General features: G+C 57.2%; 50 protein-coding genes and 1 riboswitch. Of the genes, 32 read left to right on the forward strand and 18 right to left on the reverse strand.

What is annotated here, in order from left to right; all coding sequences use genetic code 11:
- The coding region (locus ACEW8N_RS04435; RefSeq protein ID WP_373498597.1) for a hypothetical protein at positions 1-305 on the reverse strand (305 nt) is incomplete at its 3' end.
- Positions 306-740: 435 nt separating this feature from the next.
- On the opposite strand from ACEW8N_RS04435, the gene ACEW8N_RS04440 reads away from it, so the two are divergent.
- The 3 genes from ACEW8N_RS04440 to ACEW8N_RS04450 all read left to right on the forward strand — a co-directional run bounded on the left by ACEW8N_RS04440 (position 741) and on the right by ACEW8N_RS04450 (position 4,693).
- On the forward strand, positions 741-2,174 hold the full coding sequence (locus tag ACEW8N_RS04440) for an MFS transporter (protein ID WP_373498657.1): 1,434 nt from the start codon (positions 741-743) through the stop codon (positions 2,172-2,174).
- A 19-nt stretch (positions 2,175-2,193) separates the two neighbouring features.
- Entirely contained in the window at positions 2,194-3,834 is a 1,641-nt protein-coding gene (locus ACEW8N_RS04445; RefSeq protein ID WP_373498598.1) for an HAD-IA family hydrolase, read from the forward strand.
- A gap of 79 nt (positions 3,835-3,913) precedes the next feature.
- Complete coding sequence (locus tag ACEW8N_RS04450; protein WP_373498599.1) at positions 3,914-4,693, forward strand: type III pantothenate kinase; 780 nt, start codon at positions 3,914-3,916, stop codon at positions 4,691-4,693.
- Positions 4,694-4,711: 18 nt separating this feature from the next.
- Here the strand turns inward: ACEW8N_RS04450 and ACEW8N_RS04455 are convergent, their stop codons facing one another.
- Genes ACEW8N_RS04455 through ACEW8N_RS04470 form a run of 4 tightly spaced genes read right to left on the reverse strand, consistent with a single transcriptional unit; the run spans position 4,712 to position 7,998 of the window.
- Positions 4,712-5,380 (reverse strand): zinc-ribbon domain-containing protein, encoded by a 669-nt coding sequence (locus ACEW8N_RS04455; RefSeq protein ID WP_373498600.1) that lies wholly within the window; start codon positions 5,378-5,380, stop codon positions 4,712-4,714.
- Complete coding sequence (locus tag ACEW8N_RS04460) at positions 5,377-6,531, reverse strand: type IV pilus twitching motility protein PilT (RefSeq protein ID WP_373498601.1); 1,155 nt, start codon at positions 6,529-6,531, stop codon at positions 5,377-5,379. The genes ACEW8N_RS04455 and ACEW8N_RS04460 overlap by 4 nt, the downstream gene beginning before the upstream one ends.
- Before the next feature lie 22 nt (positions 6,532-6,553).
- Positions 6,554-7,636, reverse strand: coding sequence for a type IV pilus twitching motility protein PilT (locus ACEW8N_RS04465; protein WP_373498602.1), 1,083 nt, complete (start codon positions 7,634-7,636; stop codon positions 6,554-6,556).
- A gap of 53 nt (positions 7,637-7,689) precedes the next feature.
- Entirely contained in the window at positions 7,690-7,998 is a 309-nt protein-coding gene (locus ACEW8N_RS04470; RefSeq protein WP_373498603.1) for a YggT family protein, read from the reverse strand.
- Between the two features lie 310 nt (positions 7,999-8,308).
- On the opposite strand from ACEW8N_RS04470, the gene proC reads away from it, so the two are divergent.
- From proC to ACEW8N_RS04485, 3 genes are all read left to right on the forward strand, one after another.
- Positions 8,309-9,160: a pyrroline-5-carboxylate reductase gene (proC, locus tag ACEW8N_RS04475; RefSeq protein WP_373498604.1), complete on the forward strand. Its 852-nt coding sequence runs from the start codon at positions 8,309-8,311 to the stop codon at positions 9,158-9,160.
- Between the two features lie 13 nt (positions 9,161-9,173).
- Positions 9,174-11,009: a protein-disulfide reductase DsbD family protein gene (locus ACEW8N_RS04480; RefSeq protein ID WP_373498605.1), complete on the forward strand. Its 1,836-nt coding sequence runs from the start codon at positions 9,174-9,176 to the stop codon at positions 11,007-11,009.
- An 85-nt stretch (positions 11,010-11,094) separates the two neighbouring features.
- Positions 11,095-11,604, forward strand: a complete 510-nt coding sequence (locus ACEW8N_RS04485) for a thioredoxin family protein (protein ID WP_373498606.1) — start codon at positions 11,095-11,097, stop codon at positions 11,602-11,604.
- Between the two features lie 30 nt (positions 11,605-11,634).
- On the opposite strand, the gene ACEW8N_RS04490 is transcribed toward ACEW8N_RS04485, so the two are convergent.
- From ACEW8N_RS04490 to ACEW8N_RS04505, 4 genes are all read right to left on the reverse strand, one after another.
- A complete protein-coding gene (locus ACEW8N_RS04490) occupies positions 11,635-11,931 on the reverse strand; it encodes a hypothetical protein (protein WP_373498607.1) in 297 nt (98 codons plus the stop codon).
- A gap of 6 nt (positions 11,932-11,937) precedes the next feature.
- Positions 11,938-12,795: an LEA type 2 family protein gene (locus ACEW8N_RS04495; RefSeq protein ID WP_373498608.1), complete on the reverse strand. Its 858-nt coding sequence runs from the start codon at positions 12,793-12,795 to the stop codon at positions 11,938-11,940.
- A 188-nt stretch (positions 12,796-12,983) separates the two neighbouring features.
- On the reverse strand, positions 12,984-13,988 hold the full coding sequence (locus tag ACEW8N_RS04500) for a cysteine protease StiP domain-containing protein (protein ID WP_373498609.1): 1,005 nt from the start codon (positions 13,986-13,988) through the stop codon (positions 12,984-12,986).
- 15 nt (positions 13,989-14,003) lie between these two features.
- The gene (locus ACEW8N_RS04505) at positions 14,004-15,101 is read right to left on the reverse strand and encodes a phosphoribosyltransferase domain-containing protein (RefSeq protein WP_373498610.1); all 1,098 of its coding nucleotides are present in this window, start codon (positions 15,099-15,101) and stop codon (positions 14,004-14,006) included.
- Between the two features lie 293 nt (positions 15,102-15,394).
- Between ACEW8N_RS04505 and ACEW8N_RS04510 the strand changes: the two genes are divergently transcribed.
- Positions 15,395-16,843: a YhjD/YihY/BrkB family envelope integrity protein gene (locus ACEW8N_RS04510; RefSeq protein ID WP_373498611.1), complete on the forward strand. Its 1,449-nt coding sequence runs from the start codon at positions 15,395-15,397 to the stop codon at positions 16,841-16,843.
- Between the two features lie 77 nt (positions 16,844-16,920).
- Here the strand turns inward: ACEW8N_RS04510 and ACEW8N_RS04515 are convergent, their stop codons facing one another.
- From ACEW8N_RS04515 to ACEW8N_RS04535, 5 genes are all read right to left on the reverse strand, one after another.
- Positions 16,921-17,628 carry an ABC transporter ATP-binding protein gene (locus tag ACEW8N_RS04515; RefSeq protein ID WP_373498612.1) on the reverse strand — a complete coding sequence of 236 codons (708 nt, stop codon included), beginning with the start codon at positions 17,626-17,628 and terminating at the stop codon, positions 16,921-16,923.
- On the reverse strand, positions 17,621-18,412 hold the full coding sequence (locus tag ACEW8N_RS04520; protein WP_373498613.1) for an ABC transporter ATP-binding protein: 792 nt from the start codon (positions 18,410-18,412) through the stop codon (positions 17,621-17,623). The genes ACEW8N_RS04515 and ACEW8N_RS04520 overlap by 8 nt, the downstream gene beginning before the upstream one ends.
- A 19-nt stretch (positions 18,413-18,431) precedes the next feature.
- Positions 18,432-19,640 (reverse strand): branched-chain amino acid ABC transporter permease, encoded by a 1,209-nt coding sequence (locus ACEW8N_RS04525; RefSeq protein WP_373498614.1) that lies wholly within the window; start codon positions 19,638-19,640, stop codon positions 18,432-18,434.
- Between the two features lie 20 nt (positions 19,641-19,660).
- The gene (locus ACEW8N_RS04530; RefSeq protein ID WP_373498615.1) at positions 19,661-20,569 is read right to left on the reverse strand and encodes a branched-chain amino acid ABC transporter permease; all 909 of its coding nucleotides are present in this window, start codon (positions 20,567-20,569) and stop codon (positions 19,661-19,663) included.
- Positions 20,570-20,745: 176 nt separating this feature from the next.
- Positions 20,746-21,885: a branched-chain amino acid ABC transporter substrate-binding protein gene (locus ACEW8N_RS04535; protein WP_373498616.1), complete on the reverse strand. Its 1,140-nt coding sequence runs from the start codon at positions 21,883-21,885 to the stop codon at positions 20,746-20,748.
- A gap of 426 nt (positions 21,886-22,311) precedes the next feature.
- Between ACEW8N_RS04535 and ACEW8N_RS04540 the strand changes: the two genes are divergently transcribed.
- Positions 22,312-22,974: a Crp/Fnr family transcriptional regulator gene (locus ACEW8N_RS04540; protein WP_373498617.1), complete on the forward strand. Its 663-nt coding sequence runs from the start codon at positions 22,312-22,314 to the stop codon at positions 22,972-22,974.
- 126 nt (positions 22,975-23,100) lie between these two features.
- Here the strand turns inward: ACEW8N_RS04540 and ACEW8N_RS04545 are convergent, their stop codons facing one another.
- Positions 23,101-23,607 carry a molybdenum cofactor biosynthesis protein B gene (locus tag ACEW8N_RS04545; RefSeq protein ID WP_373498618.1) on the reverse strand — a complete coding sequence of 169 codons (507 nt, stop codon included), beginning with the start codon at positions 23,605-23,607 and terminating at the stop codon, positions 23,101-23,103.
- Between the two features lie 508 nt (positions 23,608-24,115).
- Here ACEW8N_RS04545 and ACEW8N_RS04550 point away from each other — a divergent pair.
- From ACEW8N_RS04550 to ACEW8N_RS04580, 7 genes are all read left to right on the forward strand, one after another.
- Entirely contained in the window at positions 24,116-24,901 is a 786-nt protein-coding gene (locus ACEW8N_RS04550; protein WP_373498619.1) for an ABC transporter ATP-binding protein, read from the forward strand.
- A gap of 22 nt (positions 24,902-24,923) precedes the next feature.
- Complete coding sequence (locus ACEW8N_RS04555; RefSeq protein WP_373498620.1) at positions 24,924-26,831, forward strand: AMP-binding protein; 1,908 nt, start codon at positions 24,924-24,926, stop codon at positions 26,829-26,831.
- Positions 26,832-26,904: 73 nt separating this feature from the next.
- On the forward strand, positions 26,905-27,789 hold the full coding sequence (locus ACEW8N_RS04560; RefSeq protein ID WP_373498621.1) for a branched-chain amino acid ABC transporter permease: 885 nt from the start codon (positions 26,905-26,907) through the stop codon (positions 27,787-27,789).
- Between the two features lie 21 nt (positions 27,790-27,810).
- The gene (locus ACEW8N_RS04565) at positions 27,811-28,911 is read left to right on the forward strand and encodes a branched-chain amino acid ABC transporter permease (RefSeq protein WP_373498622.1); all 1,101 of its coding nucleotides are present in this window, start codon (positions 27,811-27,813) and stop codon (positions 28,909-28,911) included.
- Positions 28,912-29,017: 106 nt separating this feature from the next.
- Entirely contained in the window at positions 29,018-30,235 is a 1,218-nt protein-coding gene (locus ACEW8N_RS04570) for an ABC transporter substrate-binding protein (protein WP_373498623.1), read from the forward strand.
- Positions 30,236-30,310: 75 nt separating this feature from the next.
- Positions 30,311-31,123 (forward strand): ABC transporter ATP-binding protein, encoded by an 813-nt coding sequence (locus ACEW8N_RS04575; protein ID WP_373498624.1) that lies wholly within the window; start codon positions 30,311-30,313, stop codon positions 31,121-31,123.
- Positions 31,124-31,205: 82 nt separating this feature from the next.
- Positions 31,206-31,823, forward strand: a complete 618-nt coding sequence (locus ACEW8N_RS04580) for a hypothetical protein (RefSeq protein ID WP_373498625.1) — start codon at positions 31,206-31,208, stop codon at positions 31,821-31,823.
- Positions 31,824-31,857: 34 nt separating this feature from the next.
- On the opposite strand, the gene ACEW8N_RS04585 is transcribed toward ACEW8N_RS04580, so the two are convergent.
- Genes ACEW8N_RS04585 through ACEW8N_RS04595 form a run of 3 tightly spaced genes read right to left on the reverse strand, consistent with a single transcriptional unit; the run spans position 31,858 to position 34,157 of the window.
- Complete coding sequence (locus ACEW8N_RS04585) at positions 31,858-32,259, reverse strand: rhodanese-like domain-containing protein (protein WP_373498626.1); 402 nt, start codon at positions 32,257-32,259, stop codon at positions 31,858-31,860.
- Positions 32,260-32,287: 28 nt separating this feature from the next.
- Positions 32,288-33,157 carry a histidinol-phosphatase gene (locus tag ACEW8N_RS04590; RefSeq protein ID WP_373498627.1) on the reverse strand — a complete coding sequence of 290 codons (870 nt, stop codon included), beginning with the start codon at positions 33,155-33,157 and terminating at the stop codon, positions 32,288-32,290.
- 31 nt (positions 33,158-33,188) lie between these two features.
- Positions 33,189-34,157 carry a hypothetical protein gene (locus ACEW8N_RS04595; protein ID WP_373498628.1) on the reverse strand — a complete coding sequence of 323 codons (969 nt, stop codon included), beginning with the start codon at positions 34,155-34,157 and terminating at the stop codon, positions 33,189-33,191.
- A gap of 365 nt (positions 34,158-34,522) precedes the next feature.
- Positions 34,523-34,613: riboswitch (cyclic di-GMP riboswitch) on the forward strand.
- A gap of 70 nt (positions 34,614-34,683) precedes the next feature.
- Here ACEW8N_RS04595 and ACEW8N_RS04600 point away from each other — a divergent pair.
- The 17 genes from ACEW8N_RS04600 to ACEW8N_RS04680 all read left to right on the forward strand — a co-directional run bounded on the left by ACEW8N_RS04600 (position 34,684) and on the right by ACEW8N_RS04680 (position 57,558).
- Positions 34,684-36,930, forward strand: coding sequence for a malectin domain-containing carbohydrate-binding protein (locus ACEW8N_RS04600; protein ID WP_373498629.1), 2,247 nt, complete (start codon positions 34,684-34,686; stop codon positions 36,928-36,930).
- Positions 36,931-37,658: 728 nt separating this feature from the next.
- Complete coding sequence (locus ACEW8N_RS04605; RefSeq protein ID WP_373498630.1) at positions 37,659-38,174, forward strand: hypothetical protein; 516 nt, start codon at positions 37,659-37,661, stop codon at positions 38,172-38,174.
- A 401-nt stretch (positions 38,175-38,575) separates the two neighbouring features.
- Positions 38,576-39,661, forward strand: a complete 1,086-nt coding sequence (locus ACEW8N_RS04610) for a hypothetical protein (RefSeq protein WP_373498631.1) — start codon at positions 38,576-38,578, stop codon at positions 39,659-39,661.
- 300 nt (positions 39,662-39,961) lie between these two features.
- The gene (locus tag ACEW8N_RS04615) at positions 39,962-41,374 is read left to right on the forward strand and encodes a sugar transferase (protein ID WP_373498632.1); all 1,413 of its coding nucleotides are present in this window, start codon (positions 39,962-39,964) and stop codon (positions 41,372-41,374) included.
- A gap of 68 nt (positions 41,375-41,442) precedes the next feature.
- On the forward strand, positions 41,443-42,216 hold the full coding sequence (gene rfbF, locus ACEW8N_RS04620) for a glucose-1-phosphate cytidylyltransferase (RefSeq protein WP_373498633.1): 774 nt from the start codon (positions 41,443-41,445) through the stop codon (positions 42,214-42,216).
- A 122-nt stretch (positions 42,217-42,338) separates the two neighbouring features.
- Positions 42,339-43,388 carry an NAD-dependent epimerase/dehydratase family protein gene (locus ACEW8N_RS04625; protein ID WP_373498634.1) on the forward strand — a complete coding sequence of 350 codons (1,050 nt, stop codon included), beginning with the start codon at positions 42,339-42,341 and terminating at the stop codon, positions 43,386-43,388.
- A 52-nt stretch (positions 43,389-43,440) separates the two neighbouring features.
- The gene (gene rfbC / locus ACEW8N_RS04630) at positions 43,441-43,971 is read left to right on the forward strand and encodes a dTDP-4-dehydrorhamnose 3,5-epimerase (protein ID WP_373498635.1); all 531 of its coding nucleotides are present in this window, start codon (positions 43,441-43,443) and stop codon (positions 43,969-43,971) included.
- A 20-nt stretch (positions 43,972-43,991) separates the two neighbouring features.
- On the forward strand, positions 43,992-45,308 hold the full coding sequence (locus tag ACEW8N_RS04635) for an NAD(P)H-dependent oxidoreductase (protein ID WP_373498636.1): 1,317 nt from the start codon (positions 43,992-43,994) through the stop codon (positions 45,306-45,308).
- 29 nt (positions 45,309-45,337) lie between these two features.
- Entirely contained in the window at positions 45,338-46,120 is a 783-nt protein-coding gene (locus tag ACEW8N_RS04640; RefSeq protein WP_373498637.1) for an NDP-sugar synthase, read from the forward strand.
- A gap of 76 nt (positions 46,121-46,196) precedes the next feature.
- Positions 46,197-47,057 carry an ABC transporter permease gene (locus tag ACEW8N_RS04645; protein WP_373498638.1) on the forward strand — a complete coding sequence of 287 codons (861 nt, stop codon included), beginning with the start codon at positions 46,197-46,199 and terminating at the stop codon, positions 47,055-47,057.
- Between the two features lie 28 nt (positions 47,058-47,085).
- The gene (locus tag ACEW8N_RS04650; RefSeq protein WP_373498639.1) at positions 47,086-48,420 is read left to right on the forward strand and encodes an ABC transporter ATP-binding protein; all 1,335 of its coding nucleotides are present in this window, start codon (positions 47,086-47,088) and stop codon (positions 48,418-48,420) included.
- Between the two features lie 173 nt (positions 48,421-48,593).
- Positions 48,594-52,817: a MopE-related protein gene (locus ACEW8N_RS04655; protein WP_373498640.1), complete on the forward strand. Its 4,224-nt coding sequence runs from the start codon at positions 48,594-48,596 to the stop codon at positions 52,815-52,817.
- 22 nt (positions 52,818-52,839) lie between these two features.
- The gene (locus tag ACEW8N_RS04660; RefSeq protein WP_373498641.1) at positions 52,840-53,238 is read left to right on the forward strand and encodes a hypothetical protein; all 399 of its coding nucleotides are present in this window, start codon (positions 52,840-52,842) and stop codon (positions 53,236-53,238) included.
- A gap of 129 nt (positions 53,239-53,367) precedes the next feature.
- Entirely contained in the window at positions 53,368-54,207 is an 840-nt protein-coding gene (locus ACEW8N_RS04665) for a sulfotransferase (protein ID WP_373498642.1), read from the forward strand.
- 152 nt (positions 54,208-54,359) lie between these two features.
- Positions 54,360-56,012 carry a GMC oxidoreductase gene (locus ACEW8N_RS04670; RefSeq protein WP_373498643.1) on the forward strand — a complete coding sequence of 551 codons (1,653 nt, stop codon included), beginning with the start codon at positions 54,360-54,362 and terminating at the stop codon, positions 56,010-56,012.
- Positions 56,013-56,046: 34 nt separating this feature from the next.
- A complete protein-coding gene (locus ACEW8N_RS04675; RefSeq protein ID WP_373498644.1) occupies positions 56,047-56,664 on the forward strand; it encodes a 4Fe-4S dicluster domain-containing protein in 618 nt (205 codons plus the stop codon).
- Between the two features lie 9 nt (positions 56,665-56,673).
- Complete coding sequence (locus ACEW8N_RS04680) at positions 56,674-57,558, forward strand: DmsC/YnfH family molybdoenzyme membrane anchor subunit (protein ID WP_373498645.1); 885 nt, start codon at positions 56,674-56,676, stop codon at positions 57,556-57,558.
- The last annotated feature ends 113 nt before the right edge of the window (positions 57,559-57,671 follow it).

The raw sequence follows: 57,671 nt of genomic DNA on the forward strand, positions 1-57,671 counted from the left end.
GCGGCTTCCTCGATCACCGGCCCCTGGCCCAGGCGCGCCGGGCCTTCGACATCGCCCCCGGCGCCCAGGTTTCGGGCTGCCTCGGCTCCGGCGTCCGTCAGGCCGATGCCTCCCGCCAGGGTTCTGACTTCCAGAGCGTCCAGCCCCATGAGCGACTCGGCGATTTTCAGGGATTCCGGTTTTTCCAACCCCATGGCGGTGCCGATATCATACATGGACATCTGTTTGGATGTGCTGCCGCCCAATCCATCGTATAGCGCGAGGAGAAATTGTTTCTGGTCTTCTTCCAGTTCCATCTGTGTCATGATCGATCGTCCTGTTGGGTGTTGGAAAGTGCTTCGGAATTCCGGTAAAACTGATTGGTTTGAACAGAAACCGGATCATAAGTCAAGATCTGTTATGATCTGAGAAACGGCTCCTCCGTCTATGATTTCAGATGAACGGGCGGGATCGCGGATAGGGTGTCCCGCCGGGCGACGTCCCCTTGCTTCGGTCTTCCGGAATCGTTCGGGCGCCGGTGAAAGAACGTTGATCTTTTTGGGGTGATCCTCTATATTGCAGCGGTTTTTCGATAGACTTTCAGATAATGATTTTGGCAAGGCAGAGGGGGGAAGGCGTATAGGTCATACGTCGACGATCGATAACGCAGCCAAAATCTTTATCTGGAAGTCTATAACCGGAAGGAAAGGCGCTTGATGGATGTCGCAAGATTCAGATCCAAGGGGATTCGCCCCGTGAAAATGCCCCCTCCGCGGCGCCCTCCGAATAAGTGGACGGTTTTCGTGGTCGTTGCCGTGGGCGTGTTCATGTCCACGCTGGACGGCAGCATTGTCAACATCGCCCTCCCGACGATCATGCATGACCTTTCGGTGCCTCTGTCCACCGTGGAGTGGGTGATGATGATCTATCTCCTTACCGTTTCTTCGCTGCTCCTCAGTTTCGGGCGCTTGAGCGATATTCGGGGGCGTCGCTGGGTCTATACCCGAGGGCTGGGGGCTTTCTCCGCGGGATCCTTATGCTGCGCCCTCGCCGACAATGCCTGGTGGCTCATCGGATCCCGGGCGTTTCAGGGGGTCGGGGCGGCCATGGTGATGTCCTGCACCCAGGCCATCGTCGCGGATGCGTTTCCGGAATCGGAGCGGGGAAAGGCCCTGGGAACCCTGGGCGCGGTGGTGGCGTCGGGCCTCATGGTTGGGCCGGCCCTGGGTGGATGGATTCTTCATATCGCATCCTGGCCGTTCATTTTCTGGATCAACATCCCCATCGGCGTTGCGACGGCCCTGTACGCCAACCGGCTGTTGAAGAGCGGCGGGTGCGATGGGGTCCGGCGGGAGTCTTTCGACGGCTGGGGCGCGCTCCTCCTGGCCCTCTGCACGGGGGCGCTTTTGGCCGCCGTGACTCACGGATACGACTGGGGATACGCCAGTTTTCCCTTTCTTTCCCTGATGGCGCTGAGCCTGCTTGCGGCCCTGGGGCTCATCTTCCAGGAAGGGCGGGTGAGGTTCCCCCTGATATCGCCGTCGTTGCTGCGGATCCGGCTGTTTGCCCTGCCGGTACTGGCGGCGATGATCCTCTTCGCGGGCCTGTTCACCATCATCTTCCTTATGCCCTTTTTCCTGATCCATCCCTGCGGGTTTTCCTCCCGGGAAACCGGCCTGATCATGGTGACCCCCTTTGTTTTCCTGTTTCTTTTCGCCCCGGTTTCCGGGGCCCTGTCCGACCGGCTGGGGTCCCGGTGGCTCTGTACGACCGGCATGGTGATCCTGACGGCGGCCTTTGTTCTGCTGTCCCGACTGGAGCCGGATTTTTCAAAACTTCAGATCGCCTGGCGAATGGCCGTGAGCGGCATCGGCGTGGCCATGTTTATCGCGCCCAACAATGCCGAGGTCATGAGCGCCGTGCCGTCCAATTTCATGGGGGTCGCCGCCGGGACCGTGGCCACGGTCCGCAATCTGGGCATGGTGACGGGAATCGCCCTGGCCGGAACCCTATTCAACAGCGTCTTCTATTCACTGAACGGGGGGCTTCCCCTGACCGTTTACAGGCCGGAGTTGGAACCCGTCTTTATGGCGGCATTCCGTTTCGCCATGATGTCCGGAGTCGCCATCGGCGGCGCCGGCATCCTCGTAACCTTCCTGCGCGGGCCGGACAGAAGAAAGCGTTCCAAGTGCTGAGGGGGATGTTTCAGGATTGATGAAAAACAGGATTGTCAAAGCAGTGTTGTTCGATTTTGACGGGACATTGACATGTCCGGGGGCGCTCGATTTTCCCCGGATCAAGCAGGCGGTCGGGTGCCCCCCGGAGCAGCCGGTTCTGGAATATATCGAGGCGATTGCCGATCCCGCGGCAAAAGCCCGGGCCCACCGTATTCTGGAAGATTTTGAAATGGCGGCGGCGGAAGTCTCCACACCCTGCGCCGGGGCGGAACAACTTGTCCAGTGGTGCCTGCGGCGGGGGGTGCGACTGGGCATCCTGACCCGGAACCTTCGGGCTTCGGTGCTGAGAGCCCTCGAGAACTTTTCCGCCGTCGACGCAACGGATTTCGAGCTGATCATCTCCCGAGAGGACCCCGTCGCCCCCAAGCCGCATCCGGAGGGTGTGGTGACCGCGGCGGCCCGCTTCGCACTGGATCCCCGGGAGGTGGCGGTGGTGGGGGATTTCGTGTTTGACATCCAGGCGGGAAACGGCGCCGGTGCCACGACCGTGTGGCTCGACCACGGCCTGTCGGCAACCCTGCCCGGCCAGCGGCCCTTCCAGGATTTGAGCGACCACCGGGCGGCGGATATGGATGAGGTCAGGGATGTGCTCAGGCTCTATCTTCCGTTGTCCGGAGGCAAGTTCCCCAACGACCTGTTGAAGAAATATCTGGATGCCTTTGACTTTCGGGACCCGTCCGTCATCATCCATCCGGGCATCGGCGAAGACATCGCCGCAGTGACGGTAGCCGGCGAGGAGGTGCTGATTCTCAAATCCGACCCCATCACCTTCGCTACGGATGCCATCGGACAATACGCGGTCCTGGTCAATGCCAACGACATCGCCACCTCCGGCGCTGTCCCCCGGTGGCTGCTTACCACCCTGATGTTTCCCCTGGGCACCACTCCGGCACAGGTTTTCGAGGTGCTGAACGACCTGGAGGCCACCTGCCGAAACTGGCGGATCACCTTATGCGGCGGGCATACGGAAATCACCGACGCGGTGACCCGCCCGGTGGTGACGGGCATGCTGGCGGGCACCGTGGCGAAAAAGGACCTGGTGGACAAGGCGCGGATGCGCTCCGGGGACGTCGTATTGCTGACCAAGGCCGTGGCCGTGGAGGGGACGAGCATCATTGCCCGGGAGTTTGGGGAAGAACTGAAAAAGCGGGGCATGACCGAGGCGGAGCTTGGCGTGTGCCGCGGCTTTTTGAGCCGGATCAGCATCCTTAAAGAGGCCCGGATCGCCGCGGCGTCCGGGGGGATCAGCGCCATGCATGACGTGACGGAGGGCGGGCTCTCGACGGCCCTGGAAGAGCTTTCCATCGCAGGCGGCCATGAAATCCGGGTGATGGTGGAGAATATCCCGGTTTTCCCCCAGACCCAGAAAATCTGTGACCTGCTCGATATCGCGCCATTGGGCCTGATCGGGTCCGGGAGCCTTCTTATCGCGTGCCGCGAAACAAACTGCCAGTCCCTGATCCGACAAATCCATGCGGCGGGGATCCAGGTCACCGTCATCGGCAAGGTCCTCGATCCGGGACATGGCATCACCGCGGTCCGGGAGGGCCGGCCTGCCGACTGGCCCCGGTTTGAGACGGATGAAATCGCCCGGGTGTTTGACAGGTTTAAGGGCTGAGGGCCAGAGGCTATGGGCTATGGGCTATGGGCTTCTCTCGCCCCTCGCCTCTTGCCCCTCAAAAAAGGAGATATACGGAATGTTACTGGTAATCGACGTGGGCAATACGAATACGGTGATGGGGATCTACGACGGGCGGACCCTCGTCCGGGCCTGGCGCATCCGGACGGAGAAGAACACGACCGAGGACGAGTTCAATTTCCTGGTTTCAGGCCTGTTTGCCCGGGACCGGATCGTGGCGTCACAGGTGACCGAGACCATCATTTCCAGCGTTGTCCCCCAACTGGTCAACATCCTGGACGCCTTCTGCCGGAAATACCTCAACCACGCGCCTGTCTGGGTGGACGCCCGGACGGCGGCCGGAATGCCCATCCTGTACAGCAATCCGAGGGAGGTGGGCGCGGACCGCATCGTCAACGCCGTGGGCGCCTACGCCAAATACCCCACCAGCCTGATCATCATAGACTTCGGGACGGCCACCACCTTTGACGCCGTCTCCGAGAATGGGGAGTATCTCGGCGGCGCCATCTGCCCAGGCATCATGATCTCGGCGGAGGCCCTGTTCATGAAGGCGTCCAAACTGCCCCGGGTCGAGATCTTCACCGCGCCGGACCGCGTCATCGGCAAGGACACCGCCTGCAGCATCCAGTCGGGCATCATCTTCGGGTATGCCGGGCTCGTGGACGGCATGGTACGCCGCATGGCGCAGGAGATGGACTCCTCTCCCACGGTGATCGCCACCGGGGGCCTGGCACCCCTGATGGCCGGCGTGAGTGAAACCATCCGCGTCGTCGAGGGCGATCTGACGCTTGAGGGCCTTCGTCTGATCCATGAACGGCAGTTCAGGGTGGAAGGCTGATCCGTCGCACCCATCCTGCTAAATGCCGTTCAGTTTTTCGTACTCCTGGTTGAATACCCGGTAAAAGGCTTCGTGCTCCCCCAGGCCCCGCTTCATGATCATGCCGAACTGGTGGATATCCTGTGGATTGATGATCAGATTCACGCTGTTGTGATAGGCCTGCATATTGTCGCCCGTCATGAACCGGTCGGAGACGAGGATGACGAACATCCAGCGGCGGCTGTCCATGGTGAGCTGGCTGACATATTTAAGGACATGGTTCATTTCCGGGTCCCGGGTCCCGAAAAGTTCATCCAGAACCACCAGATCAAAATCGTGAAACCGCATCTGTCGGAGGGTGTCGCGGGCGGCTGTGGTTTCGAGGGTGTGGTATCCGGCCTCCGCCAGGGCCGCGCGGACCTGGGCAAGAAGGTCTTCCCTGGCCATGCACAGGATGGCCGTCTTCGCACCTTCTTCCAGGAATTGGAATGGATTGACCGGTGCCCCGCCATCCATGCTGTCGTCCGACCCCGCCGCGTCCGGCCCCGCGGGGCGGCTGTTCGGATCACCAGGAGGGTCCGATTTGATGGCATCCACGGTGAACCGTCTGCTGCATCTGGGGCAGTTGAGGGAAAACGCTTTGTCCAGGGGGACCTTTTCGTCGGGGATGACGATCGCTTTCTGGCAATGAACGCAGTTTATTTTCATGCCCTGCCCTCCAGCTCAAGGCCGGTGATATCGGTGGTGGATTCACCGCGTCTGTTTTTGATGATATCGATCCCGCGGCCCACAATAGCCTTTCGGGTGCAGTAGGAAAGGGCGGTATCCTCGCTGATGGCGCCCTTTTCGAAGAGGCCGATGATGTACTCATCGAAGGTCGTCATGCCGAAGGCCCTGCCGGCCTCCTGAATTTCGTAAAAGGTTTTGCCCTCGGACTCCCCATGCAGAATGGATTCCTGGACGCGCAGGTTGGTCCCCATGATGTCGAAGGCCGCGATCCGGCCGCCGCCGAGTTTGGGCAGGAGGCGCTGGCAGACGATCCAGCGGATGGTGCCGGAGAGTCGCATGCGGATTTGCTTTTCCTCCTCGATGTTGAAAAACCCCAGGAGACGCTCGACGCTCTGGCCCGCCGTGACCGTATGAAGGGTACTTAAAACCAGGTGGCCGGTCTCGGCGGCGGAAAGACCGATCTCAACCGTCTCCCGGTCCCGCATTTCACCGACCAGGATGATCTTGGGCGCCTGGCGGAGGGCGGCCCTGAGACCGTGGGCGAAGGTGTCGAAGTCCTTCCCCAGTTCGCGCTGGTTGAAGGTGCTTTTCTTGTGGGGGTGGGAATATTCCACCGGATCTTCCAGGGTGATGACATGGACGGTCTTGGACTCGTTGACGGCGTTCAGGACGGCGGCCAGGGAGGTCGTCTTGCCGCTGCCGGTGGCGCCCGTGACGAAGACGATCCCGTTCCGCTCCTGGGCGATCCTGCCGAAGGCGCCGGGCAGCTTCAGGTCCTCGATGGTGGGGATCTTGGTTTCGAGCTTCCGGAGGACGCTCGAATACATTCCCCGCTGGGAAAAGATGTTGACCCTGAACCGGGCCTTTCCCGGCAGGATGTAGGATAGATCGCACGATCCCTCGCGGATGAGGGTTTCCGTCAGCCGGCGGTTCTTGTTGATCAGGTTGAGCGCGAAGATCTCCGTCTGGAAGGGGGTGAGCTCCTTGAAGCTGGGCTCCATCTCCACGGCGGCAAGCTGTCCGGAGGATTCGACCTGAAAGGGTTTGCCCACGGTGATGTTGAGATCCGATACGTTCCCGTAAGCGTCGAGCATCCGGGTGATGATATAATCGACTTCCTGTTTTCTCATTGCGGCGGACTCCTGATGCGCGCTATGCGTCGGTGAAATCGGAGGGCGGGTTTTTGATAAACGGCCTGAACCGTGATTTGTCGTTGGCCTTGTTGTAGGCATCGTCCGGGCTGATCCAGCCTTTTTCAAGCAGATCCATGATCGAGTCGTCCAGGAGCAGCATGCCGTATTTTTTCCCGGTCTGGATCATGGAGTTGATCTGATAGGTCTTGTTTTCCCGAACCAGGTTGCGGACGGCGGGGGTGGCGATGAGGATCTCCAGGGCCGCGACCCGGCCTTTGATGTCGATCCGTTTGAAGAGGGTCTGGGCGATGACGGCGCGGATGCCGTCGGCCAGGGTGGATCGGATCTGGGCCTGCTGGGTGGCGGGAAACACCTCGATGGCCCTGTCAACGGTTTTGGCCGCGCTGCTGGTGTGGAGGGTGCCGAAGACGAGGTGGCCGGTGGATGCCGCTTCGATGGCCAGGGAGATGGTCTCCAGGTCCCGGAGCTCCCCGACGAGGATGATATCCGGGTCTTCCCGGAGGGCCCCCCTCAGGGCCGCGCTGAAGTTCTGGGTATGGTTGCCCACCTCCCGGTGGTTGACGATGCATTTCTGGCTCGCATGAACGAACTCGATGGGATCCTCGATGGTGATGATATGGTCTTTGCGGGTCCGGTTGGCCTCGTCGATGATGGCCGCGAGGGTGGTCGACTTGCCGCTTCCGGTGGGGCCGGTGACGAGGACGAGGCCCCGGGGCAGGTTGGCCAGTTTGGCGATGACCGGCGGAAGCCCCAGCTTCTCGACGGTCAGGATCGTGCTGGGGATCTCGCGGAATACGGCCGCGCAGCCATTTTTCTGCATGAAAAAATTGGCGCGGTATCGCGCCAGGCCGGGGATTTCGTAACCGAAATCCACGTCGCCGGTCTCCTCGAAGACCTTGACCTTGTCCTCGGGCGTAATTTCGTAGAGCATGGCCTTGAGTTCGTCGTTGTCGAGGATCTTGTACTTGACCCGTTCAATTTCGCCGCGAAGGCGGAGTGCCGGCGGCTGGCCCGATACCAGATGGAGGTCCGAAGCCCCCTGGTCATTCATCAATTTAAAGAATGCATCGATTTTTGCCATGATATTCCTCTACCGGATGAATGGTTGCAAAGGCGTGGAACGGCATGTCGCGATCAGGGCCGCAGCATCGAATTCCCGAGCACATAAAGGCTGGTGACCACAAATTTCTGAAGAAAGATGATGATGAGGAAAATGATGATGGGGGAGAGGTCGATTCCGCCAACGGTGACGGGAAGCCGGTTTCGGATCTGGTGGAGCACCGGTTCCGTGAGGTTGTATATGATGCGGACGATCTGGTTGTAGGGATCCGGATTGACCCAGGACAGGACCGCCCTTGCGATGACGATCCACATGTAGAAAACCAGGACGTAATCGATCACCGTTGAAAGCGCAATGATAAAGTTTCCGATAATAATAGACATGTCCTTCAGATCCTTTGTTGTCTGGTAAGAATGTTCAGATTTGCCACATTGCAGGGGGTCTCCTTCTATGTTGGCGGGAGCTCCCATTGCATGCGGGGTGTTCTGGTCATATTGTTAATACAATGCGTTAGCCTGTTTTGAAAACGGAATATCTCCGGAAATGCTGGGTGATTGTAGTATGGTTTCTGAAATTTAAAACTTTAAACCCATATAAGTCAAGTTATTTCCGTTAAAAGCGTTGACAGGATAACGGGATGAACGGTATTTCAAGGGCTGGCCTCGGGGCCTCAAGATCGAAACAGGAGAAATCATGACCAATCAGCATCGAAGCATCGGTTTTATGGGCGGGGGGAACATGGGGGAGGCGATCGTCGGCGCCCTGCTCAACTCCCGGATATTTCCCAAAGAAAATATCGTGGTCAGCGACGCCAGCGAGGAGCGTCTGAGATATATGTCGGAGGTCTACGGGGTCACCCTCGCCGGCGACAACGCCCGGCTGTTTGCCGAATGCGATATCGTCGTTCTGGCCGTCAAACCCCAGCAACTGACGGGCGTGCTCGGGGAGATCGCCCAAAGCGCAGGCTATGGCGCGGGCGGACGGACCCTGGTGATTTCCATTGCCGCCGGTTTCCCGATCCGGAAGATCGAGGCCCTGCTCTACGGCCCCCTGACGGAAGTCAGGGCCCGCGAGATGCCCATCATCCGGGTGATGCCCAATACGCCGGCCCTCGTTCTGGCGGGGATGTCGGGGATGAGCCCCAATCGGTATGCCGTGGAAGAGGATATCGAAGCGGCCATGGAAATCCTGGGTGCCATGGGCCGGGTCATCGTTTTCGGGGAGGAAAAGCTGGATGCGGTCACCGCCCTTTCCGGTTCCGGTCCGGCCTATGTCTTCTATTTGATCGAGGCCATGACCCAGGCGGGCATCGAAGCCGGCCTTGACCCTTCGGATGCCGCCGCGCTGACCCTGCAGACCCTGGAAGGGGCGGTGAAGCTGATCCTCGCAAAACAGGAAGCCCCCGAAAGCCTGCGGAAGAAGGTGACGTCTCCGGGCGGAACGACCGAGGCCGCCGTCCAGGTGCTGGAAAAAAATAACGTCCGCCGCAACATCATTGAAGCAATCCTCGCCGCAGCCCGTCGGGCGGAAGAACTCAGCCGATAATCCTGAAAGGTCGATGTTGATAAAGAAGAGCATACCCCTCGTCCTCGGCGTCGTTCTGTTTCTGGCATCGCCCGGGATTTCAGCCCAAAGCGGCGGGTTTTTGATCGATGCGTCCCCCCAGAGCACCGCGGAACCGGACCCGTTCGACTTCCGTGCCGAGGCGGTCCCCCCCGTGATGGCTTCGGGAGAGGACGGCGCCATTGTGGTCGCTGTCAGGATTGCATCCGGACACAAGCTCTACGCATCCAAAATGGTGATTGAAGCCGGCGATGCGCCCGGCATCGTTCACGGGGAGCCTATCCCCCCCGAGAGCATCGAAAAGCCGCAGCCGGACGGAAAAACGGCGCGTTTTTATGTGGGCGACGTATCGTTTCGCATGCCGGTTTCCATTGATCCGTCGGCTGCTGCAGGCCCCGTCGCCGTACCGCTGACGGTCCGCTATCAGGGGTGCTCGGACACCCGCTGTTTCCTTCCCCAGCAGAAGCATCTGGAAGTGACCCTCAAGATTGACGCCGCCCCGGCTGCCGGCGCCCCTCCGGTTCAGCCCGCGCTCTCCGGGGAAGCCTCCGGCGGGGCGGAAGGGGATAACCCCTACGAAAGAACGGCACGTCGATTCGGGCTTGCGGGCGTTTTGGCCGCGGCCTTTGTCTGGGGCCTTCTGGCGAGCCTGACGCCCTGCGTGTACCCGATGATTCCCATCACCATGAGCGTTATCGGCGCCGTCAGCACGGGCAGTCTTTCCCGTGGGTTCGGCCTGTCCTTGCTCTATGTGCTGGGCATGTCCCTGGTGTATGCCGCCTTGGGGGTCGCTGCCGCCTGGTCGGGCGGCCTGTTCGGGGCCCTGAGCGATCATCCGGCGGTGCGCATCGGGGTGGCTGCTGTGTTTGTGATTCTCGCCCTGAGCCTGTTCGATCTGTTTCACCTGCGGATGCCCTCCCGGGTGGCCTCCCGGTTGGGGGCGAAATTCGGCGGGGGGGGGATCGGCGTGTTTTTCACCGGTGCTGCCGCGGGCGCCGTGGTCGGGCCATGCGTGGGGCCCCTTCTGGTGGCGCTTCTGGTGTATATCGCGACCCTGGGCGACAAACTGCAGGGGTTTCTGATCATGTGGAGTTTTGCCCTGGGAATGGGGACGCTGTTTCTCGTGATCGGCACCTTTTCCGGCGCCGTCGCCCTGCTCCCGAAATCCGGCCCCTGGATGGAAAGACTGAAGCAGTCCTTCGGCATTTTCATGCTGGGTGCGGCGCTCTATTATGTCGCGCCCCTCCTGCCCGAGAGGATCGTCCTGCTCGCCACCGGCGCTTGTCTGATCGGCACGGGCACATTCCTGGGTGCGCTGGATTCCCTTTCCCCGGAATCCGGGGGATACGCGCGGTTGAAAAAGTCACTGGGCATTCTGTGCCTGACCATAGGCGTTGTCTACGCCGCCCGCTTCGCAATAACCGGGATTGAGTTCTCTTCGACGCCCCGGGGACCCGATCGGGCGGGGATATCCTGGTTCAAAGACGAAGCTGAAGCCATGGCGGAGGCCGGCCGGACCCACAGGCCCGTCATGATCGATTTCTATGCGGACTGGTGCGCCGCATGCGTAAATCTGGACGAGCAGACCTTCTCCGATCCGAAGGTCGTCGCCGCGGCCGGGGGGTTCGTGGCCCTGAAGGTGGACAGTTCCAATGCCGGGGAGCCAGGGGCTGCCTCGCTGCGGAAAAAGTACGGGATCGTGGGCCTGCCGACCATCCTTTTCGCGGACCCCGGGGGGCGGGTGATCCCTGATGAGACGATTACTGAATTTGTTCCCCCGGGGCATCTATTGGCCCGGATGGAAAGGGTTGCGACAGCCGTCTCCGAGTGACCGGAGGCCCTTGATCGCTCCCGGATCCGGAATGTATGCCGCCCGCAGGCATTGCCTGTCAGACATGTGTCAGGAGGAGAAAAGATTGAAATCTGCTTTCAAGTCGATCGGAATCGGGGTGCTGCTGTGCTGTCTTGCGTTTCTTGCGGCGCCTTCGGTTGGAACGTCCCGGGAAAAGGGTACCGCCCCCCAGGGCGGGAAGGGCACCGCCGAATCCAAGATTCGCTGGTACGGCTATGAAGAGGGGATTCGCCGCGGAAAGCAGGAAGGAAAGAAAATCTTCCTGAATTTCTTTGCGGACTGGTGCCACTATTGCCAGGTGATGGAAGAGAAAACCTTCCGGGACAGCGCGGTGGCGGCATACCTGAATGACCACTACATTCCTATCCAGGTTGACTCCGACAGGCAGCAGAACATCGCAAGGGAATACAGCGTCCAGGGGCTGCCCACAAGCTTTTTCATCGCGGAAGACGGGGCGAATATCGGATCCCAGCCCGGCTACATACCGCCGGATCTCATGCTTCCCCTCCTGAAATACATCCACACCGACAGTTTCAAAAAAATGGATTTCAAGAAATTTCAGGAAGGGAAATAGCGTCCGAATCTTCGGCCGAAGGCCCTCCGGTCATCGCCTTCCGATGGAGATGTAATCCGACTGCCCCTGCCTTTTTTTCCGGCGGTGGGCATACCTGCGGAACAGCCGGATGGTGATGGACAGGACAGCAGCGAAGCTGAGCGCCATCAGAGTGACCGGGAACCATACATATCGATGGAATTCCGGGGTTTCCCGGACCACGGACAGGCCGAAAACGCCCAGCACAAAGACCGATTCCATCAGGATGACCGTGACCAGGCAGGCGGCTTCCGAATCGTACCAGGGAACGATGGCCTTTCGGAACAGGGGATTTTCATCGATATGCATGGCGGGTCATCCACCGTGATTCGGGATGTCGCCTATGGGAACCCTGCCGGTGAAGGTGAACGGAAAGTTCCGCCGCCCCCGGCCTGGAACCGCATAACGGATCGCTCCGGACAGTTTACAGTCGATCACGGACTTTTTAAGGGCCGCCGAAATCGCGCCGCCGGCGCGGACCCCTCCGGCCTCGAAGGGGATGGTCATCCGTTTCTGCCCGAGGGCGTCAACGGCGTCGATCGGCGTCAGCCATCCTTTGCCCAGGGTCGTGTCCGCCAGGATCGTCGTGTATTCCAGAAAGCCCTGCGGTGTCGGAAACGGGTTGGGATTATTCAGGATGAGGGTGATGGAGAGGCGCAAATGGCCCGGGGATCGGTCTTTGATCTTGACCGATTCCACCGTGACCGAGGGAATGCGGGGAATTTCCAGCTCTCCCGAGATGTCGTAGGGAATGAAAAATGGGCCGACCGCCATCTCGCCGATCAGGTCGAAGCGCGCATGAGGGGTTTTTTGGAGCGCATCCGCGGTGTCAAACACATCCATGAAATTGAGCGGCAGGGTCAGTTCGACGGTTTCCGACGTGGCCGGGCGGATGAGGATGCCCTGGTCGGAGATCCCCGTGATGAATTTCTGGTCGAGGATGGTCAGGTTGAAGGTCATGTTTTTTACCGAAAGCCCGAGGGGATTGGGATTGTCGACCTGGAAACGGAAAACGGGTTCGGCCTCGAAAAAAGAGGTGAATTTCTGCTCTTTTCCCTGGAACGTGACCTCGGGCCTATCCAGGAGCTGCTGATAGGGGCGCTGTTGGAAGGCTGTTTGGCATCCCATGAAGACCAGGATGACCAGGGCTGATACCGCTGGCTTTCGAAGCATGATCGATTCTCCGTCGGTGTAACCGGGGTGGTGCGCGGAGGACTGCGCTGATCTTTCCATATATCAAACCGGCTGAAATTTAAAGCCCGAATACCGGCCGCCGGGGCGGCACGGCCCGGGGTTCTTTCCCCGGGGGAGGATTGAGGACGATTTTCCAGGGGGCTTGCGGCCGGTTGCAGCGGTTCCCCTCAAGCCCCTGTCGATTTCAGTGTGCAGGCCACCCTGGTGCCAAGGTCGGCGATGCGGCCCACCCCATATTGGACAGGAACCTTTCGCCGCTCAGCCAGATCGGGGAGGAGCGGGTAAAGCCGTTTGGCCACGTCGGCCGGATCCAGAAAAAGCAGACGCTCGGGTGCGGCATTGATAAGTGCCCGGCAGACCTCGTTGGCGTGGATCCTGAGCGAAGTTTCCCGGAAGAAACGGCGGGGGCGGGGCCTCCTGACGCCGCCTGTTGAACCCATGCCGGGCCAGAGGTCCTGCCAGGCCTTGACCAGGGCGCCCCGGCAGTAACGCCCGGGAAAGCGATAGGCTCCGAAGAGGCGGGTCCGGTCCACGAAGAAGGTTCGGGAGAACCCCAGCGTAGCCACGCCCGTGAAACAGGCCGTGGGGCAGAAGAGGTCTTCGCGCGTGCCCGAAAAATCAGCCCATCCCCACGGGTCGATGAGAACGGCCAGGGGGCCCATGCCCAGACCGGAAATGGCGCGGGCGACGCCTCCCCGACCGGTCCAGCCGTCCACGAAGACGATCTTCCGTTTCGGATGGCGCCGCCGGAGCGCGTCGAGGGCGGCGCCGTCGATCCCCAGCCCCACAAAAAGGGAGAGGGCGGCGGCCTTCGCCCCCGGAAAGAAGCGGCACAGCCAGTCGGCGACGGGGACGCCGGCCCTCAGGATGGCCGCAAAGACCAGATGGTCGCCTTGGGGCTCCCACCTTGAAACGGCCTCCGCCAGACACCTGCCCGCTTCCTGAATTTTTTCATCGTCCAGGTGGGCCGCAACACGTTTCCAGAAGGCGTCCGAAAGCCGGGGCTCGGGAGACGGCACGGTCCAGAAGGTGTTGTCGCCGGTGTAGGCACGATCGAGGGGCCTGAAGTGTTCGTGGTCTTCGAACGGATCGATCTCCCCGAGGAATTGGGCGTAAATCTTCTGCCCCCACAGATCGGGCGGTGCATCCGGAACGGTTTTACTCATCGGCATGGCTTTTTCCGGCGATCAGGCCAAGTCCAGGCGACGGGTCTGAAAGCCGATGGCGTTCAGGTGGGTTTGGGCAGCCATGGCCACGGCGTCGTCCATGGGGTCGTTCAGGATGTAAAGCGGCGGACGGAGGTTATGGAGGTTGTAGAGATAATAGTCATCCCCGATATCGAGGCGGTTCTGGATATTGACATCGTCGATTTCCCAAGGGCTCAGGGTGATATGGTGAAGCTGAAGTTTCGGATTGATCTGGATCATTCGCATGCCGAGGTCGACGGCCTCCCCGACGGCAAGGAGGGATCCGTCCAGGCCCGCGGGCAGGCGCATGTCGCTATGCATCTGCCGCCTGAGCGCCGGACGGCGATCGGGAAAATGCCAGTCTGAATCGATGGCCGGGGCGGAGCCCTTGGACCGGGCCCGGGGCGCCGGATCGGTCGTGAGCCGGAAATTTTCCCGGACGGCTGTCAGATCGGCAGGCGGGTTCGGAAACAGGGTATGGACGCTGAAGGCGATGCCGTTCTCCGAAAGAATCGATCGGAACTGCCGCTTCATCTCCGGGGTTTGTGCGTTGGCAAAGGTGACATACCGGACGCGCCGCTGATCCAGCCGCCGGCAGAGATCGAGGGAGAGCGCGAGGAGAGTCTGCCCCGTGGTGATCTCGTCCTCAACGAACCAGAGTTCCGTGGGCCGGGTTTCCGGGTCGGGAAGGCTGTGGTCCGGCGCGTGGGAATGGCCTTCGGAAAAGCGGATGCCTGAAGAGGGCCTCCGGGTGGAGCAGATCCATCCCGCGGCAGGGCAGGATTCGCGCACGATCTGGTGGAAGAGGGCGGAGGGGATGATGCCCGATTCCGCAAGGCCGATGATCAGGGGGGCGCGGGTCAACGGGCGGACCCGGCAGGCGGTTTGAAATACCTTTTTAAGACCGGATTTCCAGAAGCTCAGGGTTGCAGTGCTGGTCCCCGCGACCTTCCCGAGGCAGGAGAAGGTCATGGCGCTTCTGCGCCGCGCATTGTTTCTGCGTCTCAGGTGGTAAATGGGTCTGACGGCAGGCAGACTGTCCGGAGAGCTCCCGGGGTCAACCCGCTTTTTTGTTTTGAAATTGATCCTCATCGCCATTTCGTATGTCCTGAAAGATAAAAAATGACCGAAAACGCTGTCTGAGGGGCCGCAGGAGCGATTCCCCGACCGCCGCTTGCGCGCCCCGGTTCTCGACCGATGCCGCTCTGTATATATCAAATGGAATGCGGAATCAAGAACACGCCTGCCGATTTTGATGGATTGGCCTGGAATCCCGGCGGCTATCCGGGGGAGAAGGGCGTGCCGGGGTCCGGCCTGCCTCCTCCGTACGTCCGGTTCCCCCGCCGCGTTGCGATTCTTGCTTTTTTCCCGCGACGGTTGCATGGTAATGGATGAAACAGCAAGATACGCCGGTCATGGGGCCGCTGGAGCCCCCGCATCCTGAAAACCCCTTGAAAGGATTGGCCATGGACAAGATCCGGGGAGTCGTCGACAAGATCTCTCGGAGCTACAGGACGGACATCTGGCGCGTCAGGATGGAGACGCTTTCTTTTCCTCGCCGTTTGGCCGTGAGGTTCATTCGGGTGTTCCTGGTCAGCCTTCGGGGGTTTCAGTCCTATCATTGCGCGCTCAGGGCATCCGCCCTGACCTTCTATACCGTGCTTTCCATCGTTCCGGTGGCGGCCATGGCGTTCGGCATTGCGGGCGGTTTCGGCTTCGAACAGCGGCTGGAAAAGGAACTGATGGAGAATTTGCCGGGGCAGGAAGCGGTCGTCATCCAGGTGATCGAATTCGCCCGCACCCTGCTGAACAGCACCGAGGGCGGCCTGATCGCCGGCGTCGGCGTGGCGGTCCTGTTCTGGGTGGTCATCAAGGTGATGGGCAATATCGAAAGTTCACTCAATGCCATCTGGGAGGTCGGGAAGGGCCGCTCCATCGGCCGGAAGGTCGGCGACTACCTGGGAATGATGATCCTTTCGCCGGTGCTGGTGATCGTGTCCGGCAGCGCCACCGTCTTCATCAAGACCCAGGTGATCCTGATGACCCGGGAGGTATGGATACTGGGGGCCTTCAGCCCCATGATCTTTCTGGCCCTCAAGCTGCTGCCCTATATCCTGGCGTGGGTCCTGTTCTCAATGGTCTACCTGGTCATGCCCAACACCCGTGTCCGGATTTCTTCCGCCGTGATTGCGGGCGTCATCGCGGGGACCCTCTATCAATTGGTCCAGTGGGGGTACATCAATTTCCAGGTGGGGGTGGCCCGGAACAACGCCATCTACGGCTCTTTTGCCGCCCTGCCCTTGTTTCTGATATGGCTCCAGACCAGCTGGCTCATCGTTCTTTTCGGGGCCGTCATCTCGGCGGCCTGGCAACGGCTCGACGAGCTGGCGATAGACCCGGCCTGCCGGAGGGTGAGCGTCTTCCTCAACCGCTCGATTTACTTGAGAATCGTCCACTGGCTCGTCAGGCGGTTCTGTGACGCGGAGCCCCCCGCCACCAGCGGCGAGATCGCCGCCGCCCTTGGGATCCCCATCGCCATGGTCCGGGAGCTGACAGCGCAGCTTTCGGAGGTGGGGATCCTCTCCATCGTCAGCTCCGTCGCCCGGCGGAAGGGTCAGTCGGTTCCGGATGCCGGGGATGAGGTCGCGTTTCAGCCCGGGAGGGATGTCGCCCTGTTGACCGTGAAGGCCGTGGTGGAGGCCATGGAACACCGCGGGTGCGATACCCTTGCCATGGCATCGACGCCGGCCTTGGCCGAATTGACTGAAATCCTGAAGGAGATGGAGCGGTCGACAGAGACGTCAGCGGCCAAGCGGTTGCTTAGGGACATTGATGGCTGAGGGGCGAGAGGCAAGAGGCGAGAGGCAAGAGGATTAACCAAGGATCTCTCTTAGCCCTTCGCCTCTCGCCGTTCAGCCTAAATCCCTAAATAGGCCTTTTTGACGTCTTCGTTGCTCAGGAGTGCGGCGGCGTTGTCTGCCAGGGTGATGCGTCCGTTTTCCATGACGTAGCCCCGGTGGGCGATCTGAAGCGCCAGGTTGGCGTTCTGTTCCACCAGGAAGATGGTCGTGTTGCTTTCCCGGTTGATCTTTCCGATGATCTCGAATATCTGCCGGATCACGAGGGGGGCCAGGCCCAGGGAGGGTTCGTCCAGAAGGAGCAGTTTTGGCCTGGCCATGAGGGCCCTCGATATGGCGAGCATCTGCTGTTCGCCGCCGCTGAGGGTCCCGCCGGCCTGGGTCCGGCGCTGTGCCAGGATCGGAAACAGATCAAAGATGTGCTCCATGTCCTGCCGGATGCCGTCCTTGTCTTTCCGCAGGAAGGCGCCCATGTCCAGGTTCTCCGCCACCGTCAAAAGGGGAAAGATCCGCCGGCCCTCGGGGACCTGACTGATGCCCATCTGGACGATTTGATCGGGGCTTACCTGGTGGATGGGTTCGCCCATGAAATGAATCTCGCCGGTCCTGGGTGGGGCGATGCCTGAGATGGACATGAGGGTGGTGGTTTTTCCGGCGCCGTTGGCGCCGATCAAGGTGATGATTTCGCCTGCGGAAATCGCTATGCTGACCCCTTTCAGCGCCTGAATGTTGCCGTAATACGTCTGGATGTTCGCGAGCTTAAGCATCGATGTCTTCTCCGAGATAGGCCTTGATGACCGCGGGGTTGCTCTTGATCTCCTCCGGCGTGCCCTGGGCGATTTTCTTGCCGTAATCCATGACGAAGATGCGGTCGGAAAGGCTCATGACGAGTTTCATATCGTGCTCGATGAGAAGCAGGGAGATCTTTTCCTCGTCCCGGATCTTCAGGATCAGCTCGTCCAGAACCTTGGTCTCCTGCGGGTTCATGCCGGCGGCCGGCTCGTCCAGGAGAATCAGAAACGGATTTGTTGCCATGGCCCGCGCGATTTCAAGGCGTCTTTGAGCTCCGTAGGGCAGGTTTTTGGCGAACTCGTTGACACAATGGGCCAGCCCGATCTTTTTGAGGATTTCATAGCTCGCATCCACGGCATCCTGCTCCTCCCTCCGGGTCTGCGGCGACCTGAAAACGGCGCCGGCGATGCCGCTTCGGGTCCTGCAGTGCCTTCCGATCATGACGTTTTCCAGAACGGTCATGTTCTGAAACAGCCGGATATTCTGAAAGGTCCGGGCCATTCCCTTTTCCGTAACGCGGTTGGGCTTGAGGCCGTTGATGCGTTCTTTCCGGGTTTTGCCCCGGGGAGAGATCAGGATATCCCCCGCCGTGGGGGCATAGATGCCGGTGACGCAGTTGAAGAACGTGGTTTTGCCGGCGCCGTTGGGGCCGATCAACGCCACGATCTCCCCCTGCCGGATATCCAGATCGACATGGTCGAGGGCGCGCAGCCCTCCGAAATCCATGGTCAGCTTTCTGACCTCGAGTATGGGTTCCATTGTTTCGATACCCGTTCCGCTATTTTTGGGCTTTGAATTGATAGGACCGCCGGATGCCGCTGATGATGCCCTGGGGCCGGAACACCATCATGATCACCATGACGGCGCCGAAGATCAGCATGCGGTAATCTGAAAAGGCCCTCAGGTACTCCGGCAGGAGGATCAGGATGAACGCGCCGATGATCACCCCGATGATCGACCCCATCCCGCCCAGAACGACGATGGAGAGGATGATCGCCGATTCGAGGAAGGTGAAGCTGGCCGGGTTGATGAAGGTGGTCTTCGCCGCAAAGATCACGCCGACCATCCCCGCCCATGTTGCGCCGAGGGCAAAGGCGGTGAGCTTGGTCCGGGTTTTGTCGATGCCCATGGCCTGGCATGCGATCTCATCCTCGCGCAGGGCGATCCAGGCCCTGCCGATGCGGGAATTCTGAAGGCGGTTGACGACGAAGATGGTGAAGAGGGTAAGCCCGATCATCAGGAAGTAGATGTAGACCGTCGCCGTTTCGAGCGGCATGACGACGCCGAAGAACCCTGGCCGGGGAATATTGGCGATGCCGCTGGGGCCGAAGGAGAATTCGTTCCAGTTCTCCAGGATCAGCCGGATGATTTCCCCGAAGCCGAGGGTGACGATGGCCAGATAGTCGCCCCGGAGCCGGAGTACCGGAAAGCCCAGCAGAATGCCGAAGGTCGCCCCGAGCATGGCCCCGATGGGCAGCGCCACCCAGAATCCGACCCCGAAATGATGGTTGAGCAGGGCGTAACTGTAGGCTCCCACGGCGTAGAAGGCCACGTACCCCAGGTCGAGAAGGCCGGCCAGCCCTACGACGATGTTGAGCCCCAGCCCCAGCACCACGTAAATGAGGGCCGTGGTCATGATGTTGGTCTGGTAGGTGGAAAAGACAAAGGGGAAAAGGCCGACGGCCAGCCCGATGAGGATCAGGGCCGGAACGTAGATGTTTTTTTCCTCCACCAGGCGCTGGCTGAAGGGTTTCTTTTCAATCTCTCCTTCGGCGACCATTTTGCCCATCTGCTTTCGCCGCAGGAGATACCGCCAGAGAAAGGAGAGAAAGAAGCTGCCGACGCCCACGACCGCCATATTCGCCCACCGCCAGTGGATCACCCCTTGAATGGGGTTGACGCGGATGACCATGATGGGAAACGTCAGCATCATGAACCAGACGGCGACAATGAAGGATTGTTTGATTTCCTGTATTTTGCTCGTCATATTCAACCTTCAGCCTTATCTCAAACCTTCTGCGTGGTCGATCGTCCCAGGATGCCGGCGGGCCGGAAGATGAGAATCAGCACCAGAAGGGCGAAGGCGAACACGTCTTCGTAATCGCTCGAAACATAGCCGGTGGCGAAGCTTTCGGTCCATCCGAGCACCAGCCCGCCCAGGACGGCGCCCGGGATGCTGCCGATCCCCCCCAGCACCGCCGCGGTGAATGCCTTGATGCCGGCGATGAAGCCAACGTAGAAATTGATCATGCCGATATGGGAGGCGATCATCACGCCGCCGATGGCGGCCAGGGACGATCCGATGATGAAGGTCATGGAGATCACGCGGTTGACGTTGACGCCGACCAGCATGGCCATGTTCCGGTCCTGGGCCGTGGCCCGCATGGCCTTGCCCATCCGGGTGAATTTGATGAGAACGGTCAGGAGGACCATGACCGCGGCGGTCGTGACGATGATCATCAATTCGGCGGCGCTGATGACATGGGAGATGGGCTCCAGAAAGTCGATCTTGGGGATCAGGCTTGGAAACGGCAGAAAATCGGATGTCTGGGCAAGCAGCACGTAATTCTGAAGGAAAATGGACATGCCGATGGCGCTGATCAAGGGAGAGAGGCGGGGGGCGTGGCGGAGCGGCTTGTAGGCGATTTTCTCCACCGTGAAGCCGTAGGCCGCCGAATAGAGCACCGCCACGATGGTCGCGAGCAGGAGGATGGCCACCTGGTTGATGCCCAGGAGCGTCAGCACGTTCGCAACGATCAGGGCGGTGAAGGCGCCGATCATGTAAATCTCGCCGTGGGCGAAATTGATCAGTTCAATGATGCCGTAAACCATGGTATAGCCCAGGGCGATCAGCGCATAGATGCTTCCCCGGGTCAGGCCGCCCAGCAGGAGCTCGAAAAAATATTCCCAGTCCATAGGATGTGTTTGCCGCTTCCTTCCGACGGGTTCAAGGCGTGTCGGACCGTTGGGTGTTGGGTGTTCGGGGGAGGGCGGGACTGCCCTCCCCCGAAGGGCATTTCTATTTTGATTGACGTGATTCTGATGAGCTAAGAAGATTCGGACGGATCCGGAAGCTCAGGTGCGGCTGAGGGTCAGTTTAAAGAAAGCTCGACATATTTCCCTTTTTGTACCTGGTACATGGAAAAGCCGATGCCGATGGCATCGCCCTTTTCATCGAAGCGGATGATGCCCAGGGGGGTTGCCACGAATTCCGTTCTGAGGGCCTTTTCAACCGCATCGTAGTCGGTGGAGCCCGCTTTTTCAATGGCGTTCAGAATGGCCAGCGCTGCGGAGTAGGCGTTGAGGAAGAAGGCTCCCGGATCCTCGCCGTTGTATTTCTCCTTGTGGGCGGCGATGGCGGCGATGGCGATGGGGTTTTTGGAGGTATCCTGGGGTCCCGTGGCGTAAACCCCCTCGGCGAATTCACCGGCGACCTTGATAAAAGTGTCGTCTTTCACGCCGTCATCGGAGATGAAGGGGATGTCCATCTTTTTCTTGCGCATCTGCATGACGATCTTGGATGCCTCGGGATGATAGCCGCCGAAGATCACGCCGTCCGCATCGGAGCGTTTGATCTTCTGGACGACCGCGGAATAGTCAACGGCGCCGGGGGTGATGCCTTCGTAAAGGACGACCTGCGCTTTTCCGCCGGCTTCGATGAACTGTTTGGCGAATTCGGCCAGCCCTTTGCCGTAGTCGCCCTTGTCATGGAGCACGGCCAGTTTTTTGAGTTTCAGGACATCGGTGGCGAAATTGACCTCCAGGAGGGCCTGGGCGTCGTCGGATGCGATGGTGCGGAAAAAGTTGGGGTAATCTCCGCTCTGGGTCAATGCCGGATTGGTGGCGGAAGGCGACATGGTGACCACCTTCTTGTCTTTATAGATGCCCAGGGCTGCTTTTGTGGCGCCGCTGCAGATATGACCGATAACGGCGTGGGCGCCTTCGGAAACCAGTTTTGTGGCGGTGTTGGTGGCGATCTCGGGTTTGCAGACATCGTCTTCCACCAGAAGCTGGATCTTCTTGCCGTTCACGCCGTTCAAGGCGTTCATGTGGGCCGCCACCAGTTCGGCCGCCCGGACGGTCGGGATGCCGTATGATGCCAGATCGCCGCTGTGCGCGCCCGCGACGCCTATCTTGATGGTGTCTTCGGCCATGATCTGACCGGCCATGCCAAATATCAGGGGCAAGGAAACCAGGGCGATAACAAAGAAACGGTTGAGACGCTTTCTCATCTTCTGCTCCTTTTTCTGTTATGATTCCAAAATAATAAAGCGATTCCGATCCTCCCTTTATAATCAGTGAAAAAAAGTGCGTCAAGATAATATTTGGGGGCACCACCCGCTGTTTTGAGCCGGCCGTTTTGGCGAATTGGTATGCCATAAAAGCGTATTAAATGGTTAGACCGTTGGTATTCGGGGTCTTTGGCGCTTGTGCATCAACCACAAAATGAGAATGAACCGATAATGAAGGTGCCCTGCGCGGATGAAAAAAGTTGTTCGGGTCAAGGAAATGCGTCTTCGATCGGTATCGGGCCAGGATTCGCGCGGTGGCGTTTTTTCCCCGGATTCCTTGACAATGCCGGTCGTAAATGATAATTTGTCGAAAATCACATACTCCCCCATATCGTATTCTCCACCAGATGCCATGGAATGACCGAAATGAGCGAAATCATCGAACAACTGAAGAAGGTTCCCCTGTTTGAAAGCCTCAGCGACGAGGAACTCGAAGCGGTCGGCCAGGTTGTCAAACTGAAATCTTTCCCGAAAAATACCATCCTCTTCAGCGAGGGAGATGAATCCGACTCTTTCTATGTGATCTGCGAAGGGCGGGTCAACGTGGGGATCAATGATGAGGAGGGAAAGGAGATCATCCTGTCGAGGCTCGGCCCCAACGAGTATTTCGGAGAGATGGCGCTGATGGACGGGGAGCCGCGGTCGGCGTTTGTCATGACCAAGGACGCCTGCAGGATGATGATCATCTCAAAGAGTGATTTCAAGAAAATCCTCTCCTCCAAACATGAGGTTATGCTCAATCTTTTGAAGGAACTCCAGAGGCGCCTCCGGGAGGCCAACAAAAAGATCGAGAGTCTTGCCTTGATGGATGTTTACGGCCGCGTGGCCCGTCTCCTGATCCAGCTTGCAGGCGGTTCAGACCCCGGCGTCCAGATCAAAGACAAGCTTACCCACCAGGAGATCGCCAGCATGGTCGGCGCTTCGCGAGAGATGGTCAGCCGGGTCATCAAAGACCTTACCAACGACGGTTATATTTCCATTCGAAGAAAACGGATCACCATTCATAAAAATCTCCCCTACAACTGGTAGGAAACCCCTCTCCTTATCCGCGCGCCACATGCCGGCCGTCTGTCTCGCTGCGACCAGGATCTTCCGTTTTCCGGCGGAACCGGACGCGCATTCCGCCTGATCTTCGAATAGCGTGGAGTGCCGGATTCATCCTGTGCGGATATGTTTGGCCAGGTGGCCCAACTCGGGAAAGATGAGCCTGTCGCAGGCCAGGCGGCAGGCTTTGATGCTTCCCGGCATGCAGAAAACGGCCGTGTTGCCGATAATCCCCGCCAATGACCGCGACATCAGCGCCGCTGAGCCGATTTCGGCGTGGCTGAGCTGGGCGAAAAGCGGGCCGAAGGCCGTCAGTTCTTTTTGAAAGAGGGGCTTGACCGCTTCGATGGTGACATCCTTGGGGCTGGTCCCGGTGCCGCCGTTCATCAGAACGGCATGGGGGTCGTGCTCGCCGATCAGGCCCAGGACCGTCTTGCGGATGACCTGGGCGTCGTCCGGAAGCACCCGGTGGAACAGGACTTCATGCCCTTTCAACCGGGCCTGTTCCGATATCCATGCGCCGCTTTCGTCTTCGGCCGGCCCCCGGGTCGATGATAAGGTGATAATTCCCAATGTCACTCTTGGGAAGGCGCTTTGTTTGTGCTCTTCAACTCCCATTACATCCTCCTGTTTTCTTCATCTGCGGCACCAGCGCCGTTTCTTCCCCTCGGCCGGGCTCATGCGCCGAACCATCCACGGCTTTTCAGGCGGACCGCCCCCTCCGGGCCTCTTGATGCGGATACCTTTTTCCGCGCCATGCCAAACGTGCGGCGCTGCTCGCTGCGTCCTGAACCGTATGGATTACGTATATTCCATGATCCGGTGCTGTGCAAGCTCCGGCTTGGGTAGATCCGGAAAAAAATGGCGGAGGAATCGCCGCCTGCGAAAGCTGATGAGCGGGGCGTCGGATGATTTGTTGAGGATGGCTGCCGAGAATGGGATAATTCGCTTGACCAAATGAAAAGCATATATTATACAAAAGTTAAATCGATGAATAGCATTCATTAATTCATAACCATTCTATATAATATATGTATTTAAAAAGTTATTATGAGACTTAAACAGGCTTGAAACACAGGGAGGTCCGGTGTCATCCGCAGCCAATGACGTCAGTTCATCGGATATTATGCTCGAATTAAAAGACGTGCACATGCAGTTTGGCAAGGTCAAGGCGCTGCGAGGGGTCAGCCTGACGGTGAAAAAGGGGGAGATTCACTCCATCATCGGCCCCAACGGAGCGGGAAAAACGGTCATGCTGAACTGTATCAATGGTCTGTATCGGCCCCAGGAGGGAGAGATTTACTTCAAGGGCAGGAAGATCAACGGGTTAAGGCCCCACCAGCGCGCCCAGCTCGGCATGGCCCGAACCTTCCAGAAGGTGGAGGTGTTCGGCGGGATGACCGTTCTCGACAACATCCGGCTGGGCCGCCACCTCCACTATCGCTCCGGCTTGCTGGGCGGCCTTCTCTACTGGGGAAAGAACGCGAAGGAGGAGATCCGGCACCGGACGTTCATCGAGGAAGAGATCATCGACCTGCTGGAGATCCAGAACATCCGGAACAAGCCGGTGGGCATGCTTCCGTACGGGCTCCAGAAGCGGGTGGAACTGGGCCGGGCGCTGGCGCTGGAGCCGGACCTGCTCATCCTGGACGAACCCCTGGCAGGCCTCAATCTGGAAGAGGTGGAGGACATGGCCCGATTTATCCTGGATGTGAACGAGGAGAAGCAATGGAAAGTGACCTGTCTCCTGGTGGAGCATGACATGGGGGTGGTCATGGACCTCTCGGACCGGGTGTTCGTTCTGAATTTCGGCAGCATGATCGTCGATGATGCTCCGAAGGCGGTTCAGAGCCATCCGGACGTCATCAAGGCCTACCTGGGCGAGGAAGACCTGTATTCAACCCGCAGATAGCGAAAAGGGCACCCATGCGAATATGGAAATCACGAGTGAACTGACGATACCCCAACTGTTTCTTGAGCAGGCGAAGCGCTTCGGAGCCGAACGCACGGCCATGCGGGAGAAGGAATTCGGAATCTGGCGGCCCATCACCTGGAAGGATTACCTGGAAAATGTCCGGTGCATTGCGCTGGGGCTTGTCAAACTGGGGCTCAGGAAGGGGGACAAGGTCGCGATCATCGGCGACAACCGCCCGGAGGGGCTCTTCGTTGAAATGGCGGTGCTCTGCGCCGGCGGTGTCGGCGTATGGCTGTTTCAGGACAGCCTCATGGAGGAGGTCCGCTATATCATCGACCATTCCGACACGCGCTTTCTCTTCGGCGAGGGGCAGGAGGAGGTGGACAAGGGCCTGTCGGTGATCGCTGCCTGTCCGAAGCTCCAAAAGATCTTCTGGGACGACCCCAAGGGCATGCGGAACTATCACGACGACCGTCTGATGGGGCTTGATGAGGTCAAGGCCATGGGGCGGGAACTGGACCGGACGAGCCCGAGCCTTTTCGAGGCGCTGGTCCGGGGCGGACACGGCAACGAAGTGGCCCTCCTGTTCTACACTTCGGGGACCACGTCCCTGCCCAAGGGGGCCCTGCTGTCCCATCATAACATGCTGAGCATGGGAAAGAGCCTCATGGCCGTCGATCCTTGCTACGATACGGACGACTATGTGTCCTATCTTCCCTTTGCCTGGATCGGCGAGCAGATGATGGCGATCTCCTGCGGGCTCCAGATCGGGTATACCATCAATTTCCCCGAGGACCCCGAGACCGGCCAGGAGAATATCCGGGAGATCGGGCCGCACGTCATGTTTGCCCCGCCGCGGATGTACGAGCAGATGACGCGGACGGTTCAGGTCAAGTACCTGGACGCCCCCTGGATCAAGCGGAAGGTATACGAAATGGCTACAAAAATCGGATACCATGTGGCCAACCTCCGGTTCGAAAAACAGCCGGTGCCATGGTACTGGAAGCTTTTGAACGGCCTTGCGTACATCACCCTCCAGAAAAAGCTCAAAGACCACCTGGGGCTCTCCCGGGTGCGAAACGCCTACACGGGCGGGGCGGCCATGGGCCCCGACCATTTCCGGTTTTTCCACGCCATGGGGGTCAACCTCAAGCAGATCTATGGTCAGACGGAGGTGGCGGGCATCTCCGTGGTCCACCGGAGCGGCGACATCAAGTTCGATACCGTTGGATATCCCATTCCCGGAACGGAGATCAAGATCACCGGGGACGGGGAGATCATCTCCCGGAGCCCGTCGGTGTTCCGGGGCTACTACAAGAACCCCGGGGCCACGGAAGAGGCCCTGAGGGACGGCTGGCTCTATTCGGACGACAAGGGGTTCATCGACGAGGACGGCCAGCTGGTGGTCTTCGACCGCTCCAAGGACGTCATGACCCTGAAGGACGGACGCCCCTTCTCGCCCCAATACTTGGAGACCCGAATGAAATTCAGCCCCTATGTGAGGGACTCCTGGGTGATCGGTCACGGGCGGGATTACGTGGCGGCGGTCATCTGCATCGACTATGCCGTGGTCGGCAAGTGGGCGGACGAAAAAAAGCTGTCCTACACCAGCTACCAGGAGCTGTCGCAGAAGCCGGAGGTGCTCGACCTGGTGGAGCGGCAGATCGCCGAGGCCAACAGGGATCTTCCCAAGCCGGCCAAAATACGAAGATTCATCAACCTCTTCAAAGAGTTCGATCCGGATGACGACGAATTGACCCGGACCCGGAAGCTGCGACGGGGCTTTGTCGAGAAGCGCTACGGCGAGATCCTGGAAGGCCTGTATTCCGATACGGAGATCGTGCATTTTGATACCACGATCAATTATGAGGACGGCCGGAAATCCCGCATCAAAACCGATCTTCACATCCGTCGCCTGGGGGAGTGAGCCGACCGGCCGAACCTGGCCGCCGTAACTGGAAGACACCCCCCGACGGCGATCACTTCCCGCAGGAGGAACGATGGAACTGTTTTTCATGACGTTGACGACGGGGATCATGGTGGGCGGCATCTATGCCCTCGTATCGCTGGGGTGGGTCCTGATCTATAAATGTTCGGGGGTGCTGAACCTGGCCATGGGCGAGATGACCCTCATCGGCGCCTATGTCTCCCTCAGCTTCTATTCGGCGGGCGTGCCGTTCCTGCTGTCGCTCCTTTTTTCCATGGTCATCGGCCTGATCCTGGGGGTCCTGACGGAGCGCATCTTTTTGGACCGGCTCATCGGCGAGCCGGTGCTCTCGGTGATCATGGTCACGGTGGGGCTCAGCTTTTTCTTCAAAGGCACGGTGGAGTTCATCTGGGGAACCGATACCCGGGTGTTCACCCCGCCGGTCTTCTCCCTGGAGCCCATCCGGATCGGTCCCCTGATCGTCGGCCAGGTCTACCTGTGGAGCTTTTTGGCCGCGATTATCCTCCTCTGCATCTTTGTGGGATTTTTCAAATATACCCGCTGGGGGCTTGCCATGCAGGCCACGGCGGACGACGAGATGGCCGCCCTCTCCCTGGGCGTCAGCGCCCGCTTCGTCTACGCGGCTTCCTGGGCCATCGCATTCATGGCCTCGGGCGTGGGCGGGACCCTGTTGGGCAACATCAACGGTCTCAACATCTCCGTAGGCTACCTGGGCCTCCTGGTGCTGCCGGCCGTGGTGCTGGGCGGTCTCAACTCGGTACCGGGGGCCATCGCCGGCGGCATCATCATCGGGCTGCTGCAGAATTTCGCAGGCGCCTATCTCGACATTTATTTTCCAGGAGGCGTGAAGGAGGTCGCACCCTTCATCTTCATGGTGGTGTTCATGCTGTTCAAACCCTACGGGCTGTGGGGCTGGGAACGTATCGAACGGGTTTAGGATCCTTAGCAAGGAGGAGGCATGTCAACACAGTACCTGCCCTGCGGAGTCTATCACCAGAACTACGCTCAAGACCACGCCCTCTGGCAGACGCCGTTTGTCCGGGGCAAGATGATCGCCCTGTTCCTGGCGCTTTTCGTGGGTCTGCCCCTGGCGGCGGACAACTACTGGATCAGCGTGTTCAACCAGATCGGGTATACTCTTCTGGGCGCCCTCGGGGTGCAGCTCCTCATCGGCTTCTGCGGCCAGGTGACCCTGGGCCACGCCGCCTTTCTGGCCGTCGGCGCCTACACCAGCACCCTGCTGATTCTGGAGTTTCCCTGGCCGGCCTTCATGTTGGACTGGGGGCTGGCCTATCCCGTCAGTATTTTTGCCGCCGCCGTCGCCGCCGGGCTCTGGTGCGTCCTGTTCGGCATCCCTTCCGCCCGGGTCAAGGGATTCTACCTGATCCTCACCTCCATGGCGGCCCAGTTCATCACCGTCGATTTCATCATCACCCAGTACATCAGCCAGATCGGCGGCCGCGGGCAGGCCTTCTCCCTGCCGCCGGGGACCATGAAGATCGGGCCCTGGATCATCGACAGCGACCTGAAGGTCTATTACCTCATGCTGGTCCTGGTGATCCTCTGCGTGACCGGCGTGGTCAACCTGCTCCGGTCCCGGGTCGGGCGGGCCTGGGTCGCGATCCGGGACAATGATATCTCTGCCGATGTCATGGGCATCAATGTGACCCTCTACAAGCTCCTGGCCTTTTTTACGGCCGGGTGTATCGGCGGCATCGCCGGTTCCTTCTGGATCAGCAACCTGGCGGCCGTGAGCCCCGAACATTTCCCCTGGTTCTGGTCCCTCTGGCTGGTGGGGGTCATCCTCATCGGGGGGGTCGGGTCGATCCACGGGACCATCTTCGGGTCCCTGTTCATGGTGATCGTCATGGAGCTTCTCCAACTGGGCGTCATGCCCCTTGCGGATCTCTATCCAAAGCTGCTGATGGATTTCCTTTTCATCAAGGAAGCGGCGTTCGGCCTGGCCATCTGCGCCTTCCTGATATTCGAACCCAACGGACTGGCGTATCGGTGGTGGCAGATCAAGAACTATTTCAATCTGTGGCCATTTTCCTATTAAACCCCGGAGCGGGGGGAAATGGGTTGTGAAATCTACCACATCAACGATTAACGATGCGAAGAAGAAAGGGGTAAAGATGAGATTCGGACGGATTGGCTCGAAAAGCATGATTTGGCTGATGGCCGCCGTATTGGCGGTGGGCGCGGCAGCTTTCGCGGGCGCCGCGGAGGTGAAGGTCGGATCCCTCAACGATATGACCGGCGCGACGTCGGATGTCGGCAAGGACTATGCCATGGGCATCACGGAGGCGATCCACTACGTCAACGACAACGGCGGGGTCAACGGCAAACCCATCAAGCTCTACCAGTTTGATTACGGCTATCGGGTACCCGAAGCCCTCACCAAGTACAAGCTGTTCAACCGGCTCGGCTGCGTGGCCGTTCTGGGATGGGGCACCGGCGACACCGAGGCCCTGTCTCCGACCGTGACCAAGGACAAGATGCCCTACGTGTCGGCCTCCTACTCGGGTCACCTGACGGATCCCAACAAGACGCCCTACAATCTCTTTTTCGCAACCGATTATTCGAGCAACGCCCGGGCGGCCATCACCGCCTGGTTCAACAAGAAGTGGCCCCAGCATCCGGACTACGGCAAACGGAAGCCCCGATTTGCGTGTTCCTACATGTTCGCCTCTCCCTACTGCAGCGCGCCCATCAAGGCCGTCAAGGATCAGGCCGAGATTCTCGGGTTTGACATTGGGCCGGATCAGGACGTCTCCCTCTTTGCCATCGACACGAAAAGCCAGATCCTGAGCATGAAGGATTTCAACCCGGACCTGATCTGGCACGGCAACACCACCATGTCCGTGGCGGCCACCCTGAGGGATGCCTATTCCCTGGGGCTCGGCGCGGCCCACATCATCAACCCCTGGGGGTTTGACGAGAACCTGCCGAAACTGGCCGGGAAGGCGGCCGATGGGGCCATGGGCCCTGCCCTCTGCGCCTTTTTCGGAGAGGATGTCCCGCTGATGGACCAGGTGATGGCCTACGCCAAGAAGTACAACCCCGGCGTTCCCGCGGAGAAGCGGCTCATCCGGACGGTCCAGGGATGGGGGGCGGTCCTGATCCTCCGGGAGGCCATGAGCCGGGCGGACAAAGCCGGCGACCTGACCGGGGAGGGGATTTTGAAAAAGGGATTCGAGACGTTCGAAAATGTCGACATCGGGCTGGGCGTCCCGCCGATCTCCTTCACGGCAGCGGACCACCGGCCGGGCGGAAAGGTGTCCATTTACGAATACGTCGGCGGGAAGTTCCAGGTCGTCGAACAGGTCGACCTGAAACAGCGCTGGCCCGAGAAGTGGGAAAAGGAATGGATCGGATGGTAAGGCGGGCCTGAAAAGCGCCCCGGACCGCGGTTGAACGCGGGGTCTCCATGGGATATCCGGAAGGGAAGGTGAGCCTTGAGCGAGGCGGAACCCATTTTGAAAATCAACAATATCGAGGTCAAATACCACGAGGTTATTCTGGTCATCAAGGGGGTGTCCATCGAGGTCCCCCGCGGGGGAATCGTGGCCCTTCTGGGCGCCAACGGCGCGGGGAAGAGCACGACCCTGAAGGCGGTATCCGGGCTTCTGAACCATGAAAACGGAGCGGTGACCGACGGGTCCATCGAATTCCTGGGGGAGCGCATCGACAAACTCGGCGCCGAGAAGATCGCCAAAAAGGGCATCGTCCAGGTGATCGAGGGGCGCCGGGTTTTCGAACATCTCACGGTCGAGCAGAACCTCAAGGTCGGGGCCCACCTCAGAAAAGCAAGGGGCGCCGTCAAGGACGGCCTGGAGATGGTATATCACTATTTTCCCAGGCTATGGGAAAAACGCAATGAAACCGCCGGCCTCATCAGCGGCGGCGAACAGCAGATGACCGTTGTCGGCCGGGCCATGATGACCCATCCCAAACTCATCCTTCTGGACGAACCCTCCATGGGGCTGGCCCCGCTTCTGATCCACGAGATCTTCAACATCATCACCAAGCTCAACGCCGAAGCGGGGATCTCCATCCTTCTGGTCGAGCAGAACGCCAAGCTTGCCCTGAGTGTCGCGCCGTACGCCTATGTGATGGAAAACGGCCGGATCGTCATGGACGACACATCGGAGAAGCTGCAGCAAAATCCCGACATCAAGGATTTTTATCTGGGCCTGACGGATGTGGGCGGACGCAAGAGCTTTCGGGACGTCAAACATTACAAGCGTCGCAAACGCTGGCTTGCCTGACCGGACCGGTGCTCCGGCCTTGCCGGCGCCCCGTGAGACGGGAGGCCCTGCGCCGCTTCATATTAACTAAGGAGAGGGGAAAATGATCGACACGAGAAAAACATTGTTGGGAATGATGGTGTTGGCCGTTGTCATGCTGTTCTTCAGCTGTGCCGGAACGGCCACGAAATCCGAGCCTTCCGCCAATACCTTCAAGCCGCCGGTGATCACCCTGGACCATGTTGAGATTGCCCATTACTGGGGGTGGTGGTATTATGCAAAAGATGTCCCACCGACCAAGGGCACGGCCGGGGACTACGGGGCGCCTCTCGATATGGCCTTCATCTTCAATATGGAAAACCCGAACCCCTATTCGGTTCTGCTGGAAAGTCTGAGCTTTACGGTGGCCTTTGACGAATTCGACGTCAACGTCCCAAGCGCCATCGAAACCCAGTGGATCCCGGCCGGGAAGACCAATCAGCTTCGCGTCCATTCCATCATCGACGGGCGCCAGACCCTCCTGAGCCTGATGGTGACCGGCGGATTCAAGCTCAAGGAGAAGGGCGTCTCCGCCTTCGATCAGTTGGAGAAATGGTGGACGGGCGCGCCGGAATTCGCCTTTCCCGTCCATGTCAACGGCGGTACGGCGGTGTTTTCAGCCGACACCGTCAGCGAGGTGGTTCCCTTCAGTTTCGTCTACCCTGAGGCGACCCGGAAATAGGATTCAAGCCGTTTCAGGCGATCCGCCGCAGGGGTTAGCCAGCCGGCGGGTCGCCTGTCAGGGTTTTCCCGCCGAAAAGCTTCCAGCCCAGCATCCCCCAGGTCAGGTTGTACACGTTCCGGATGCCATGCTTTCCCAGGCGGTGGGCAGCCACCGGAGACCGGTGGCCGGTCATGCAGATGACGACCACCGGTCGCAGGGGATCCTCCAATTCCAGCGCCCCGGGCCGCAGCAGAAGATCGGGCCTGAGCCGTGCGCCCGCGATGTGGAAGAGACGGTATTCCGCGGGCGTTCGGACATCGATCAGCACCGGATCGAGCTTGGATTCGGCCAGATGTTTTCGGAGCTGCCAGGGAAACATGGGCTTGACGCCAGCCGCAACCCAACCCGCATCCCATCCCACGACAACCAGCAGAAATGCAATCACCCAGAACATCCTTTTTCTCCTTTCCAGCTCCCCTCCGTCAGCCTTGAGCCGTGAGCCTTCTTCCCGGCACCCGCCACTGCGTGTCGAAGCCCGCGTCCCGGAGCATGGCCATCCCCCGGTCCAGATTCAAGCCGACGTCTCCCACCCCGTGGGAATCATCGCCGGGGACCGCCGGGATCCCCATGGTTTTCGCCGTCTCAAGGATGGGTCGGGAGACGTAGGGCTCCGGCATTCCCTTGGTAAGGGCCCGCAGGTTGAAATCAAGGATCAGGTCATATTTTTGGATCAACGACAGGTTCCGGTGGATCTGCTTCCGGATTTCAGGTCGTTCCAGCCGACGCGGGTATTCCGGATCGAAGATTCGGATGAGGTCGAAATGGCCCACCACCTCGGGTTTCAGGACCTGAAGCATCTCGTATTGAAGGTCGAAGTAGTCGCGGTAGAGCGCGTCGATCCCCCCGGAAACCTCGGCGCTTTCGAGGTACTGCTCCACCGTGGCGTCGATGGGGATGTCGTTGACGTGGTGAACCGATCCCACAATGTAATCCGGCTGAAATTGATTGCGGAGCGCTTCGGCAAAGAGCACGGAGCCCGAGTAGGTTTCGGTTTCGAAGGCGACGAGCATCCGGATGGACGATGCATATTTCCGCTGCAGGTCCCTGGCCGCGTCCATGTAACGGGCAAAACGCCCGCGAAGCGCGCCGGCGTCAAGCCCGGCTTCGATCTCGTCGGGATAGAGAAAGCGGTTGTCCGGCGGCGGCATGTGCTCCGTAACGCCGAACCAGGAAAAGCCATGGTCTATGTAGGCGAGAACGACCTCTTCCAGCGTGTCCCGGGCATGACAGCAGAATTCCCCGCTGTGGCCCCCATGGACGGAGACCCGCTGAATGGCGCTGCTTGGGTTCATAGGAATCCATTCCTTCATTATCGTTGAAAGCTTATGGGTAAAACAGCAGCACGAGCATCAGAATGATCGCCCGTGCCAGGAGCGAGAGCCCCAGGGTCAAAAGGCAGATGAGCGGCCCGTGCCTGACGCCGAAGATCGCCGTGTAGCGCGGCAGGGTTCCCCTGAGGCGGATGGCGGGCACCATCAGAATGCCGCCGGCGAGGAGGGCGACGATGGCCTGGAAATCGGAGACCAGGCCTTCGTTCAGGAGATTGGCCATGTAGGTGATGCCCACGGTCGGGCTCAGAATGTAGGCGCTCACCGGGCCGATCACCGCGGGTGGCAGGTTGAGGATGTCCGTCAAGGGCCGCACCATACGGTTGACGTGGTCCATCATGCCGGACTGGACCATGAGCTGGACGAGAAAGGTGACGACGGCAAGGAGAAGCATCATCCGCAGGAAAAGCCTCTGCTTCGACCGGAAAGCATCCCCTATGAGCTGCCTGAAGGTCCGGTTCATGCAGTCCGGGGAATGGGGAGGGCATTCCGGCCATGTTTTGTCGCCTGAAAGACACGCCTCCGGGCCGGAGGACCAGCGGCCCCAGGTGATCACAAAGGCCAGTTTCAGGAAACCCGCGAGCCAGAAGGCCGCGATGTAAATGAGGCACAGTTTCAATCCCAGCAGGGGCAGAATGATCGGAAAATGAAAGGTCAACGCCTCCTTGAAATGGAGCGGCACGGTGTTCAAGACGGCGCTCAGCACCAGTTCCCGCCGGGAAATCCTTCCGTCCTGATGGAACTGGGCGCTCATGGTGTTTCCCGCCACCAGCGAACCGATGCTCGCCAGAAAGGTGACGGCGCTTTCGGTGGGGAGGCGCGCCAACCGCGCCAACGGCTTCCCCAGGGGTTCAAGCCGCCGCATGAGGCCAAGCTGCATCAGCAGTTCGACGCCGAAGAGGGAGACGAACATTACGGATCCCATTTTCAGGAGCAGCCGGGCAGTATAGGTGAGCGAATCCATCCAGATGTCCATAGATGACCTGTATCAAATAAACAATAATAAATCCGATCAGGGTCTTGTAAACGGGTGAAGCGTTTTGTGCGATTCCGGGGGCCGGGGATCCTCCCGTGCCTCCGGTCCGGAAAACCTGCGGAAAAATACACAGTTATTGGAGCCAATAGTTGATTGAATCGGATGGTTACGTTGTAGTACCTATCGGGCAACATGGATGTCCGCAGTTAACGGGGCCGTAACGACCATCATGCGAATGTTGCGGCATTTCGTGAAACCCCACAACACAAAAGGAGGCCGAAAAATGAAATAAGCCTGCTTGACATGCTTGAAGACCATGCCGTGAACGGGACTTCAAGATAAAAAAGAAAAAAACTCGAAAAAGGCAAACCATCCGAAAGGTTGGGACGCAAAGCCGCTGGCCTAAACCCCGGAAGCCCGGGACAAGGTAGCAGGGTTGCCGGTTTGAAAGCATGCCCACCTGCTTCATCTCCGTAGTGACCTTGCGACATCTGCACATTGAGGAGATGTTGCTATGAAAAGCAATTGTTTTAAATTAACACCGCTATTTTACCACCAAGATACTTTTCTAAAGACTTTTTCATTCATCTTCCTGATTTTATTGGTCTTTTGCAGCTCCGTGCATTCCGCTCAGGTGGAATTGGCATGGGATTCGCCCACAAGCCCCCTCCCCGCAGGATATAAGATACATTACGGCACGGCAAGCAAGCAATACACGGAGAGCATTGACGCGGGAAATTGCAATACCTGGAGCATGGCCGGTCTCCAAGAAAATAAAACCTATTATTTTGCTGCGACCGCGTATGATTCCCGCGGCGGGGAGAGCGGCTTTTCAAATGAGGTTTCTAAATTTATTCCAAGCGGCGGATCCAATACGGACGATAGGGTCCAGTTGGCATTCAGTTTCAACACGAACGCCGAAGCTTTCGCTTATACAGATGATCTGTTCCGGGGCACCAGCCGCCCGGTATACGCCTCTGGCAGCTATGCCGGTTCCGGGGGGTATGGCGGCGGCGGCTTGAAGGTGACGCTGGGCGGCGTGGACGCCAAGTGGATTGTCAACGGCATGTCCGGCGGATGGAAGAAGACCTTTGATGTGGTGCAAGAAGGGGCTGTAGCCATCAGCTTGAAGTATCGACTGACGATCGCGGGCGAATACGAGGCCGACGAATTCAGCCAGATGCTGGTTTCCGTGGACGGAAAGCTGATCGGTACGGACGGGCGGGATTATCTGCTGGAGTTGAGGGGCACGGATGTGGACACGCCGCTCCAGGACAGCGGCTGGCGGACGGCAACGATTCGACCGACGCTGTCCAAGGGTGTGCATACCCTGGCTGTCGGCGTCTGGAACAACAAGAAAACGGGCGCTCTGGAGACAACTCAGGCATATATTGATGACATCGTGATCTCCCAGACGATCATCGCACCGGATGCAGACGCGGACGAATTTTCCGTTGAGGATGGAGACTGCAATGATTCCAATAAGTCGATATACCCCGGCGCTGCCGAAATCTGTGGAGACAGTATTGATCAGGACTGCGACGGCCGGGATGGGCTCTGCGATGAAGACGTGGACAATGACGGCGACGGCTTTTCGGAAAACGAGGGGGATACCGATGATGCGAACCCAACCGTGTATCCCGGCGCACCGGAGATCTGCGATGACAATATTGACAATGACATGGACGGATGGACGGATTGTCTGGACACCGACTGCCATGCGATGTGCGGTGGGGGCGCTGTTCAGGCGTTTGGGTTCGATAGGCAGGCCGAGGGTTTTGTTTACAAGGACGATATGTTCCGGGGCACCAGCCGCCCGGCATACGCATCGGGCAATTATGTCGGTTCGGAGGGCTATAGCGGCGGGGGGTTAAAGGTGACGCTCGGAGGTATGGATGCCAAGTGGGTTACCAATGGCATGTCCGGCGGGTGGTCGAAAACCTTCGAAATGTTCGAAGGAGGCGCAGTGGCCATCAGTTTCAGATATCGTCTGACGATTGCGGGCGAATATGAAGCCGACGAATACGGCCAGGTGCTGGTTTCCATCGATGGGAAACTCATCGGCACGGACGGGCGGGACCATCTGCTGGAACTGAGGGGTACCGATGCGGATACGGCGTTGCAGGACAGCGGATGGCGTACGGCAACGATTCGGCCGACCCTTTCCAAGGGGTTGCATACCCTTGCGGTGGGCGTATGGAACAATAAGAAAACAGGCGCTCTGGAGACAACGCGGGCCTATTTTGATGACATCATGATCGAATTAAATGCTTTTCAAGTGACGGACGCCCCCCCGGCTGGTGAAGTGAAATATCGGATCAATACCGGTGGCCCCATGGTGACCGTCAATGGTATCACCTGGGTATCCGACCGGTTTTACAGCGGCGGCCAGAATACATCCTTAAAAGATCCGGCCATTCAAGGCACTACTCAGGATGTGCTGTATCGGAGTGAGAGATACGGGAATCAATTTGGTTACCGAATACCGGTCGAGCCGGGCATTTACATGCTGAGGCTTCATTTTGCCGAAGTGAATTTTGCGTCGAGCGGTAAAAGAATTTTTGATGTCTCCGTGGAAAACGGTCAGGCCGGGATTTCTGATTTTGATATCGTGTCCGAGGGAGGGACATATATTGCTGTCATGAAGATCCTGGACAATATTTCCGTTCGAGATGGTTTTCTGAATATTGATTTTAAGGCATTGGTGGATAGCGCCAAGGTATGTGCCATGGAGGTCGTGTTGACCTCCATCGATCTATAGCGCGGGTGCTGGCTTTGAAAACGGAGCGAATTGAACCTGATATAAACGCAGGCGGATCATCAGGAATATCGTCCGGCTGAAAACAGAAATGTATCATGGGGGGCTGAAAAAAGCCCCTCCTGATACGACTCTTTACTTGATAACAAGGCCGTATGCTCTTCCGGAATGAAGGCCGCTCCATTATTGACACGATGTGGCAACTTGGGGTATTGACCCTGATGCTTGGCCGAAAGGCCGTCCCCAGCGGGGAAAGGATGACATTTTTTTTCCTCCGATAACAAATTATGTAGTTTTTGAATAATCAATTGTGAATTAATACCTTTCTATAAAGATAGTTCTCTTCTAACCTCTTGTTCTCGTATTCTTTAATTGTGGGTTCTGGGTGGATGTTTATTTGGCACCTATTTTGCTTCTGCTTTGTCAAGCGTTCAGGCTCGTGATTCAGTGCAAGGGTGATCCATTGAAAAATCTCCGTATGATGATTATTTTTACTGCATATTTTAAAAAAACCTTTTTGCTGTGTGAAAGAGACCAGCAATATGTCTCAAAAACTTTTTTCCAGGTCGATGAATGCTCGTGATGGAGGAGGCTCATAGCATGAAGTCTTCAAGGGCAAGATGATTCGACAGCAAGACCTCATACCTCTGAAGATCTGTGCTTTTGGCTTGATGTTCTCGGAAGGGGAGCAAAATATCCACCACAGGAACGAGTTGGTCAGGTGCCCATCCATGCAGAGAGCAAAACAACATTCGTGTTGCTGGGGAAATATGATTGGGAAAATAGGCAAAACTTTGCTTTCCTTCGTCTTTATATCCGTATTGATCTCCGGATCAGAATCCATTGAAGACAACCCGGAATTAACCAAAGGTGGAAGAGGTTTTCAGAACGTAAGCGCAACAACCGCGTATCACGATGAATCGAATCTTGGCTCCGTGTCGCCGGCCTACGGAAATGATGGTTCCACCCTCGAGGCAGTTGGCATTGGAGATGGCGAGGATATTGATGGACAGGCATACGCGTTGTTTTCCCCCCATGTGGATATGGTTTCAAAGATGGCCCCTGGTTCAGCGATTGATGGTGATTGGGTATTGACATTTGAACAGGGGCGCGGCCGAAAGAATGAGAAGGATCCCGTTTTTTACGGTGATGACAGAAAGGCTGTCTTGGAGCCCGGTGCTATAAGCGTCCTGGGTTTTGGACTTATCGGGCTGTTTACGATTGTGAGACTTAGATTGAAAAAATGATTTGATGGGGAGGCGTAAAAAGGGTGCAGTCTTCAAAAACAACACCGAGCCGAAGCCATAAACGGCAGCGTAACGGCTGAAAAACAACATCTCTTTCCGTCAACAAAACTTCACCGTGGATTTTTGATAAACCCCCATGACAGATGGTTCTGCTGACATTTCGAGAACAAAGCCGGCGAATTCCGGGGAATGAGTCTTGCTTGTGCGTTTTTCAGTGACGATGGGTAACGCGCACCGCCGGTGTCGATTTTTTGGCGGAACCGTCAAATTTACTGGAGGCGACCAGAGCGCTTTACCTGACACGGAAAAAAGGTTATAAAATTAATTTTGAATAGAATTGCATAACAATTACGATTCGGTTCCGGTCAAAAATTATGCCTTTTACTCTCAAGGGATTGTTCATGAAGTGGAAACTGACGCCGCAGGGTATTCGAATGGTGAAAGAGGGTTTCAGAGAAAACATTCGAAACCGGGAAGCAGAGGGTCGGGAAAGTGCCGTGGCCCCGGATTGCAGTGCTCCCGAACATTGTGCGGTGGTCGAGGACAATCCAGACTTTCCGGTAAAACAGCCAAACAGACTTGACGTACCCGACAACGAGCCCACCGAAAAAAATGACAATCGATGGCCTTCTGGCGTATCGGCCGCCCAACCCAATAAACGAAAAAAGAGAAAGCGAAACGCAGGAAGCCCTCCGCAACCCATCGTTAAATCAAAAACAATTCGGGATGTTGAAAATCAACTGAAGAACGCCATTCTTATCGCAAAAGAGCGAGAGCTCAAAAAAGAATTTAATGACGCGACTGGTGTCCTGCAGGAAGACCATGGCAAAGGGCTCTCATTATCCCAAAAAAAAATGAGGGTCAAGCCTCGGTTGGTGCTTTTATTGGCTTCAGATTCTGTTGAAGCGGAATGCTTCAAACTCTTGCAGACTCTTTTGTTTTTTTCCTCCGACAGAAAGGTGCGGCGGCCGATTCTGATCACCAGCGCGCTTCCGGGTGAACTTTTGCTGGTCGATTGTGATTTGAAAAGCCCGGCTCTTGGTGAGTTGTTCGAAATTGATAGGATCTCCGGTCTCAGTGACTATTTCACCAGTGGCGTCCCTTTATCCGGTAAAATCCATAAAACCGGCATGGAGGGATTAAGTGTCCTGTCCGACTGGCGCGACCCGGAAAATTCGGTCTCCTCTCCATGTCTATCGGAAACGAAAGCATTACTGGCTGAATGGATTGAGTGTTTCGATGAGCGGACTGCTATTTTTTTCCCTGCGCCGTTTTCATTTCCTTCGGAAAAATCGGATCAGGCAGCGTTGACGGATGATGTCCTGTTTGTGATCGACTATGGGGTGATGCCCCGGGAAAGCAGCGATGAACTGGTGGAACGGATCGGGCATGACAAGGTTCTGCGACGCGTTGTAACCGGTAAAAAGAATGATATGCCTCCATGCGATAAAAAATACACATACGGTCCATCTGGAAGGCCGGTTTGAAAACGAGAAGAGCCGACAAGCCAATACAGATGGCGAGTCTTCCCGGTTATCGACATGCATCCGGAAAACTGCCGATCCTGAGGAGGATCGCAGCGGCCGGTGAGGCGTATTTTACGCTAATGCCTGCATGCGCGACGGGGTCATCCTGATTTGACATCTGGAAAAGGATGTCGACTGGATTAAAAAACAATATTTTTAGAATAAGAACAATAAGTTGCAATGTAGCCGGCCGTGCAATCGGCAAAGCGGAGCTATAGTTAAGTATGGCAAAACAGCCAGTCCGGGGAGGAACGCGACAAGATGTTTGAGGATCGGTCCAAGGAGTTTGATCGCGCTCTGTTGATGCTGGACATCACGTCCATCCTTATTGCCTTCTTTGCATCTTATGGTTTCAGGTTCGGGTTTTCAGGCTATGACAGGGGAAACTTCTATGAACACATATCCATCCTCCCAATGATATTTGCGCTGATACTTTTTCACCTTTCGTACTTTAACGCATACGTCTCTCCCCGACGGATGAGAATGGTCGACTATGTCTGGGCGGTTTCCAAAAGTGTTGCAGCCGCGATGACAGCCATTCTGGGTGTTATTTTTTTCCTGAAGCTCAACTTTGTAAGCCGGGTCGTCATTATCAACTTCACGGGTTTGATTCTCGCAATGCTTATTTTAGACAGGGTTTTCATCGTTTCATATTTTCGGAGGTCTTTGAACAGGGGGGAATATTTTCTGAAGGTGCTGATCATCGGTACCGGAAACCGTGCAATTCACCTGTCGCGCGTATTGCGCGAGAAGGTCGAATGGGGGGTCGATATTGTGGGATATATTGATCCCAAATTGGATCTCGTTGGATCGGAGGTTTTGGGGGTGCCTGTCCTGGGGACGGTGGAGGATATCAGCAGCATCTTGAAGCAATACGTCATTGACGAAGTACTGCTGGCCATTCCCCGAACGCTTATCGGCGATGTCGAATCCATCGCCCACGCCTGTGAAGAAGAGGGGATCAAACTGAGGATTATGGCGGATCTTTACGATCTTGAGGTTGCACGTGTCAGCCTCATGCAATTGGACGCCATTCCGCTGCTGACCCTTGAGCCCGTTGCGCTGGATGAAGGTAAACTTTTTCTGAAAAGGCTCATCGATGTCGCTGCCGTCACGCTTTCCATGCCGGTGCTCCTGCCTTTGATGGGGTGTGTCGCCCTCGCAATAAAGTTCGATTCGCCGGGTCCGGTTTTTTTTCTTCAAGATCGGGTGGGCCTGAAGAAGCGGCAATTCAAAATGATCAAGTTCCGCTCCATGTATGTGGGAAGCGAAGGAAAATTAAAGGAATTGGAGCACCTGAATGAAGCCCAGGGACCTATATTCAAAATGACCAACGATCCCCGTGTGACCCGTGTCGGCAGATTTATCCGTCGAACCAGCCTGGATGAGATTCCCCAACTGCTCAACGTCCTCGGAGGAAGCATGAGTCTTGTGGGGCCTCGGCCCATGTCCGTCCGGGATGTGAACCTTTTTGACCGGGGTATTCAGCGAAAAAGATTCAGCGTAAAACCGGGCATAACATGCCTGTGGCAAATCAGCGGGCGCAGCAATCTGCCGTTTTCGAAATGGCTGGAATTTGATTTGGAATATATTGAAAAATGGTCTTTGACCCTCGATTTCAAGATTTTACTCAAAACAGTTCCCGTGGTATTGCGTGGAAACGGTGCGGTTTGACAGTACATGCCAAAAAAGGCCATAGCGGCATGTGTCTATTCTAAATGCGGCTGTCATAAGGAACGTGTATGAAAGTAGTCATCTTAGCTGGAGGATTCGGTACCCGTCTGTCGGAAGAAACCGTCGTGAAACCAAAGCCCATGGTGACGATCGGAGAGAAACCCATACTTTGGCACATCATGAAGATCTACTCCTCTTATGGATTGAATGATTTCGTTATCTGCCTCGGGTACAAGGGGTCTTACATCAAGGAATACTTTGCCAATTATTTTCTCCATTCCTCCGATGTCGCCTTTGACCTGGCCAGGAACAGCATGCAGGTCCTTAAAACGGATGCCGAACCCTGGAGGGTTACACTGGTGGATACGGGCGAAAACACGATGACGGGCGGGCGTCTCAAGCGGGTTCGAGATCATATCGGCAATGAAGCCTTCTGTTTTACCTATGGCGACGGTCTCACCGACGCCAATATCGGCGAACTCATCGCATTTCACAAACGCCATGGTGCGTTGAGCACCTTGACGGCTGTCCAGCCCCCGGGGCGGTTTGGCGCCTTCAAGCTTTCCCATGGACACCACAAGATCGAATCGTTCCGTGAAAAACCGGAGGGGGACGGCGCATGGATCAACGGCGGTTTTTTCGTTTTAGAACCGGAAGTGATAAACTACATCGACGGGGATGCAACCACCTGGGAGCGTGAGCCCATGGAAACCCTGACGGATGAAGGCAACATGGCGGCCTATCGCCACAACGGGTTTTGGCATCCCATGGATACGCTTCGGGATAAAAATTATCTTGAAGAGCTATGGAAGAGCGGAAACGCGCCATGGAAGGTCTGGTGATCCATGTCTTGGAAGGGATTCGGCATTCTGCCGGTTTGATCGGTTTCGGCACGATATCGCGTCGTTTTTTTGAAGAATATTAAGATAATTCATACCTGGAAAAAATATCGGAGAAGAAGTCAATGCGCATCTTGATTACGGGAAATATGGGGTATGTCGGGTCATACTTGGTTCAGCATCTGCGTTCGGTGTTGCCGGATCTTTCAATCGTCGGTTATGATATGGGCTATTTTGCCCACTGCCTCACCAATGCCGCCTGTCTTCCGGAACATCGGGTTGACCTGCAGTATTTCGCGGACATCCGCACCATATCGGCCGATATCCTGACCAACAACAAGATCGATGCCGTGGTTCATTTGGCGGCGATTTCCAACGATCCCATGGGCAAGACCTACGAAGACGTGACCCTCGACGTTAATTACCGGTCGAGCGTCCGTCTGGCGAGATTGGCCAAAGAAACCGGCGTCCAAAGCTTCATCTTTGCATCGAGCTGCAGCATGTATGGGTCGGCGGACGACAGCGCCAAAACCGAGACATCGCCGTTGAACCCGCTCACCGCATACGCCCGGTCGAAGGTCAACACGGAAAAAGAACTTAAGGAGATCGCGGGAGACGGTTTGAAAGTTACATGCCTGAGGTTTGCGACGGCGTGCGGCATGAGCGATCGGCTGCGTCTCGACTTGGTGCTCAATGACTTCGTTGCAGGCGCGGTCGCCTCAAAAAAGATCACGATTCTGAGCGACGGAACCCCCTGGCGGCCGCTGATCAATGTCAAGGACATGGCGCTGGCGATTGAATGGGCGCTCTCCCGCCCGACCGATCTGGGCGCGTTTGTCGCGGTCAATACCGGCAGCGACCGCTGGAACTATCAGGTCCGGGAACTGGCCGAGGCCGCGGCGGAGGTCATCCCCGGCGTGGAGGTCTCCATCAACACGAACGCGGAGCCGGACAAGCGTTCTTATCGGGTGGATTTTTCACTTTTCAAGCAGATTGCCCCCCATCACCAGCCCCGCTATGATTTGACCGCCACCATCCGTGAACTCCAGGAGGGGCTGGAGGCGATGAGATTCAGTGATCCCAACTTCAGGAATTCCTATTTCATGCGCCTGAAGGTGCTGAACAGGTTCCGGGAGCTGAACCTGTTGACCCCTGAACTCAATTGGGCAAAGTGATTCGCACAAATGCTTGCTTTTTCGGATCCGTTAACACGAATGGAGGGCTGTTTTGATCTTTCAGGAAACCCCGTTGAAGGGCGCCTTTGTTCTTGAATTGAAAAAGATTGAGGATGACCGTGGCTTTTTCGCCCGTTCCTATTGCCAAAAGGAGTTTGAGGAGCATGGCCTCGTGCCGCGGATCGTGCAGGCCAATGTCTCCTATAACGCTAAGAAAGGAACCCTCCGCGGCATGCATTATCAGATCCACCCGTATGAAGAGACCAAACTCGTGAGATGCACCTGCGGGGCGATCTACGACGTGATCATTGATCTTCGGAAAGAGTCTCCCACCTACCGGCAATGGTTCGGTATCGAACTCACTTCGAAAAACCGCAAGATGCTCTTTGTCCCCGAATCGTTCGGACACGGCTTTCAGACGCTGAAGGAGGATACCGAGGTCACCTACATGGTCTCACAGTTCTACTCACCGGGATCTGAGCGGGGCATCCGCTGGAACGATCCGGCTTTCGGGATCCATTGGCCGACCGTGGTTGAGGTGATATCCCCAAAAGATGCCCATTGGGAAGACTACGGCGACTAAACCTTCAGGAGCGCTTACGTATGATCATCGTTGACAAAGCATTGGAGAAGCGGCAGGCGGAAAATCGTCCCGTTCGGGTGGGGATGATCGGCGCCGGCTTCATGGGGAGGGGAATCGCCCTTCAAATTCAGCGGTATGTGAAAGGGATGGAGTTGGTGGCCATCGCCAACAGGCATCTGGACGGCGCCATCAAGGCGTTTCAGGGTGCAAGTGTCGAGACTCCCGCGGTCGCGGAGACGCAGGGCGACCTGGAATCCATCATTTCAAAGGGTGGGCACGGGGTTACGGAAGATGCGCTGATGCTGTGCCGGGCCGGCAATATCGACGTCGTCATCGAGGTGACCGGGGCTGTGGAATTCGGGGCCCATGTGGCCATGACCGCCATTCAGAACGGGAAGCACGTGGTCTTGATGAACGCGGAATTGGACGGCACGATCGGCCCTGTGCTGAAGGTGCATGCCGACCGGGCGGGCGTTGTGGTGACCAATGCCGACGGTGATCAGCCCGGGGTCACCATGAATCTTTACCGATTTGTCAAATCCATCGGGGTCAAACCTGTTTTGTGCGGCAATATCAAAGGGCTTCATGATCCTTATCGGAACCCGACGACGCAGGAGGGGTTTGCCAAAAAATGGGGGCAGAAGCCCCATATGGTGACATCCTTTGCCGATGGTACGAAAGTCTCCTTTGAGCAGGCCATTATCGCCAACGCGACCGGCATGCGGGTGGCAAAGCGGGGCATGTTCGGGCCGACGGTGGCGGCGGGAACCCATATCCGGCAGGCCGTCGATGCCTATCCCGTTGAAGAGGTCCTCCACGGCCCGGGGATTGTCGATTACGTGGTGGGGGCCGAGCCCGGCCCCGGTATTTTTGTACTGGGCACACACGACAATCCGGTCCAGCAGCACTACCTGAATCTTTACAAGCTCGGGGAAGGTCCGCTGTATTGCTTCTATACCCCCTATCATCTCTGCCATTTCGAGGTACCCTTGACAGTCGCCAGGGCGGCGATTTTTCACGATGCGGCCATCAGTCCCATGGGCAGGCCCTGTGTCGATGTCGTCGCCGCGGCCAAGATCGATCTCAAGAAGGGACAGACGCTGGACGGACTGGGGCATTACATGACTTACGGGCTCTGCGAGAACAGCGATACGGTCATCCGCGAAAACCTCCTGCCCATCGGGTTGGCCGAGGGCTGCACCGTCAAACGCGATCTCTCAAGGGACCAGGTTCTTACCTGTGATGATGTGGAATTCCCGGCCGGCCGGCTTTGCGACCAGTTGCGGCGGGAGCAGGATGGTCTGTTTTTCAAACCGATCCTGGAAAACAGGCCATGAAAAGATCACCTGACATGGATAGGTGGTAGATGGCGCGAATCGGTCTGATCCCCGCGGCCGGTGCGGCTTCACGAATCAGCCCCTTGCCCTGCAGCAAAGAAATCTATCCGATGGGATTCCGATGCGAACCGGGGCAGGGGATCAAACCCAAAGCCGCCTGCCATGCGCTTCTGGAAAGTATGGCAATCGCCCATGCCGAGCGGGTGTATATGGTTTTACGATCCGGGAAATGGGACATTCCCGCTTACCTGGGCAACGGCGCGCTTTACGGGCTGAACCTCGCCTATCTGGTAACGGATCCCACCCCGGGGGTTGCGTTCACCGTCGATTGTGCCTTTCCATTCGTCCAAAACCATGTCGTCCTGTTCGGCTTTCCCGATATCGTTTTTACACCCAATGATGCCTTCGTCCGGCTTCTGGACCGTCAGCAGGCGTCGGGTGCGGGTGTTGTGCTGGGACTGTATCGGGCCCAGCGCAGCCATAAGATGGACATGGTGGAGATCGATTCCGCAGGGCGGGTCCGGGAAATCCTGATCAAGCCCCCTGCCACCACACTGGAGCACGCATGGATCATCGCGGTGTGGACCGGCGTGTTTACGCGGTTCATGCATGCATACCTTTCCGAGGCGTCCGCCCCCGATCGGAGCGAAAACAAGGAACTGCACATCGGGGCGGTCATCCGGGCATACATGGGCGAAGGATTTGTCGTCGAGACCGTTATTTTTGACAATGGTCAATATGTGGACATTGGAACGCCGGAGGATTTGATCGCGGCGGTCAAGGCGGGAGTTCAGGGATTGGACCCACAATAATCCCTGAAGACGGGGCCCCGAATGGCCTCTGCCGGCAAAACGCATCCTGAACAAAATTTGGAAACAGGTTATCTACTTGAAAAATCCTGAAAACAATACTGAAAATTCAAAAGCCAACCGGGATCACATTTCGGTCATTCAGGCCGATTCCAGTTGGTGGTCCCTGGACCTGGCGGAGTTGAGGCAATACAAAGATCTTTTTTTCTTTCTGGTGTGGCGCGATATCAAGGTGCTGTATGCCCAAACCATACTTGGCTTTTCCTGGGCGATCATTCAGCCGCTCCTTGAGATACTGATATTCACCATTATATTCGGAAGAGTCGCCAGGATCGGTACGGAGGGGATTCCCTATGTGCTCTTCTCCAGCGTTGCCATCATTCCCTGGAATTACATGTCCCAGGCCATGACCAAATCCAGCGAAAGCCTTATCCTGGGGCAGAACATGCTTGGCAAGATCTATTTTCCAAGATTGATCTATCCACTGACGCCGGTCCTGGCCAAGCTGCTCGATTTTGGCATATCGATGATCATTGTCGTTGCCATCATGATCTACTACCGGGTTTGGCCCACATGGAACCTTCTCCTCCTTCCTGTGTTTGTTTTGGTGATGATCCTGGTCGCCTCGGGGGTGGGGTTCTGGTTGTCGGCCATGGCCATCCGGTTTCGGGATGTGAAGCACGCCATGCCCTTTGCCATCCGGATGATGATGTACTCGGCGCCGATTGTCTACTCGGCGTCCTCCATACCGGAAAAGTACCGCATTTTTTATAGTCTCAATCCGATTGTGTGTGTCATCGAAGGCTTTCGAAGCTGCCTTCTCGGCCTGCCGTTTTCATGGAATTACATTCTCCCCGGTGCGGCGGCGGCATTGGTGTTATTTATCGGGGGGTTCATGTACTTTAACCGGATGGAGAGCATTTTTGTTGACGTGATCTGATACCCGTATGACAAGAATTGGTAAACGAATGGAAAATCAAGAAGCTGCTATCTCGGTCAATGACATCAGCAAGATTTACAGAATCGGATTAAAAGAGGAGATCAGCGATAATTTTGTAAAAGCATCCCTTAATTTCATCCGGAGTCCGATTTCGAATTTCAAGAAACACCGCTCGCTCTACCGATTCAAGGATGTCGACCTCGATGCAGAAGGCAGTGACAACGGGGGTGATGTGTTGTGGGCCCTCAGAAAAGTGTCGTTTGAGATCAAGCAGGGCGAGGTGGTCGGAATCATCGGGACCAATGGCGCTGGGAAATCCACCCTGTTGAAAATTTTATGCAAAATCACGAAACCCACCTCCGGAAGGGCCGAGATCATAGGCAGGGTTTCGAGCCTGTTGGAGGTCGGGACCGGTTTCCATCCGGAGCTGACCGGTCGGGAGAATATCTACCTGAACGGCACGATCCTCGGGATGAGGAAAAACGAAATCGACCAAAAATTTGATGATATCGTTGACTTTTCAGGCGTCAGCAAGTTTATCGACACCCCGGTGAAGCGCTATTCTTCCGGCATGAAGGTCCGGCTGGCCTTTTCCGTGGCGGCCTATCTGGAGCCCGAGATTCTCATTGTGGACGAAGTCCTTGCCGTAGGTGATGCCGACTTTCAGAAAAAATGCCTCAACAAAATGGACGATGTGGGCAAAAGCGGGAGGACGGTATTGTTTGTTTCCCATAACATGCAGGCCGTGGCCAGGCTGTGTTCCCGGTCCATTCTTATGGGGCGCGGGAAGGTCGTCGATGACGGCCCGTCCGAGAAGGTCATCAGCACCTATCTGAATTCAGAGATGGGAACGAGCGCCTCCAAGGAATGGTCCGACCCGGAAAGCGCGCCGGGAAACGACATCGCCAGGGTTCGCGCCGTCCGGATTGTGTCAGGGGAATCGAAGGTTTCCGAATACATCGACATCAACCAACCTTACAGGATTGAAATGGAATATGATGTATTCGAATCCGGATTCATTCTTCTTCCCAATTTCCATGTTTTCAACAGTAATGGTATAGCGGCGTTTTCCGTTGTGGATGTTGATCCAGACTGGCGCGGCAAAAAGCGTCCCGCGGGACGATATGTCAGCTCCGTGGAGGTGCCTGCCAATATCATGGCCGAGGGGGCATTTAACGTCAAGGCTGTTCTGGTAACCTTAAAGCCGTTGAGCGTTCTGTTCAGTTGCCCATCGGCCGTCGCCTTCACCGTTATCGACAAACAGGACGGCACTACCGCCCGAGGGGATTATGTCGGGAAACTTCATGGGGTCATGCGGCCAAAGCTGGAATGGCGAACCGAGTACATGAGATCTGATTCATGAGGCAAATGCGACACGAAAGATATGGCGTGACATCAATTTTTTATGGCGACGGTCCTCTCTGGTTTCACCAGTAGGACCATACGTCAGCGGAGGTGCGAAACGTGCCGAAATTATCATCAACTGCAGGATACCTATGGGGTCGGGGCATAGCCATATTCCTGGCGGGGCTGCTAATGCTGGTTGCATGGGCGCTGGATGTTGCGGAGGCCGCAACCTTCCAAACCATCGGCGGTGAAGTCGTTATCGACGCCGAGCAATATACCCGCCTCGGCGGGTCGGTGGGGGGAACCTGGTTTGTCAACACCCAGAAAACAGGGTTTATTGGTTCCGGCTACATTGAGTCGGCCAAGGATGATCCCGGTACCTTGACTTTTTCCGGCAAAACCATCCGGGCGGAATACGACATCGATTTCAAAACGGCAGGGACCTATTACGTTCATTTGAGAAGCTATGCTGAGGATCACACCCAAAACGGCTTCTTTGCTTCCGTGAACGGCGTTCAGGTGAGTTATGGCGACCCAGCCGCAACATACGTATATGCCCATTGGAAGAACAAGTGGTGGTGGTATACAGACGGTGGAGGTGCGGGCGTCCGTGGGTACATGGTCAGCTTTAACGTGTCGAGTCCCGGAAAAAAGACCTTTGCGGTGGTGCGGCGGGATAAAGGTTCCCGCATCGATCAGATCTGGCTGACCCAGAACCGGTCGACGCCGGTCGACGCGGCGGTGATCAATCGGCCTGCTCCGTCCAACTTCATTGTCAACGAAAACATTGACGGCGACAACGATGGATTTACCATTGCCCAGGGAGACTGCAACGACGGGAATGCAGGGATCAATCCCGGAGCCGTGGAGATCTGCGGAGACAGCATCGATCAGGATTGCAGCGGCGCGGACCTGTTGTGCGGTGGCGCCAGCCAAGAGTTTAGTTTCGATGCGGGTAGCGAGGGATTTTCCTACCGGGACGATCTGTTCCGGGGTACCAGTCGCCCGGCCTATGCTTCGGGGATCTATGCAGGCACTGTCGGATACGCAGGCGGCGGGCTGCAGGTGACGGTGGGAAACGTTGATAATACCTGGCTGACGACCGGCATGTCGGGCGGGTGGTCGATCCCCTTCACGGTAAACGAGGCAGGGCCGGTCACCATTGATTTGAGATATCGACTGACGATCGCGGGCGAATATGAGGCCGATGAATACAGTCAGGTGCTGGCCTCGGTCGACGGGACTCTGATTGGTGCGGGCGGCAAAGACTACCTGTTGGAGTTGAGAGAGACGGATATCGACGGACCGGCTCAGGACAGCGGATGGCGCACTGCGACAATTACTGTGACCCTTTCCAAGGGGACCCATACTCTGGCGGTGGGGGCCTGGAACAACAAGAAGACGGGCGCCCTCGAGGTGACCCATGTCTATTTTGACGATATTGTCATCTCCCAGTCGACGTCGTCCCCGGATGCGGATGGCGACGGCTATACGGTGGCGGAGGGGGACTGCAACGACGCGAACGCATCGATAAACCCGGGTGCTACCGAGATCTGCGGTGACGGGATCGACCAGGACTGCAGCGGCGCGGATCTCCCGTGCGGAGGAGACAGCCAGGTGTTCAATTTTGATGCGAGCAGCCAGGGGTTTTCCTATCGGGATGATCTCTTCCGGGGTACCCGGCGTCCGGATTACGCCTCCGGAACCTATGACGGAGCGGGCGGTTATACCGGCGGCGGACTGCGGGTAACGGTGGGCGGCCTTGACTTCACCAGTATTTCAGACGGCATGTCCGGCGGCTGGTCGACCTCCTTCACGGTGAATGCGGCGGGTCCGGTCAGCATCAGCCTCAGATACCGCCTGATCATCGCGGGGGAATACGAGTCCGACGAATACAGCCAGGCGCTGGCGTCGGTGGACGGCACCTTGATCGGAACGGGAGGAAACGATTACCTGATCGAGTTGCGGGAGACGGATGTCAACGGCCCGGTTCAGGACAGCGGGTGGCGGATCGCGACGCTTCAGGTGACGCTGTCCGAGGGAACCCATACCCTGGCGGTGGGGGCCTGGAACAACAAGAAGACGGGCGCCCTCGAGGTGACGAATGCCTATTTTGATGATATCGTCATTTCCCAGTCATCCTCATCCCCGGATGCGGACGGCGACGGCTACACAGTGGGCCAAGGCGACTGCAACGATGCAAACGCGTCGGTGAACCCCGGGGCTGTAGAGACCTGCGACGACAATATCGACAATGACTGCGATGGATTGATTGACTGTCTGGATGATTCCTGTGATGCCTTCTGCGGAGGCATTCGGGAGGAGTTCGGATTCAATGCCAACAGCGAGGGCTTCGTCTATAACGATGACCTGTTCCGGGGGACCAGCCGTCCTGCCTACGCCTCGGGAAGTTATGTCGGCACTGGTGGGTATACCGGCGGCGGGTTGAGGGTCACCTTGGGTGACATTGATGGCGTTTCGGTAACCAACGGCATGTCCGGGGGATGGTCGATTTCCTTTGAGGTATTGGCCGGAGGGCCGGTGAACATCAGCTTGAGGTACCGCCTCACCATCGCCGGGGAATACGAAGCCGATGAATACAGCCAGGTTTTGGCTTCGGTGGACGGCGCCCTCATCGGCGCGGGGGGTGGCGATTTCATCTACGAACTGCGGGGAACAGACGTGGACACGCCGATTCAGGACAGCGGGTGGCGCACCGCGACCCTCCAGTTGACCTTGGGCCAGGGCCTGCATACGCTCACTGTTGGAGCGTGGAACAACAAAAAGACCGGTGCGCTCGAGGTGACCCAGGCCTATTTTGACGATATCGTAATCTCTCATAGCGACTCCTCAACCCTCCTGCTGTTCGAGAATTTCTCCAGCCCGGATCTGTCACGATGGAGCGTAGTGGATGAATCGATCGCCAGACCGTCGGATTGGCGAATCGTCAACGGGAGGTACAGCCAGCTTTCGGCAAGGGTTGACGAATGGGAAAAGAACTATCATCTCGGCAGTTATGCGTATTACAGTCAAGGATTTGGATTTGATGACTATAGTGTTCGGCTGAAAATGACCTCCCTGGCCAGCGCCTTTGGACCGAGGGATTCCATGGGGATCCTGTTTCGGTATCAGAACGGAAACAACTATTACCGGTACCTGATCAGCCGGATGCAGGGGATCCGGCGGCTCGAGAAGAAAACCAACGGTGTGTTCACGACCCTGGCCTTTGACGGCCGCGGGTTCAGCATAGGGCAGGAGATGACCGTAACCGTGGTGATCGACGGACCCGAGATGATCGTCTACGAGAACGGTGAAATCCTGTTCAGCGCAAGGGATACCGATCATGCGGCGGGAAGCATTGCCCTGTTCACCCAGGGCCCCACGGCCTTCGACGATATCGAGGTCTCATTGCCCGCTTCTTCCCCGCGACTGGCGATATCCCAGCCCGGAGCCTTCACCATCGCTTCGACGGATGACACCGCCGGGCCTTATGAAATGGACGGTGCCGCGACGGTGATGAACCTGCTTTCCGGGTACGGCGTCAAATTCATCAAGGATGCCGGCATGACAAGCATGGAAGACTGCCTGGATTATTCTCCACCTTATGATACGGCTGGCTGCGCTTTTGGCGGAGTCCTCTCCGGCGACCACTCGCTTTCAGCGATGATCGTGGACGGAACCGGCCAGGCGATTTCCGATTCCGCAGGCCTGGACGGAGACGCAAATGGAAAGATCGGATTCGGCGGCAAGTATATCGCTCTGTTCGGAGACAGCATCTCCAATGGTGTTGGGGACGATAACACCGCTGATAACAATTCATCGGACGGTAGAAACCTGAATCGGGGTCTTTCCCCGATGCTCAACAACCAGCTATCGGGAACATTCGGTGTGCCGGTCACGGTCTATAACGAGGGCCTTGGTGGAACGACCTCGGTACAAGGATTGTCAAGAATCGGATCAACGATCGACGTTCATTCAAAAGCACAACTTTGGCTGGTACTGTTCGGCACCAACGATTCCGCTGGGACGTTGCCCCTCATGAGCGGGGTGGGGTGCACTGCAACCGATTTTGCCTCGGGGAATATCGAATGCATCGATACCTATAAACATTACATGTCCAGAATCGTGGATTCGATTCAGGCTGGGGGCCATACCCCGTTCCTTGCCAAGGTGCCGTTCGTCAAGGACGTCTCCATAGCTCGGGATCAATTGATTCAGGAATACAACGCGTGCATCGACGAATTGACGGCGGAGAGAGGGCTTCCCGACCCATCTCCCGACTTTTACACCTTTTTCAAACAGAATCCGGGTCTGTATTTTGATGAAATTCATCCCAACGGCAGCGGCTACCGGGAGATGGCGGCCATATGGCATGACGCCATTGTTGGAACCGGTATTCTCGAACGCCCATAATCAGGCAAAGGATGGATAAAAAATGAAAAAAATAATGATTTCAATATGCCTTTTGGCAATTGCCATGCTTTTCCTGCCGCCGGTTTCGAGGGCGAATGACGCCGAGATCGAGAGGTTGGTGCAGCAGTTCTTTTTTAATGTCTCCAATGGCCACGGCAACAGCGCAGCCGCCTTCTTGACCGATCCGATGCTGAGCGAGAGGGGGAAACAACTCAGGAATAATCCTGCTTATGGCAATTTTCTCAGAAAAATTCATGCCAATGCAACCATACGGGTGACCGACATCGTCGCCGTCAATGAGGGCACCAAAACCGTCGATGTGGAGATCCTCCGTCAAAATGAAACCATTCCTGAAAAATTGCGCTATGTCGTCAAGATGGAGCAGAACCGATGGAAGATTTCTGAGGAAGTCAGGCCCTGAGTTTCTCTGTACCGGAGACGGATTGGAATTTCAGACCTCGCTGAAGCCTGAAAATTTCAGCGAGGCCTACGCGGCCGGTCCCCATTTCCATCGAGCCATTCCGACGGATTATTAGGATAGATTGTGGTGTTGACAAAGAATTTAAAGAAATATGTCATGTCCCATTCCATCGCCGCGAGGCTTCAAATGCTTCCGGCTTTTATCATTATCGGGGCGATGAAATGCGGCACCACGTCACTGTTTCGGTATCTTGAGAAACATCCGGATTTTATTGCCCCGAAAACGAAAGAGATCCACTATTTTGATTTCAAATATGACAAAGGTCTCGATTGGTATCGGCGACAGTTCCCCACGAAGATCCGAAAGTTGAAATGCCGGCTCCAGGGCAGAAGTATCGTCACCGGCGAAGCCAGCCCTTATTATATGTACCACCCCCACGCCTGCCGACGGATATCGGCACTTATTCCGGAGGTGAAACTGATCGTCCTTCTGAGGAATCCCGTGGACCGCGCCTATTCGCATTATCATAATGAGATCCGGCATGGGCGTGAATCCCTGACCTTCGAAGAGGCCCTTGAAACCGAGCCCGAGCGTCTGAAGGGCGAACTCGAAAAAATGGTCGAGGATGAGCGCTATTTCAGCGTCCATCACGGCCATCACGCCTATCTTGGTCGGGGGGTCTATGTGGAGCAGCTCAAGGCCTGCCGAGTCTACTTTCCGAAGGAACAATTCTTAATACTGGACAGCGATGCTCTTTTTTCCGATCCCCAGACGATGTATGACCGGGTCTGCGATTTTGTGGGCCTCGCGCGCCACAGGATCGCGGAATTCAAGACGCACAACCCCGGCGGCTATCAGGAACAGATCCCCTCGGAATTGCGCAGGAAACTTGTCGATTATTACGCCCCTCACAATGAAGCGCTGTATGCATATCTCGGAATGGAATTTAATTGGGATAAACCGGCGTGATAGGGGCAAGGGCTAAGGCCCAAGGGGCGAGCAGGTAGGATGGGTGGAGCGAAGCGGAACCCATCGCGAGCTGGCGGCTGAGGGTTGCAAAGCATCTACGCGAAGGTTTATATGACGATCATGACGACAGACGGCTTCACCGATCATCAGAAATGTTCATAGACGCCCGCACTATCGATAAGGACGGGATCTTCCGCACAGACGTGTGCATCGCCGGTGCCGGGGTTGCCGGCATCACCTTGGCGCGGGAATTCATGGCTTCCGGCTTTGATACGTGCATCGTCGAGAGCGGGGGATTTAAGCCGGACAAAGCTACTCAGGCACTGTATTACGGGGAGAACATCGGGCTTCCGTATTACCCTCTGGACACGGCCAGAGGCAGGTTTTTCGCAGGCACTGCGCACTACTGGGGCGTCAAACTTCCGGGCCAGGAGATGGGGGTCCGCCTTCGTGCCCTGGATCCCATCGATTTTGAAAAGCGGGAATGGGTGCCCCACAGCGGGTGGCCATTCGACAAGGCGCACCTTGATCCCTACTACGAAAGAGCCCACCGGTTTCTCAAGATCGGCCCTTACACCTACGAATCCGCGGACTGGGTCGATCCGGATTCCCGGCCGGCCTTCCCGTTTGTGGGCGATCGTGTCAAGACCACGATGTTCCAGTTTGCCCGGAGGGATATCTTTTTCAAGGACTTTCGGGATGAAATCGATCGCGCAGAGAGCGTCAAAACCCTGCTGCACGGAAATGTAGCCGAGATCGAAACCACCGAGTCGGGCAATGCGGTGACGGGTTTTCGCATAGCATGCCTGAACGGAAACCATTTCAGGGTCGAGGCCAGGCTCTATATTTTGGCCATGGGCGCAATCGAAATCCCCCGGCTTCTGTTGCTTTCTGACAAGGTATGGAAGCCAGGCATCGGAAACAATAACGACCTCGTGGGGCGTTTTTTCATGGAGCACCCCCACTTGTGGACGGGCAATTTTGTTCCGGCAGGTGTGTCGGTCTCAAACGCCATGCGGCTCTATGAAGTCCATCGAAAAAACGGCACGAATGTCATGGGCAAGATTGCCATCGGTGAGGCCACCCTCCGGGAAGAGAAATTGTTGAACTGGGTGACGTCCATTCATCCGGATTTCCGTCTGAGCCAGAACCATTATTTGTGCCACGACACCCCCGGCGTCATCGCTTATCGGGAACTTAAGAAAAACATGCTGGGCGGAAGAATGCCGGTGAACCTCCTCTCCCATCTCAAAAACATGATGGTTGACGGGAAGAGCATCGCGCGGGCGACCTATCGAAAATTCAAACGAACATTCAAACGCGATTTTGAACGCAACAAGCATGTTGCGGTCTGCTGGCTCAACCCCATGGTCGAACAGGCTCCCAACCCCGACAGCCGAGTGGTGCTTGGAGAAGAGCGGGACGCCATCGGACAGCGAAGGGTAAGCCTGGACTGGCGTCTCACGTCCCTCGACACACATACCTTCACGCGGGCCCAGGAAATCCTTGACGAAGAGCTTCGAAAGGCCGGATTAGGGCATCTGATCATCCACACCCGGGCGGATCAAATTCCACGCAACGTCCATGGCGGCTGGCACCACATGGGGACGACGCGGATGAACAGCAACCCAAAACACGGCGTGGTGGACGAACATTGCAGGGTTCATGGCGTCGGGAACCTCTTTGTCGCGGGAGCCTCGGTTTTTCCCACCAGCGGATACGCTAATCCGGTGCTTACCACTGTCGCAATCGTCATGCGTCTTGCCGACCATGTCAAGGAGATTACAGCCAGGGGAAACGGATGACAGGCGTGATGCGGAAGATGGAAAGTAATGCAAAATGACACATTGGGTCATGGTCATCGATATCCGGCACTGTATCGGGTGCAAAAGCTGCATCCTCGCCTGCAGCCAGGCCAATGACATCGCCGACGGGGCCTGGCGCAAAATAAAGGAGATGGGTGATCCGGAGCTTCCGGATCGGCGTCGGCATTTCCTGACCCGAGCCTGCATGCACTGTGAAAACCCTCCGTGCCTGAATGTATGTCCGACGACGGCGACCCACCGGCGCGAGGACGGCATCGTGGCCGTTGATCCGGACAAGTGCGTCGGGTGCGGCGCCTGCATCCTGGCCTGCCCCTATGATGCGAGGGTGCTGGATACGCCTCAGTATGATTTCGAGACCGGAACCTCCCGGCATGACCCCCGGAAAAAGACCTGCACAAAGTGTCATTTCTGCATGCCGAGGATCGAAAAAGGGAAAGAAAAGGGCTTGAAGCCGGGTGCGGACCCCGATGCGACCCCCTTGTGCGTTGTGACGTGCGGTACGGGGGCACTCCATTTCGGGGATATAGACGATCCGGACAGCCAAGTGTCTGCATTGATCGAAAACAACCCGACCATAAGGCTCTCGGAAGATTCGGGAACAAAACCCTCACTGTACTATATCATCGATTGAAACAGGGCTATGGTCGAAATCATATCCGGAAAAAAACAGAATCACTGGCGCGGGCCGGCCGTACTCAACTTTTTTTTAGGGGGAACAGGCATTGGATTTTATATCCTGCTGGTCTTGTTCGGTCCGGACTCCAAGGCGGGGAGCGGCAATGTCATGGATCTCCTCCCCGCGGCCCTGACGGCTTTGGGGCTGGCGGCCGTTGCTGTGGAGGCTGGACGTCCATTCCGGGGGCTGTATCTCTTTTTGAATGTGAAACGATCATGGATGTCCCGCGAGGTCGTCTTTGCGACCCTTTTCATCGTGCTTTCCCTGATGGAACGGAAGCGCGGGGATACGGTATTGCCCATGCTTACGGCAACCGCAGGGGTGATGTTTGTCATCAGCCAGGCGATGATTTTGTATCGTTCGTCCGCCGTTCCGGCCTGGCGCCGCCCGATCCTTCCGCTGATGTTCATCACGGCGTCGCTCCTGAACGCCTTTGGTCTGGCTCTGCTGCTGGCGGCTGCGGATGTCTGCCCCGTCGATGAGGCTGTCCTGGTATACGGATGGGTTTGTATTTTTCTGGCGCTGGTGACTTGGCAGAAGGGCCTGTATGTCCGAACCCATATCGAAACGCCTGCGGCGGTTCCGCCGATTCGGTCACATCGGGTGAGGATCGCGGACGCGGGTGCGGGAGGGGTGCTGCCCCTGCTGATTCTTGCCGTACTCCTGTTCAGCGGAATTCCGCCAAAGGGGGCCGTTGCCTCGGCAGCTTATGCCCTTTGCGGGGCGTTCATATTGACCTGCGGGTATTACCGGCTGCAGCGGCTGATCACCGGCATCGACTATTTGGTGCCTGTATCGATCGGCACTCCCGGGGAATCCAGAAAACATGACGCCTTTTTACAGACCTGACAATCGATTCGTACGCAAATGGACGCGGTTCTGGATCCAAAGGGGCGGTTTGACGCCCACGGGGCGCTTTGCCATGAGAATGGCCGCCCTTTTCGTCGCACCCCATAAATCGA

This window comes from Desulfococcus sp., assembly GCF_041737845.1.
Lineage (GTDB): Bacteria > Desulfobacterota > Desulfobacteria > Desulfobacterales > Desulfococcaceae > Desulfococcus.

Bases quoted from the DNA above. Each gene is read 5' to 3' on its own strand.
- ACEW8N_RS04440 (WP_373498657.1), top strand. From the start codon at position 741: ATGCCCCCTCCGCGGCGCCCTCCGAATAAGTGGACGGTTTTCGTGGTC.
- ACEW8N_RS04445 (WP_373498598.1), top strand. From the start codon at position 2,194: ATGAAAAACAGGATTGTCAAAGCAGTGTTGTTCGATTTTGACGGGACA.
- ACEW8N_RS04450 (WP_373498599.1), top strand. From the start codon at position 3,914: ATGTTACTGGTAATCGACGTGGGCAATACGAATACGGTGATGGGGATC.
- ACEW8N_RS04455 (WP_373498600.1), bottom strand. From the start codon at position 5,380: ATGAAAATAAACTGCGTTCATTGCCAGAAAGCGATCGTCATCCCCGAC.
- ACEW8N_RS04460 (WP_373498601.1), bottom strand. From the start codon at position 6,531: ATGAGAAAACAGGAAGTCGATTATATCATCACCCGGATGCTCGACGCT.
- ACEW8N_RS04465 (WP_373498602.1), bottom strand. From the start codon at position 7,636: ATGGCAAAAATCGATGCATTCTTTAAATTGATGAATGACCAGGGGGCT.
- ACEW8N_RS04470 (WP_373498603.1), bottom strand. From the start codon at position 7,998: ATGTCTATTATTATCGGAAACTTTATCATTGCGCTTTCAACGGTGATC.
- proC (WP_373498604.1), top strand. From the start codon at position 8,309: ATGACCAATCAGCATCGAAGCATCGGTTTTATGGGCGGGGGGAACATG.
- ACEW8N_RS04480 (WP_373498605.1), top strand. From the start codon at position 9,174: ATGTTGATAAAGAAGAGCATACCCCTCGTCCTCGGCGTCGTTCTGTTT.
- ACEW8N_RS04490 (WP_373498607.1), bottom strand. From the start codon at position 11,931: ATGCATATCGATGAAAATCCCCTGTTCCGAAAGGCCATCGTTCCCTGG.
- ACEW8N_RS04495 (WP_373498608.1), bottom strand. From the start codon at position 12,795: ATGCTTCGAAAGCCAGCGGTATCAGCCCTGGTCATCCTGGTCTTCATG.
- ACEW8N_RS04500 (WP_373498609.1), bottom strand. From the start codon at position 13,988: ATGCCGATGAGTAAAACCGTTCCGGATGCACCGCCCGATCTGTGGGGG.
- ACEW8N_RS04505 (WP_373498610.1), bottom strand. From the start codon at position 15,101: ATGGCGATGAGGATCAATTTCAAAACAAAAAAGCGGGTTGACCCCGGG.
- ACEW8N_RS04510 (WP_373498611.1), top strand. From the start codon at position 15,395: ATGAAACAGCAAGATACGCCGGTCATGGGGCCGCTGGAGCCCCCGCAT.
- ACEW8N_RS04515 (WP_373498612.1), bottom strand. From the start codon at position 17,628: ATGCTTAAGCTCGCGAACATCCAGACGTATTACGGCAACATTCAGGCG.
- ACEW8N_RS04520 (WP_373498613.1), bottom strand. From the start codon at position 18,412: ATGGAACCCATACTCGAGGTCAGAAAGCTGACCATGGATTTCGGAGGG.
- ACEW8N_RS04525 (WP_373498614.1), bottom strand. From the start codon at position 19,640: ATGACGAGCAAAATACAGGAAATCAAACAATCCTTCATTGTCGCCGTC.
- ACEW8N_RS04530 (WP_373498615.1), bottom strand. From the start codon at position 20,569: ATGGACTGGGAATATTTTTTCGAGCTCCTGCTGGGCGGCCTGACCCGG.
- ACEW8N_RS04535 (WP_373498616.1), bottom strand. From the start codon at position 21,885: ATGAGAAAGCGTCTCAACCGTTTCTTTGTTATCGCCCTGGTTTCCTTG.
- ACEW8N_RS04540 (WP_373498617.1), top strand. From the start codon at position 22,312: ATGAGCGAAATCATCGAACAACTGAAGAAGGTTCCCCTGTTTGAAAGC.
- ACEW8N_RS04545 (WP_373498618.1), bottom strand. From the start codon at position 23,607: ATGGGAGTTGAAGAGCACAAACAAAGCGCCTTCCCAAGAGTGACATTG.
- ACEW8N_RS04550 (WP_373498619.1), top strand. From the start codon at position 24,116: ATGCTCGAATTAAAAGACGTGCACATGCAGTTTGGCAAGGTCAAGGCG.
- ACEW8N_RS04555 (WP_373498620.1), top strand. From the start codon at position 24,924: ATGGAAATCACGAGTGAACTGACGATACCCCAACTGTTTCTTGAGCAG.
- ACEW8N_RS04560 (WP_373498621.1), top strand. From the start codon at position 26,905: ATGGAACTGTTTTTCATGACGTTGACGACGGGGATCATGGTGGGCGGC.
- ACEW8N_RS04565 (WP_373498622.1), top strand. From the start codon at position 27,811: ATGTCAACACAGTACCTGCCCTGCGGAGTCTATCACCAGAACTACGCT.
- ACEW8N_RS04570 (WP_373498623.1), top strand. From the start codon at position 29,018: ATGATTTGGCTGATGGCCGCCGTATTGGCGGTGGGCGCGGCAGCTTTC.
- ACEW8N_RS04580 (WP_373498625.1), top strand. From the start codon at position 31,206: ATGATCGACACGAGAAAAACATTGTTGGGAATGATGGTGTTGGCCGTT.
- ACEW8N_RS04585 (WP_373498626.1), bottom strand. From the start codon at position 32,259: ATGTTCTGGGTGATTGCATTTCTGCTGGTTGTCGTGGGATGGGATGCG.
- ACEW8N_RS04590 (WP_373498627.1), bottom strand. From the start codon at position 33,157: ATGAACCCAAGCAGCGCCATTCAGCGGGTCTCCGTCCATGGGGGCCAC.
- ACEW8N_RS04595 (WP_373498628.1), bottom strand. From the start codon at position 34,157: ATGGATTCGCTCACCTATACTGCCCGGCTGCTCCTGAAAATGGGATCC.
- ACEW8N_RS04600 (WP_373498629.1), top strand. From the start codon at position 34,684: ATGAAAAGCAATTGTTTTAAATTAACACCGCTATTTTACCACCAAGAT.
- ACEW8N_RS04605 (WP_373498630.1), top strand. From the start codon at position 37,659: ATGCAGAGAGCAAAACAACATTCGTGTTGCTGGGGAAATATGATTGGG.
- ACEW8N_RS04610 (WP_373498631.1), top strand. From the start codon at position 38,576: ATGAAGTGGAAACTGACGCCGCAGGGTATTCGAATGGTGAAAGAGGGT.
- ACEW8N_RS04615 (WP_373498632.1), top strand. From the start codon at position 39,962: ATGTTTGAGGATCGGTCCAAGGAGTTTGATCGCGCTCTGTTGATGCTG.
- rfbF (WP_373498633.1), top strand. From the start codon at position 41,443: ATGAAAGTAGTCATCTTAGCTGGAGGATTCGGTACCCGTCTGTCGGAA.
- ACEW8N_RS04625 (WP_373498634.1), top strand. From the start codon at position 42,339: ATGCGCATCTTGATTACGGGAAATATGGGGTATGTCGGGTCATACTTG.
- ACEW8N_RS04635 (WP_373498636.1), top strand. From the start codon at position 43,992: ATGATCATCGTTGACAAAGCATTGGAGAAGCGGCAGGCGGAAAATCGT.
- ACEW8N_RS04640 (WP_373498637.1), top strand. From the start codon at position 45,338: ATGGCGCGAATCGGTCTGATCCCCGCGGCCGGTGCGGCTTCACGAATC.
- ACEW8N_RS04650 (WP_373498639.1), top strand. From the start codon at position 47,086: ATGGAAAATCAAGAAGCTGCTATCTCGGTCAATGACATCAGCAAGATT.
- ACEW8N_RS04655 (WP_373498640.1), top strand. From the start codon at position 48,594: ATGCTGGTTGCATGGGCGCTGGATGTTGCGGAGGCCGCAACCTTCCAA.
- ACEW8N_RS04660 (WP_373498641.1), top strand. From the start codon at position 52,840: ATGAAAAAAATAATGATTTCAATATGCCTTTTGGCAATTGCCATGCTT.
- ACEW8N_RS04670 (WP_373498643.1), top strand. From the start codon at position 54,360: ATGTTCATAGACGCCCGCACTATCGATAAGGACGGGATCTTCCGCACA.
- ACEW8N_RS04675 (WP_373498644.1), top strand. From the start codon at position 56,047: ATGACACATTGGGTCATGGTCATCGATATCCGGCACTGTATCGGGTGC.
- ACEW8N_RS04680 (WP_373498645.1), top strand. From the start codon at position 56,674: ATGGTCGAAATCATATCCGGAAAAAAACAGAATCACTGGCGCGGGCCG.